50 protein-coding genes and 2 tRNA genes (2 of these 52 cut by a window edge) are annotated in these 57,671 nt (G+C 55.2%); 27 read left to right on the top strand and 25 right to left on the bottom strand.

Annotation, left to right across the window (positions count from 1 at the left end; genetic code table 11):
- A protein-coding gene (locus ACR0J7_RS11465) for an FMN-binding glutamate synthase family protein (RefSeq protein ID WP_480623172.1) crosses the window boundary here: on the bottom strand, positions 1-300 show its beginning. It extends 1,281 nt beyond the left edge of the window; 300 of the gene's 1,581 nt are visible here — the first part of the coding sequence; it begins with the start codon at positions 298-300; its stop codon lies off the left edge, out of view.
- A 251-nt stretch (positions 301-551) separates the two neighbouring features.
- Between ACR0J7_RS11465 and ACR0J7_RS11460 the strand changes: the two genes are divergently transcribed.
- Positions 552-920: a fluoride efflux transporter FluC gene (locus tag ACR0J7_RS11460; protein WP_480588669.1), complete on the top strand. Its 369-nt coding sequence runs from the start codon at positions 552-554 to the stop codon at positions 918-920.
- Positions 917-1,279: a fluoride efflux transporter CrcB gene (gene crcB, locus ACR0J7_RS11455; RefSeq protein WP_480559876.1), complete on the top strand. Its 363-nt coding sequence runs from the start codon at positions 917-919 to the stop codon at positions 1,277-1,279. The genes ACR0J7_RS11460 and crcB overlap by 4 nt, the downstream gene beginning before the upstream one ends.
- A 200-nt stretch (positions 1,280-1,479) precedes the next feature.
- Here the strand turns inward: crcB and ACR0J7_RS11450 are convergent, their stop codons facing one another.
- Complete coding sequence (locus ACR0J7_RS11450) at positions 1,480-2,097, bottom strand: TetR/AcrR family transcriptional regulator (RefSeq protein WP_480914347.1); 618 nt, start codon at positions 2,095-2,097, stop codon at positions 1,480-1,482.
- Between the two features lie 145 nt (positions 2,098-2,242).
- Here ACR0J7_RS11450 and ACR0J7_RS11445 point away from each other — a divergent pair, with 145 nt between their 5' ends.
- The 5 genes from ACR0J7_RS11445 to mtnA all read left to right on the top strand — a co-directional run bounded on the left by ACR0J7_RS11445 (position 2,243) and on the right by mtnA (position 7,238).
- Positions 2,243-3,172, top strand: a complete 930-nt coding sequence (locus ACR0J7_RS11445) for an AEC family transporter (protein ID WP_480773672.1) — start codon at positions 2,243-2,245, stop codon at positions 3,170-3,172.
- Between the two features lie 102 nt (positions 3,173-3,274).
- Positions 3,275-4,108 (top strand): S-formylglutathione hydrolase, encoded by an 834-nt coding sequence (fghA, locus tag ACR0J7_RS11440; protein WP_480914345.1) that lies wholly within the window; start codon positions 3,275-3,277, stop codon positions 4,106-4,108.
- A gap of 3 nt (positions 4,109-4,111) precedes the next feature.
- The gene (gene sthA, locus ACR0J7_RS11435; RefSeq protein WP_480483704.1) at positions 4,112-5,569 is read left to right on the top strand and encodes a Si-specific NAD(P)(+) transhydrogenase; all 1,458 of its coding nucleotides are present in this window, start codon (positions 4,112-4,114) and stop codon (positions 5,567-5,569) included.
- Positions 5,566-6,021: a YaiI/YqxD family protein gene (locus ACR0J7_RS11430; protein WP_480483703.1), complete on the top strand. Its 456-nt coding sequence runs from the start codon at positions 5,566-5,568 to the stop codon at positions 6,019-6,021. Before sthA ends, ACR0J7_RS11430 begins: the two co-directional genes overlap by 4 nt.
- A gap of 122 nt (positions 6,022-6,143) precedes the next feature.
- Positions 6,144-7,238 carry an S-methyl-5-thioribose-1-phosphate isomerase gene (gene mtnA / locus ACR0J7_RS11425; protein ID WP_480483702.1) on the top strand — a complete coding sequence of 365 codons (1,095 nt, stop codon included), beginning with the start codon at positions 6,144-6,146 and terminating at the stop codon, positions 7,236-7,238.
- Positions 7,239-7,300: 62 nt separating this feature from the next.
- Here the strand turns inward: mtnA and ACR0J7_RS11420 are convergent, their stop codons facing one another.
- Positions 7,301-8,536 (bottom strand): MFS transporter, encoded by a 1,236-nt coding sequence (locus ACR0J7_RS11420; RefSeq protein WP_480899962.1) that lies wholly within the window; start codon positions 8,534-8,536, stop codon positions 7,301-7,303.
- Between the two features lie 149 nt (positions 8,537-8,685).
- Between ACR0J7_RS11420 and zapE the strand changes: the two genes are divergently transcribed.
- Positions 8,686-9,744: a cell division protein ZapE gene (gene zapE, locus ACR0J7_RS11415; RefSeq protein WP_480588661.1), complete on the top strand. Its 1,059-nt coding sequence runs from the start codon at positions 8,686-8,688 to the stop codon at positions 9,742-9,744.
- 60 nt (positions 9,745-9,804) lie between these two features.
- Here zapE and ACR0J7_RS11410 read toward each other — a convergent pair whose 3' ends face one another.
- From ACR0J7_RS11410 to ACR0J7_RS11395, 4 genes are read right to left on the bottom strand one after another with little or no spacing between them, the layout of a single operon-like run.
- Positions 9,805-11,079, bottom strand: coding sequence for a bifunctional folylpolyglutamate synthase/dihydrofolate synthase (locus tag ACR0J7_RS11410; protein ID WP_480899960.1), 1,275 nt, complete (start codon positions 11,077-11,079; stop codon positions 9,805-9,807).
- A complete protein-coding gene (gene accD, locus ACR0J7_RS11405) occupies positions 11,076-12,008 on the bottom strand; it encodes an acetyl-CoA carboxylase, carboxyltransferase subunit beta (RefSeq protein WP_480559863.1) in 933 nt (310 codons plus the stop codon). The genes ACR0J7_RS11410 and accD overlap by 4 nt, the downstream gene beginning before the upstream one ends.
- 60 nt (positions 12,009-12,068) lie before the next feature.
- A complete protein-coding gene (locus tag ACR0J7_RS11400) occupies positions 12,069-12,953 on the bottom strand; it encodes a CPBP family intramembrane glutamic endopeptidase (protein ID WP_480914343.1) in 885 nt (294 codons plus the stop codon).
- Positions 12,946-16,053 carry an ABC transporter transmembrane domain-containing protein gene (locus ACR0J7_RS11395; protein ID WP_480914341.1) on the bottom strand — a complete coding sequence of 1,036 codons (3,108 nt, stop codon included), beginning with the start codon at positions 16,051-16,053 and terminating at the stop codon, positions 12,946-12,948. Before ACR0J7_RS11395 ends, ACR0J7_RS11400 begins: the two co-directional genes overlap by 8 nt.
- Before the next feature lie 250 nt (positions 16,054-16,303).
- Here ACR0J7_RS11395 and ACR0J7_RS11390 point away from each other — a divergent pair, with 250 nt between their 5' ends.
- On the top strand, positions 16,304-17,065 hold the full coding sequence (locus tag ACR0J7_RS11390; protein ID WP_480773664.1) for a DUF6478 family protein: 762 nt from the start codon (positions 16,304-16,306) through the stop codon (positions 17,063-17,065).
- An 11-nt stretch (positions 17,066-17,076) separates the two neighbouring features.
- On the top strand, positions 17,077-17,436 hold the full coding sequence (locus tag ACR0J7_RS11385; protein WP_480773663.1) for a hypothetical protein: 360 nt from the start codon (positions 17,077-17,079) through the stop codon (positions 17,434-17,436).
- A 137-nt stretch (positions 17,437-17,573) separates the two neighbouring features.
- On the opposite strand, the gene ACR0J7_RS11380 is transcribed toward ACR0J7_RS11385, so the two are convergent.
- The 7 genes from ACR0J7_RS11380 to ACR0J7_RS11350 all read right to left on the bottom strand — a co-directional run bounded on the left by ACR0J7_RS11380 (position 17,574) and on the right by ACR0J7_RS11350 (position 24,941).
- A complete protein-coding gene (locus tag ACR0J7_RS11380; protein WP_209507125.1) occupies positions 17,574-18,914 on the bottom strand; it encodes a S41 family peptidase in 1,341 nt (446 codons plus the stop codon).
- Positions 18,915-18,920: 6 nt separating this feature from the next.
- On the bottom strand, positions 18,921-20,051 hold the full coding sequence (locus ACR0J7_RS11375) for a murein hydrolase activator EnvC family protein (protein WP_480483694.1): 1,131 nt from the start codon (positions 20,049-20,051) through the stop codon (positions 18,921-18,923).
- A complete protein-coding gene (gene gpmI / locus ACR0J7_RS11370; RefSeq protein ID WP_480483693.1) occupies positions 20,048-21,565 on the bottom strand; it encodes a 2,3-bisphosphoglycerate-independent phosphoglycerate mutase in 1,518 nt (505 codons plus the stop codon). The genes ACR0J7_RS11375 and gpmI overlap by 4 nt, the downstream gene beginning before the upstream one ends.
- A 103-nt stretch (positions 21,566-21,668) precedes the next feature.
- The gene (locus tag ACR0J7_RS11365; protein WP_480914339.1) at positions 21,669-23,339 is read right to left on the bottom strand and encodes a sulfatase-like hydrolase/transferase; all 1,671 of its coding nucleotides are present in this window, start codon (positions 23,337-23,339) and stop codon (positions 21,669-21,671) included.
- Between the two features lie 73 nt (positions 23,340-23,412).
- The gene (gene nqrM / locus ACR0J7_RS11360; RefSeq protein ID WP_267366293.1) at positions 23,413-23,649 is read right to left on the bottom strand and encodes a (Na+)-NQR maturation NqrM; all 237 of its coding nucleotides are present in this window, start codon (positions 23,647-23,649) and stop codon (positions 23,413-23,415) included.
- A gap of 14 nt (positions 23,650-23,663) precedes the next feature.
- Positions 23,664-24,689 carry an FAD:protein FMN transferase gene (locus ACR0J7_RS11355; RefSeq protein ID WP_480910937.1) on the bottom strand — a complete coding sequence of 342 codons (1,026 nt, stop codon included), beginning with the start codon at positions 24,687-24,689 and terminating at the stop codon, positions 23,664-23,666.
- A gap of 66 nt (positions 24,690-24,755) precedes the next feature.
- On the bottom strand, positions 24,756-24,941 hold the full coding sequence (locus ACR0J7_RS11350; RefSeq protein WP_480483690.1) for a hypothetical protein: 186 nt from the start codon (positions 24,939-24,941) through the stop codon (positions 24,756-24,758).
- A gap of 122 nt (positions 24,942-25,063) precedes the next feature.
- Here ACR0J7_RS11350 and ACR0J7_RS11345 point away from each other — a divergent pair, with 122 nt between their 5' ends.
- Complete coding sequence (locus ACR0J7_RS11345; protein WP_480483689.1) at positions 25,064-25,588, top strand: CBS domain-containing protein; 525 nt, start codon at positions 25,064-25,066, stop codon at positions 25,586-25,588.
- A 2-nt stretch (positions 25,589-25,590) separates the two neighbouring features.
- Here ACR0J7_RS11345 and ACR0J7_RS11340 read toward each other — a convergent pair whose 3' ends face one another.
- Positions 25,591-26,355 carry a metallophosphoesterase family protein gene (locus ACR0J7_RS11340; RefSeq protein ID WP_480914337.1) on the bottom strand — a complete coding sequence of 255 codons (765 nt, stop codon included), beginning with the start codon at positions 26,353-26,355 and terminating at the stop codon, positions 25,591-25,593.
- Positions 26,356-26,539: 184 nt separating this feature from the next.
- Here ACR0J7_RS11340 and ACR0J7_RS11335 point away from each other — a divergent pair, with 184 nt between their 5' ends.
- Positions 26,540-27,553: an NAD-dependent epimerase/dehydratase family protein gene (locus ACR0J7_RS11335; RefSeq protein WP_480914335.1), complete on the top strand. Its 1,014-nt coding sequence runs from the start codon at positions 26,540-26,542 to the stop codon at positions 27,551-27,553.
- Positions 27,554-27,607: 54 nt separating this feature from the next.
- Here ACR0J7_RS11335 and nqrF read toward each other — a convergent pair whose 3' ends face one another.
- The 6 genes from nqrF to ACR0J7_RS11305 are packed head-to-tail and all read right to left on the bottom strand — an operon-like array spanning position 27,608 to position 33,471.
- Positions 27,608-28,831, bottom strand: a complete 1,224-nt coding sequence (gene nqrF, locus ACR0J7_RS11330; protein ID WP_267365752.1) for an NADH:ubiquinone reductase (Na(+)-transporting) subunit F — start codon at positions 28,829-28,831, stop codon at positions 27,608-27,610.
- 13 nt (positions 28,832-28,844) lie between these two features.
- Entirely contained in the window at positions 28,845-29,453 is a 609-nt protein-coding gene (nqrE, locus tag ACR0J7_RS11325; RefSeq protein WP_209507136.1) for an NADH:ubiquinone reductase (Na(+)-transporting) subunit E, read from the bottom strand.
- A complete protein-coding gene (locus ACR0J7_RS11320) occupies positions 29,453-30,106 on the bottom strand; it encodes an NADH:ubiquinone reductase (Na(+)-transporting) subunit D (protein ID WP_267365754.1) in 654 nt (217 codons plus the stop codon). Before ACR0J7_RS11320 ends, nqrE begins: the two co-directional genes overlap by 1 nt.
- Positions 30,106-30,921 carry a Na(+)-translocating NADH-quinone reductase subunit C gene (locus ACR0J7_RS11315; protein WP_267365756.1) on the bottom strand — a complete coding sequence of 272 codons (816 nt, stop codon included), beginning with the start codon at positions 30,919-30,921 and terminating at the stop codon, positions 30,106-30,108. The genes ACR0J7_RS11320 and ACR0J7_RS11315 overlap by 1 nt, the downstream gene beginning before the upstream one ends.
- On the bottom strand, positions 30,914-32,122 hold the full coding sequence (locus tag ACR0J7_RS11310; protein WP_480483685.1) for an NADH:ubiquinone reductase (Na(+)-transporting) subunit B: 1,209 nt from the start codon (positions 32,120-32,122) through the stop codon (positions 30,914-30,916). Before ACR0J7_RS11310 ends, ACR0J7_RS11315 begins: the two co-directional genes overlap by 8 nt.
- Positions 32,123-32,127: 5 nt before the next feature.
- Entirely contained in the window at positions 32,128-33,471 is a 1,344-nt protein-coding gene (locus ACR0J7_RS11305) for a Na(+)-translocating NADH-quinone reductase subunit A (protein ID WP_480914333.1), read from the bottom strand.
- A 296-nt stretch (positions 33,472-33,767) separates the two neighbouring features.
- Here ACR0J7_RS11305 and ACR0J7_RS11300 point away from each other — a divergent pair, with 296 nt between their 5' ends.
- Together ACR0J7_RS11300 and ACR0J7_RS11295 are read left to right on the top strand one after the other, a co-directional pair.
- Positions 33,768-34,883 carry a THUMP domain-containing class I SAM-dependent RNA methyltransferase gene (locus ACR0J7_RS11300; RefSeq protein WP_480914331.1) on the top strand — a complete coding sequence of 372 codons (1,116 nt, stop codon included), beginning with the start codon at positions 33,768-33,770 and terminating at the stop codon, positions 34,881-34,883.
- Between the two features lie 118 nt (positions 34,884-35,001).
- Positions 35,002-35,078: transfer RNA gene (locus tag ACR0J7_RS11295), tRNA-Pro, on the top strand.
- Positions 35,079-35,670: 592 nt separating this feature from the next.
- Here the strand turns inward: ACR0J7_RS11295 and ACR0J7_RS11290 are convergent.
- Positions 35,671-36,270, bottom strand: a complete 600-nt coding sequence (locus ACR0J7_RS11290; protein WP_480910957.1) for a hypothetical protein — start codon at positions 36,268-36,270, stop codon at positions 35,671-35,673.
- 128 nt (positions 36,271-36,398) lie between these two features.
- Positions 36,399-36,483: transfer RNA gene (locus ACR0J7_RS11285), tRNA-Leu, on the bottom strand.
- Positions 36,484-37,317: 834 nt separating this feature from the next.
- Between ACR0J7_RS11285 and ACR0J7_RS11280 the strand changes: the two genes are divergently transcribed.
- From ACR0J7_RS11280 to ACR0J7_RS11220, 13 genes are all read left to right on the top strand, one after another.
- A complete protein-coding gene (locus ACR0J7_RS11280; RefSeq protein WP_209507691.1) occupies positions 37,318-37,740 on the top strand; it encodes a hypothetical protein in 423 nt (140 codons plus the stop codon).
- A 2-nt stretch (positions 37,741-37,742) separates the two neighbouring features.
- A complete protein-coding gene (locus ACR0J7_RS11275) occupies positions 37,743-39,755 on the top strand; it encodes a dynamin family protein (protein WP_480870467.1) in 2,013 nt (670 codons plus the stop codon).
- Between the two features lie 131 nt (positions 39,756-39,886).
- The gene (locus ACR0J7_RS11270; protein WP_480899939.1) at positions 39,887-41,506 is read left to right on the top strand and encodes a P-loop NTPase family protein; all 1,620 of its coding nucleotides are present in this window, start codon (positions 39,887-39,889) and stop codon (positions 41,504-41,506) included.
- Between the two features lie 46 nt (positions 41,507-41,552).
- Positions 41,553-41,954 carry a hypothetical protein gene (locus ACR0J7_RS11265; protein WP_480898782.1) on the top strand — a complete coding sequence of 134 codons (402 nt, stop codon included), beginning with the start codon at positions 41,553-41,555 and terminating at the stop codon, positions 41,952-41,954.
- 23 nt (positions 41,955-41,977) lie between these two features.
- The gene (locus ACR0J7_RS11260; RefSeq protein ID WP_480914329.1) at positions 41,978-42,844 is read left to right on the top strand and encodes a hypothetical protein; all 867 of its coding nucleotides are present in this window, start codon (positions 41,978-41,980) and stop codon (positions 42,842-42,844) included.
- A 69-nt stretch (positions 42,845-42,913) separates the two neighbouring features.
- On the top strand, positions 42,914-44,956 hold the full coding sequence (locus ACR0J7_RS11255; protein ID WP_480870456.1) for a dynamin family protein: 2,043 nt from the start codon (positions 42,914-42,916) through the stop codon (positions 44,954-44,956).
- The gene (locus ACR0J7_RS11250) at positions 44,953-46,239 is read left to right on the top strand and encodes a dynamin family protein (protein ID WP_480870453.1); all 1,287 of its coding nucleotides are present in this window, start codon (positions 44,953-44,955) and stop codon (positions 46,237-46,239) included. Before ACR0J7_RS11255 ends, ACR0J7_RS11250 begins: the two co-directional genes overlap by 4 nt.
- A gap of 340 nt (positions 46,240-46,579) precedes the next feature.
- Positions 46,580-48,751 carry a serine/threonine-protein kinase gene (locus tag ACR0J7_RS11245; RefSeq protein WP_480914327.1) on the top strand — a complete coding sequence of 724 codons (2,172 nt, stop codon included), beginning with the start codon at positions 46,580-46,582 and terminating at the stop codon, positions 48,749-48,751.
- 201 nt (positions 48,752-48,952) lie between these two features.
- Complete coding sequence (locus tag ACR0J7_RS11240) at positions 48,953-49,972, top strand: FHA domain-containing protein (protein WP_480914326.1); 1,020 nt, start codon at positions 48,953-48,955, stop codon at positions 49,970-49,972.
- Positions 49,973-49,975: 3 nt separating this feature from the next.
- A complete protein-coding gene (locus ACR0J7_RS11235; protein WP_267366226.1) occupies positions 49,976-50,758 on the top strand; it encodes a PP2C family protein-serine/threonine phosphatase in 783 nt (260 codons plus the stop codon).
- 21 nt (positions 50,759-50,779) lie between these two features.
- A complete protein-coding gene (locus ACR0J7_RS11230) occupies positions 50,780-52,042 on the top strand; it encodes a type 2 periplasmic-binding domain-containing protein (protein WP_480773652.1) in 1,263 nt (420 codons plus the stop codon).
- A gap of 43 nt (positions 52,043-52,085) precedes the next feature.
- Positions 52,086-53,192, top strand: coding sequence for a peptidoglycan-binding protein LysM (locus ACR0J7_RS11225; protein WP_480773651.1), 1,107 nt, complete (start codon positions 52,086-52,088; stop codon positions 53,190-53,192).
- Between the two features lie 269 nt (positions 53,193-53,461).
- The gene (locus ACR0J7_RS11220) at positions 53,462-54,418 is read left to right on the top strand and encodes a glycosyltransferase family 2 protein (RefSeq protein ID WP_480914324.1); all 957 of its coding nucleotides are present in this window, start codon (positions 53,462-53,464) and stop codon (positions 54,416-54,418) included.
- A gap of 396 nt (positions 54,419-54,814) precedes the next feature.
- Here ACR0J7_RS11220 and ACR0J7_RS11215 read toward each other — a convergent pair whose 3' ends face one another.
- Both ACR0J7_RS11215 and ACR0J7_RS11210 read right to left on the bottom strand, forming a co-directional pair.
- The gene (locus tag ACR0J7_RS11215; protein ID WP_480914322.1) at positions 54,815-57,028 is read right to left on the bottom strand and encodes an NADP-dependent isocitrate dehydrogenase; all 2,214 of its coding nucleotides are present in this window, start codon (positions 57,026-57,028) and stop codon (positions 54,815-54,817) included.
- Between the two features lie 243 nt (positions 57,029-57,271).
- Positions 57,272-57,671, bottom strand: the end of a protein-coding gene (locus ACR0J7_RS11210) for an ABC transporter ATP-binding protein (RefSeq protein WP_480914320.1). Its footprint extends 659 nt past the window's final position; only the last 400 of its 1,059 coding nucleotides appear in the window; its start codon lies off the right edge, out of view; the stop codon is at positions 57,272-57,274.

Below are 57,671 nucleotides of genomic sequence, written 5' to 3'. Positions count from 1 at the left end.
GGCCCGAGAATAAACCAGCCCTCGGACAATCCTGTTGAAAGGCCGTCCGCTTTCGTTGGTTTCCACAAAATATTGGCGAATTTCCGGGCTTACAAATTCCAGCATGTACCGGAAATGCCCAAGAACCGGATAATTGTTCAGGACGTTATGTTTGGTCGTCAGAACATCATAAAGACCGATGATCGCGTACGGCACCAAAATGATCAGAAGCCAAAGCGCAGGCGACCAGAAGAACCCAAGGATCAGAACCAACGGCAGACAGACACAGCTCAGAAAAAAGAAAATTCTGCGTACAATCATGTTCCAAACTCCTTGTGTTTCTATTGGGCTGATGAGCCATGCTGACAGAACTCAACGTGAAACAGATTGAAATTTTATTTCAAGTGCCCGCGGAAAAATGTCTGCTGAGGGACGTAAACGTGAAATCATGTTACGAACCGCCCAACTGTTGAACCCAATGCAACCACCAGATAAATCACGCTTAACGGACGACAAAGGGCCGATCCTTGGCAAACACACAATCCCACCTCTGGCATGACCGAAAAAGCGTGATGTTTCTATCCGTCTTCGCAGGCGGTGCGCTTGGGTCGTTGTTGCGTGAGGCGTTTGCACTAGAGATCCCAGGCCTAAGCTTTCTCACCTCGACTTTTGGCATCAACGTAGTCGCCTGTTTTGTTCTGGGCTGGCTATATTCCGTGCGCCATAAGGTGCACGCGCATGTTCTGCATCTTGGCGCCGTTGGGTTTTGCGGTGGATTGTCGACCTTTTCGTCTTTTGTTGCAGATCTTGAACGAATAGCCGACGGCGGCCTATGGGTAACGTCCCTGGCAATCGGGCTGGAAGTTTCATTTGGCCTTGCTGCCGCGCTGTTTGGTGAAAGACTTGGACGGCATTTTCATTCCGAAAAGACGCCGTCATGAGCGAAGTGTATCTTCATTCCATGTTCGCGTTGGGCGGAGGTCTGGGGGCCGTGATGCGCCATTGGCTGGCGCTGAAGATTCGGCACGACTTGCCACTAGCAACCTTGCTCGTAAATGTGTTGGGTAGCTTTCTGCTGGGGATCTGGGTTGGGTTTTTAGGAGGTCCAGTAGACATTCCCGAGGACCAAAAACGCCTTGTTTTCGGATTTTGCGGTGGTTTTACAACCTTCTCCAGCTTTGCCTACCAATCGCTCGAACTTCACCGCGAGCGCACATTGCTTTTGGCAGCAGGTAATATTCTGATCAGCCTTGCTCTGTGCTGGTTTTCTTTCTGGCTTGGCCTGTTGCTAACGAGCTAAAGTGCATCAAGCTGGGCAACAAGTTTGAACGCTGACCTGCTTTTCTTTCCGGCCAATGTTGGGTCCCAAGCCACACCAATAGTTCGACAAATAAAGAGTTTGAAAAGACTTATCGCAGTAAGCTGAACTGCATCGAGTGTTCTGGTGTGTGAGCAATGGCCTGTGTCCCTGATCCGGATATGGGCCATTTCTTTCTTGGATCAGACCCCATACCGGGCAAGAAACATGTCCACGGCTTGTGTCGCTACTTCAGCGATTTCTTCATTGCTGAATGAATTCTGAATTCCAAATGCAGCCCGGGTCCAGATCCGTACTTTGCAAAGCTCGGAAAACTGCTCAGCCGCTATTTGGACATTTTCAACTGCTAACTCACCTTTAGCCACGGCTATTTCAAGGTATTCTGCCATTTGACGCTGGCCGTTTTGCGGCCCCGCTTCGTAAAATGCGCGGCCAAGTTCCGGAAACCGGTCTCGTTCGGCAACACAAATGCGGAAAACCTGCTGCGCGAAATCTGAAACCAGAAACGCCGTCAACTGTGTGGCCGCGATCATCAAAACTTCTCGTGCGGGTTTGGTCTCGTCGATCATCGCGACGACCCGTTCGGCCATAAGACAGCATTCCGTTTGTGCAACTTCCATGAACAAAAGGCGCTTGTCCGGAAAATAGCTGTACAAGGTTGCTTTTGACACTCCAGCCGCGCGGGCAATGTCATCCACGCTTGCGCCCTCGAATCCGTCCGCCATGAAAACCTCTCGGGCCCCGCGCAAAACCTGATCAAACTTTCGGCCTGTGCGCAGGATGGTGGCGGTCTGGGTCATGTCATCTCCTCGATCAATACCTGTCACAGTTTATAAACCGTTCGGTTCAGGTACAAGGATTCTCGTATTCCCTTTAACTCTGACCTCGCCCAATTTGGGGTGTTGAGCTCTTGCGACGGTTCTAAACCGTGCTAGGACTTGGCCCATGGCCGATATCTTTTTGCGTACACTTCCCTTTTTTGCAATCATCGGCCTTGGCTTTTGGGCTGGGCGCACACGGTTCTTTACGGCCGAAGCAACCGCATACCTGACCAAGTTCGTCTTCTTCTTCGCGCTGTCGGCAATGCTTTTTCGATTTGCGGCGACCCTACCCTTTGCAGAGATTTTCAACGCAAGACTGATCTTCGGTTATCTCATTGGAACCGCTGCTGTTTATGGCATAGCAACTTGCGTTGCGTGGATACGCGGCCTGGACGTGCCTACTTCGGCGGTTGAGGCACAATGCGCTGCTATTGGGAACGTTGGCTTTCTTGGCCTGCCGATGCTCGCGCTGCTGTTCACCGAAGCCGCTATTGGTCCGGTCATGCTGGTCCTGACCGTAGATCTGGTGGTATTCTCGTCTCTGATCGTGATCCTGATCAACGGTGGTCGCGACGGAAGGCTGACCCCAGCCACATTCAAACTGATTGGAATGGGTCTGCTCAAGAACCCGATGATTGTCTCGATCTCTGCCGGGCTCGTCTGGTCATCCCTGCAAATCCCGGTTCCCGATCCGCTGAACAACTTTCTGACCATCCTCGGTGGTGCCGCAACCCCCGGAGCGCTTTTTGCAATCGGTGCGTCCCTTGCTGGCAAATCCGCGGAAAGATTTCAGATCGCAGCCTGGTTGAGTTTCTGCAAACTAGTGCTCCACCCGCTTTTCGTAGCAATCGCCCTGATCTGGCTGATCCCGATCGAAACATTCCCGGCAAGCGTTGCAATTGCAGCAGCAGCTCTGCCCGTAGCAGGAAATGTCTATATGCTGGCCGCGCATTACGGCATTGCCCCACAGCGCGCCTCGGCTGCTATTTTACTGTCGACGCTCGTCAGCATTGTCACCATACCACTTGTTATTGCGGCTCTAGGTACCCCCTGACCTTCACCCTTTCAAAAATACTCACTCCAAAGGCACTCGGACTTTACGCCGGGTCCGTGGATCGTTAGCCATGTTGCGACTCTAGAATAAGGACGATGCCTAATGGAAACCCTTTCGGAAAATGCCTGTTTCGGCGGAGTGCAAGGCGTGTATCGCCATGCTTCGTCGACATGCCAATGCGACATGACGTTTGGCCTTTTTCTTCCGGCCGAGGCGAAAGATGGCCCGGTTCCGATCTTGTGGTATCTGTCTGGTCTGACCTGCACCCATGAAAACGCGATGACAAAAGCCGGCGCACAAGCTTGGGCTGCGGAACAAGGCATTGCAGTGGTATTTCCCGACACTTCGCCACGCGGTAAAAGTGTTGCGGATCATGACGACTACGATTTGGGTCAGGGCGCTGGGTTCTACGTGAACGCCACGCAGGAGCCCTGGGCACCGCATTTCCGGATGTGGGACTACATTGCCGACGAATTGCCTACCCTGCTGTTCGAAAGCTTTGCCATCGATTGCGAACGTCAGGCCATTACGGGTCATTCCATGGGCGGGCATGGTGCATTGACGTTGGCCATGAACCTTCCAGGACGGTACCGCTCGGTTTCGGCCTTCGCACCCATCGCGAACCCGACGGGCGCTGACTGGGGGCGCAAACAGCTGGGCGCGTATCTGGGGGATGATGAATCCCTTTGGGCCAAACACGATGCTTCCCTGTTGATGAAAGAAACCGGTTTCGACGGCCCCATCCTGATCGATACGGGCACCAATGATCAGTTCATGGACCTGCTGCGCCCAGAAGCGCTTGCCCAAGCCATCGCTGAGCGTCGCCAGCAAGCAACCTTCCGCCTCCAGCCGGGGTATGACCATTCGTATTTCTTCGTATCTACCTTCATGGAAGATCACATCGTTTTCCACGCCGAAGCGCTGTACGGAGACTGAGATATGAGCAAATACGACTATGATCTGGTCATCATCGGGTCCGGGCCTTCGGGGCGTTCTGCGGCCATTCAGGCTGGCAAGCTCAAGCGACGGGTTCTGGTGATTGACCGAAAAGACCGTTTTGGTGGGGTGTCCGTTCACACCGGAACTATCCCATCCAAGACATTGCGCGAAACGGTTCTGAACCTGTCGGGCTGGCGCGAGCGCAGCTTTTATGGCCGTTCCTATCGGGTCAAGGACCAGATCCGCGCCGAAGATCTGAAAGCCCGCCTGCACATGACCCTCGATCACGAGGTCGATGTGTTGGAACATCAGTTCAACCGGAACCACGTCGATACTCTGGACGGTTTAGCCAAGTTCGTCGGGCCACATGAAGTGGAAGTCGCCACCGATGCCGGAGAGACCACACGTGTAACGGCCGCCAAGTTTTTGATTGCGACAGGAACCAAGACCTACCGCCCCGATTATGTTCCGTTTAACGGCAAGACCGTGGTCGATGGCGACGAGTTTCTGGAAATGGCGGAAATCCCGCGTTCACTGGTTGTTATCGGTGCCGGGGTCATTGGGGTCGAATACGCCACGATGTTCTCGGCACTGGACGTTCGGGTGACGCTGATCGAGCCGCGGGATACGTTTCTGGACTTCATCGATAGCCGCTTGATTCATGATTTCACCCATCAGATCCGCGAAAACGGTGTTGATCTGAGGTTGGGATCGGCTGTCGAAAAGATTGAAGATGCGGGCGAGCATGTGGAAGTGACCCTTGAAAACGGGCGCCACGTGCGGGCGGAAATGCTGCTGTTTGCAGCCGGGCGCATGGGCGCAACATCGAAACTCAATCTGGATTCAGTTGGACTGGAAACCGATCACCGCAATCGGATCAAGGTAGACCGCAAGACATATCAGACCGCGGTTCCGCATATCTATGCGACCGGGGATGTGATCGGTCACCCTTCGCTGGCCTCGACTTCATTACAGCAAGGGCGTGTGGCTGCCTGCCATGCGCTCGAGACACCTACACTGCCGGAAAGCCCGTGGTACCCCTATGGCATCTACTCGGTTCCCGAAATTTCCACCTGCGGCATGTCCGAGGAAGAACTTCAGGAGCGTGGCATTCCCTATGAGGTTGGCGTGGCCCGATTCCGCGAAACCTCGCGCGGGCATATCATGGGTCTGGAACACGGTATGCTGAAGATGCTGTTTTCGCTTAAAACCCGCCGTGTCTTGGGCGTGCAGATTGTGGGCGAAGGTGCGACCGAACTGATCCACATCGCTCAGGCGGTGCTGAACCTGAAGGGCACTGTCGATTACTTCGTTCAAAACACGTTCAACTATCCAACTCTGGCCGAGGCTTACAAGATCGCCGGGCTGGATGCTTTCAACCGGATGCCAATCCCGGACGAATTCAAGGTGCGGAAGAAACCTGCTCAACCAGAGAAAAAAGAGGCCAAAAAGGCGTGACAACGCTGTATGTCGATGGCGATGCCTGCCCTGTAAAGGCCGAGGCCGAACGGGTTGCAACACGACACAAGGTGCCTATGGCACTGGTGTCGAATGGCGGTCTTCGACCGTCAGCAAACCCGCTTGTACAGGTCATCGTGGTTTCGGAAGGTGCTGATGAAGCGGACAAATGGATTGCAGAACGTTGCGGCGCAGGGGATGTAGTTGTGACCTCCGATATCCCTCTGGCCGCAAAATGCGTCGAAGCGGGTGCCCGAGTTTTGCGCCCCAACGGCGAGGCCTTTACGGCAGCCAACATTGGCCAGCAATTGGCGATACGTGATTTGATGGCTGACCTGCGGGCCGCCAATCCATTGGGGGCCGGAGGCGGCGGCCGACCGTTCAGCAAAGCAGATCGTTCGAGGTTTCTGGATGCGTTAGAGCGGGAACTTCGCGCAGCGACCCGAGGGTAAGTGCAGTCACCGGCAAGCTAAAATGCCAGACGGCAACCAGAAACGCCCGTTTACAAGCCCGCCGAAAGAACGCAGGCTGCGAAAGACTTCTGATCAGGCTATTCGCAAACGGAGACCGAATTATGAAAGTACAGGGTGCTCATTACCGGTCGATTTGGTGGGACAAATCGGCAGGTGAGGTTCGGATTATCGACCAGCGTTGGCTGCCCCATGACTTTCGGGTGGTTGCCCTGAAAACGCTGGATGAATTTGCGACAGCGATCCGCGACATGTGGGTCAGGGGTGCGCCACTGATTGGTGCAACAGCCGCGTTTGGAATTGCCGAACAGATGTCCCGTGACAGCTCTAACGCTTCGTTCGACGCCGCGTATGACGTATTGCACGCGACCCGCCCAACGGCAATAAACCTGCGTTGGGCCTTGGACAGATGCCGCGACTCGCTGATGCCACTTGCCCCAAGTGATCGTGCTGAACGGGCCTGGGCACTCGCACAGGAGGTTGCAGACGAAGATGTTGAGATCAATGCCTCGATAGGTCGCCATGGGCTGCAACTGATCAAAGAAATTGCAGCCCGAAAGCCCGCAGGTGAACCGGTGCGGCTATTGACGCATTGCAATGCCGGTTGGCTGGCAACGGTGGATTGGGGAACGGCGACAAGCCCGATGTATCACGCGCATGACGCGGGCATTCCGCTTCATGTCTGGGTGGATGAGACCCGACCACGAAATCAGGGGGCGCTGACATCCTGGGAACTTGGCGAACACGGCATTCCCCATCGTTACATCGTGGACAATGCAGGCGGTCACCTGATGCAACATGGTTTGGTTGACGCCGTCATCACCGGTACAGACCGGACCACGGCACAAGGCGACGTCTGCAATAAAATCGGCACCTACCTGAAGGCCTTGGCGGCGCGGGACAACGGGGTTCCGTTTTATGTCGCCCTGCCCTCGCCCACGATTGACTGGACGGTTCGGGATGGAGTGTCGGAAATCCCAATCGAAGAACGCGATAAAAAAGAAGTGACCCATGTCATGGGCGTGGATGGACAGGGGGATATTGCCGATGTTCGCGTCACCCCGAACGGGACGAAAGGTGGCAATCCTGCCTTTGATGTCACACCCAACCGGCTGGTGACGGGGCTTATCACCGAACGCGGCGTCTGTGCCGCCTCGGCCGAAGGCCTTGCAGGATTGTTTCCGGATCGAGTCGGCTAGATTAACACCCCACACGGCGTTACCGCTGGCACGCGCACGTAGGTCGAGCGCGAAACGTCACGTCAGGCGGGGACTGCCAGACGGTTCTCTCGGATAGGTAGATGAACGATGGCGCTGAAGGCCCCTATTGCCACACCGATCCACCAGACCAGGGCATAGTCACCATACTGGTCATACATACGCCCCCCCAGCCAGACGCCCAGGAAGCTGCCAACCTGATGGCTGAAGAAGATTATGCCATAGAGTGTTCCCATGTAACGCAAACCATAGAGGTGCGCGACAAGACCCGACGTGAGCGGAACGGTGGCCAACCAAAGCGATCCCATCACCAGCGAGAATGTAATGACGGACAGCGGCGTTATCGGGAAAACGATGAACAATGCCGCAGCAAGTGTCCGACCGGCATAGACCGAGGCCAGCAGGTATTTCTTAGGGAAATGATTACCTGCCCAACCCGCCAATAGAGTCCCGGCGATATTGGCCAAACCAATCAGTGAAATCGATACCGCGCCAAGTGCGGACGTGGATGTGATGCCGATGGAATACAGCACGCTGCCGGGTTCGATCGGGCCGCACATTTCGGTTACGAATGCCGGAAAATGAGCGGTGATAAATCCAAGCTGGTAACCGCAGCTGAAAAACCCAATAAATATCAAAGCATAAGAAGGATCTCGGAACGCCTTCCCCAGAATTTCTCCCATGCTTTCTTGCAACTCTGCCTTTGAAGCTGGTTGAGGCGCCCGCATGAAAGGCAAGGTCAATACAAGCGCAAGAATGGCAGCGGCAAACACGACGAAGACTTGTTGCCAGGGCAAGAATGACAGCAACCACTCAGCCGTCGGCGCGCCCAGAACCTGCCCGAAACTGCCCGCAGCAGTAACGATGGCCAGCGACATGGACCGGTTTTCATCAGAGGACGCGCGACCGACCACAGCCAAAACCACACCGAACCCGGTGCCAGCAATGCCAAACCCAACCAGCCACGCATAAACCTGATGCTCGAGCGGTGTGACGGACCAAGCCGACAGAACCAGACCAGCAGCATAGGTCAAGGCGCCGAGGATAATGGCCTTTCGGTCTCCTACTTTCTCAGCGATAGCTGCAAAGATCGGTTGACCGATGCCCCAAGCCAGATTCTGGATTGCAATCGCCAATGAGAAATCCGTGCGCAGCCAGCCAAATTCACTGGCGATCGGAATCTGAAACACGCCGAAAGACGCGCGCACGGCAAAGCTGACCGTGATGATGATGCATCCAACGATCAGGATCGGGTTCAACATGCGGGTGGATTGCGGCATAGAGACCTCGGGTAGCTTGGTCCGACGGACCGTACTGGATTTACGGGTTGCGTCAATTCAACAGATTTGCGGTCACGGATAAGCAAATTTGATACGTCAGGGAAAAGGCTTCTTTTCAACGGGCTGGGTCATGGGTAAGGCTCTGGGTCATGACGGATCTGATTTCGCACTACGAAGCCCGCGTCGAGGATGGAACTCTGACGCGTGACGACGCTCAAGAAGCCGTGTTGCCCCAGTTTGAGCGCATCCGTGCGGCACTGGCCGAGCCGGTTAAACGAGGTTTTTTCCGCAAGGCTCCGCCTCCGCCTAAAGGCCTATACCTGTGGGGTGGCGTCGGACGTGGAAAATCGATGCTGATGGACATGTTCGTCGACACGCTGGGTGAAGTCCCCGCACGGCGCGTTCACTTTCATGCCTTCATGCAGGAAATCCATGCCGGAATGCACAAGGCCCGGAAAGAGAACGTTGAAGATGCGCTGGCACCCGTGGCAAAGGAGGTGGTGAAATCCGTCCGCCTGCTGGCCTTCGACGAGATGCAGATCACTGACATTACGGATGCGATGATCGTCGGCCGTTTGTTTGACCTGCTGCATGAAGGTGGCGTTGTTGTCGTGACCACGTCGAACAGGCATCCGGACGCGCTGTATAAGGATGGGTTGAACCGGCAATTGTTCCTGCCTTTTATTGCCCATATCAAAGACCAGTTGCAGGTATGGGAACTGGTATCGCCCACGGATTACCGTCAGAACAGATTAGAGGGGGCTCCGGTCTATTTTACACCCATCGGACCAGAAGCGCGGCAGAAATTACGGGATGTCTGGAAAGATCTTGCAGGCGGACCTGCCGATCCGTTGATATTGCAGGTCAAAGGCCGCGCTGTCGAACTGCCCGCATTTCGCAACGGGGTTGCACGGGCTTCGTTTTATGACCTGTGTGGCCGGATGCTGGGACCGGCGGACTATCTGGCTATCGCAGAAGCAATTAAAGTGTTGGTGCTTGAGGATATCCCCCGTTTGTCGAGAAATAACTTCAATGAAGCCAAGCGCTTTGTCATCCTGATAGATGCGCTCTACGAGGCAAAAGTTCGGTTGATCTGCTCGGCTGCGGCGGAACCCGAGATGTTGTATGTCGAAGGAGAAGGCACCTTTGAGTTTGAGCGTACTGCGTCGCGCCTGCGGGAAATGCAGGACCAGAACTGGGGGAAGTAGGGGCTCTGCCCCCGTCGCGCTGCGCGCGCCTCCCCCGGAGTATTTGCGAAAAGATGAAGCTTAACCGTTTTCGCGCAGGATGTTTCCGGCAAGATAAAGGGAGCCGCAGATCAGGACACGCGCCTGTGGGTCTTTGTCCGTGATTGTCTTCAACGCTTCCGAAACACTTGCAGCGACTGAAGAAGGCAGGCCAACTTTGGTGGCAGCGGCGGCGGTTTCTTCGGCGCTGAGCGTGGCCGCCTCGCCCGGTATGGAGACGGCGGTCAGGCTTGCAACCTGTCTTGACAGTGGCGCGAGATACCCAGTCACGTCTTTCGTGTTGAGCATACCGCAGATTATGTGCGTAGGGCGTTGCGGCATCTTTGCCAGCACATCGGCAAGCGCGATGCCTGCGGCCGCGTTATGCCCTCCATCCAGCCACAGTTCGACCTGGGGGGCTTGCTCGGTCAGCGGACCGGTTTTGAGACGTTGCATACGCGCGGGCCAATCGGCATTGGACACGGCAGCCTCGTAGGCAGTGTCACCCATTGAAAGATGACGCAGAACCGCCAAGGCAGCACCGGCATTCTGGAACTGATGTGCACCCAGCAGGTTGGGGAGCGGCAGATCACGCAACCCGGTTTCGTCCTGATAGATCAAGCGCCCGTTTTCTTCATGAACGTGCCAATGCTGGCCATGTACAAGTAGCGGTGCGCCCAACCGGGCGGCTGTGTACTCGATCACCTCCAGTGCCTCGTCTTCCTGCGGGCCGACGATGCATGGCACACCGGGTTTGATAATGCCCGCCTTTTCGGCGGCAATCTTTCCCAGGGTGTCGCCCAGATACTGTTCATGATCGATTGAAACAGGCGTAATGACTGTCACCGCCGGTTCATCAATCACATTTGTTGCATCCAGCCGTCCGCCCAAACCGACCTCGAGCAGAGTGTAATCCGCTTTGCAGCGAGAGAAGGCCAGCAAGGCAGCGCAGGTTGTGATCTCGAAATACGTGATGTTTTCGCCGCCGTTCGCCGCGTAGCACTCATCCAGAACCGCGGTCAGGCCGGGTTCCGAAATCAGTTCGCCCGCCAACCGGATACGTTCGTGAAATCGCGCTAGATGGGGCGAAGTGTAGGCATGAACGGAACGCCCTGCCCCTTCCAAGCCCGCCCGGATCATGGCCTGGGTCGAGCCTTTGCCATTGGTCCCGGCAATATGGATAACCGGTGGCAGCTTGAGCTGCGGATTGTCCAAGGCGGCCAGCAATCGCCAGACGCGATCCAAGGTCAAATCAATGATCTTGGGGTGTAGCGCCATCATCCGGTCGAGGATGGCGTCAGATGTCTTGGTGTTCATTTTTTCCCGGTCTCTTCGGCCTGCGCGACCTTGGCCGTTTCATCCGGTGCCGGTGCTGGCAGGTCACCTTTGATCGCCGGCGGTTGGTTCATCAGCATCCGGGTGATGGTGATCAGTTCGTCACGCATCTCGGTACGTTTGGTGACACGGTCCAGCATCCCGTGATCCAGCAGGTACTCGGCCCGCTGGAAGCCGTCGGGCAGCTTTTCGCGAATCGTCTGCTCGATAACTCGGGGACCGGCAAAGCAGATCAGCGCGTTCGGTTCAGAGATGTGGACATCGCCCAACATCGCATATGACGCCGTCACACCACCGGTGGTGGGATGGGTCAGCACAACGATATAGGGCAGATTTGCTTCTTTCAGCATTTCGACGGCCACGGTTGTGCGCGGCATTTGCATCAGGCTGAGAATGCCTTCCTGCATCCGCGCTCCACCCGCTGCCGAGAACAGGATCAGTGGGCGCTTTAGCTTAACCGCTTCTTGAGCGGCCGCGATGATCGCGTTGCCCACATACATGCCCATTGATCCGCCCATGAAGGAGAAATCCTGCGCTGCTGCAACGATTGGCGTGCGTCCGATTTCGCCTTTGGCAACCAGCATCGCCTCTTTTTCGCCGGTCTTTTTCTGCGCCGCTCGCATACGCTCGGGGTATTTCTTCTGGTCGCGGAAATGCAAGGGATCTTCTTTTGGCGCTGGCACTGCAACCTCAGTGAAAATACCGCCATCGAACAGGTGATTGAACCGCTCGCGTGGGGTAATCGCCATGTGATGGTCACATTGGGTACAGACGTTCTGATTTTCCGCAAGTTCACGATGAAACAGCATCGTTCCGCACTCGTCACATTTTTGCCAGAGGTTTTCGGGCACTTCACGGCGAGAGAAGATCGAGTTGATCCGGGGGCGGACGTAGTTTGTGATCCAGTTCATGTCGGAACCTTGGCTTGTGCGGTGTTGACGTCAAATAAGACGCCACGGAAAGAAATGCAATCAACGCCTGAGCGCAAGCCGCGCCGCCAGCCAGCATACGAACATCACAGCCAAATCCACCACCAGCCAGGGACGAAGCTGTTCGGCGTCAGATGCATCGAACGGAAGCGAGAAAAGCGCCAGCCCGCTCAGGTTGTCCGGCAAGGAAACGAACAATAGTGCGATGATGTTATTGAAGAAATGCAAGGCGATAGCTGGCCCCAATGTCCCTGATCGCGCTGTGAGATCGGATGCAAGCATCCCAAACATTAAGGCCCACAGCACAAACAGAATTGCATTTTCTCCTGCCAGTTCCGGTGTGTAATGGCCAGCAGCAAACACAACAGACGGAACCCCCATCCAAATGACGGGCGATTGAAACCTGGCGGCAAGGGCTTGCTGAATGTACCCTCGAAACAGAACTTCTTCGGCGCTGGTCTGAATCAGGACAACCAATACCGAGACCGGAAGCAACAAGAGCCATGTTAAAAATGGCAGATTCTTTGACAGAGATCCCCCCAAACCGTAGGGCGGTAGCAAGACACCGACAGCGCCCAAGATGAGCAGGGCTTTCAGAACTTTCAGAAATTGGGCCGCAACCAGACCCCGCTGGCCGAAAATTGATCCTAAGGATCGGTGCTGAAGCTGACGTGCGGCAACCGCCACGCCAAGAATGATGAACCCGAAACTGGCCAGTAACAGTAGCAGCGCTATAGGTGTGTTGCCTCGCAAAAGTTCCTGTGCCCATTCCTCCGAACCCAACCCCGCGATCGCGGTGAAAAACACCAAGTTCGAAACGCTGACCAACACGGCGATCAATGCCAACCCCAGCAAAAGACGCCAGATTTCGGGTTTGGCGCGGGCTGTTTCGACCAGGCGCGCATGAGCCGAATACGCGCTAGGCATTCTTACCAATACCTTCCTGCGCCGTTTCATCCGTCACGGGTGGAAACATGTCTTCGGCGTTCTGGGCCACGCTGATTCTGTTCGAAAGCGTGGTCAGATACCCTGCAACTGTTTGAAGCAACTGCATAGCGACCGAAGCGTCACTTTCAACAACGGCACGCAGTTCTTCAGCGCCAATGCGCAAGAAGCTGCTATCTTCCGTCGCGACCAGATCCAGTTGCCTTGGTTCCCCGGTAATGATGGACAGGTCTCCGATGAGCCGACCGGGTTCTATAATCGAAATTGTGCGTTTCGTTCCATCCTCATTGGACCAATCCAGTTTGGCTTGTCCTGAAATGCACAAATAGGCCGCATCCGGCGCTTGACCGCGGGAAAAGATGACTTGTTCGGCGCTGGCTTCGTACCATTGCGCCGAAAACGCCAGCAGCCTCTGGTTTCTGCCATCCAGGCCTGAAAACAGCTGCGTTGCAGACAGAATCTCGAGTTTACGGCTCAGATCGTCCGAAGTTCTGTCCTCATGCGCTGGTCTGCTCCGCGAGACGCCGTCGATCCGTCCATCCTTGATTTCCACAAACAAGTCATAGGCTTCGGGATGCGCAAAATGATCCTCCATGAATATCATGATGGAATCGGGCAGCAGCTCTCTCAGTTTCAAGCGCGTGCGCAACCGGCTTTCCGAGTCGTGGCTGGCCAGCGCCTTGTCCAGGATCAGAACGTCGGGGCGTTTGATGCCTGCGCGTGAAAAAGCGGCACGCTCCTGAAACACGGTTGGAAGGTTGTTGCCGCCCAACCCGGACGGCAGGTCATAGATAATGGCCGCTGCCCGACGGCGCAGACCGGCTTCGTTCATGGCCTCGGCAACGATGTCTTCGATATCTTCGGCATGGGCACCCGCCATCAACGATATCCGGCCGTAGATTGCGTTTTCCATCACGGTCAGGCGCGGCACATAGATGTCAGGCGCCACAGACATGAACAAACCGTCCATTGCACCGCGCAACCGCTCGGCTTGGGTCTTGCGGATAGCAAGGATTTTTTCCTTGTATTCCTCTGGGAAATCCGGGCCGATCTGTTCTGCTGTCAGAAGGAAAGGCACTGTCAGTAGCAAGGCACGCTCCTGATCGCTCAGCGCAGCATTCCCTTTGGCTTTGCGCCGGTCCTGAATATCGAGCAGCCGATGATACATGTCCTTGGACATGCCAAGCCGCAGAAACAGGGGATGGTCGGCCCCGTCCCGCCCAAATGTCTTGCCAAGAGTATCCATGACAGCATTCGATATGCTGATCGCGTCATCTGCCAAATCATGGGTGCTGAGCAATTGCACGAACCGCGCGTCTCCGGCCAGAATGTCTGGAGATATGTCACGCGACGGTGCCGCGAACAACAAGTTGCCCCCAAGCGGGACGGCCGGGTTGAACTGGTTTGGATCGAACCGATAGACATACCGGTCCAGTCCTTGTGCCTTCAGCCGTTCGGCGATGGATTCTCTCAGCCTGACTATTTCCTGTGCCAGTATCGGGTGTATCTCTGGATCAAACTGGGTGCGCAGAGTGCGCCGGAACATGAACTCGTCAATCCCCATGGCTTCCACCAGCTGGAACCACCAGTCACGTATTCCATCGATATCGTCCAGACCGGCCAGTCCCGGATCGATCCACTCATCTTCCAGCGAATCCGGTGGGTTACCCGCCCGAACAGACTCGATCTGACGACGGGACGGGGTTCTTATGGCATCTGCCTCGTGCTGCGGATGGGTGCGCAACGGCATCATGAGGTTATCGCCCAAAGTCCCATCAAACAGATAGGGGCGTGAATAGGCATACCCGATCCGGGCCGCGATAACTGATTGGTGCAATTCGTCCAGCTTGTGGCCAGCTATGACCACATCCCCCTGAACAGGTAGCACCTCGCGGGTCAGCAACTGGCCCAACGCACTACGTTCCGACGCATGGGCGGATTGAATCGCCACACGCGCGCCCCGCGGGATGGTCAGATCAATGTCTTCCAGAATGGTTTTGCCGTCGCCATCGCGAACGGTCACATTGCGCAATTCGATATCACCGGTCAGATGTGGGATGGTTTCCGGCTCGCCGACGAACAGCTCTTCGGGGATCATGTTGTCCGGGGCAAATCTTTCGGTGACCACCTCCCACCGCAGGGACATGTCCTGTACCTGGTTGTAGTAGGTCAGAAGGTCTTTCCAGGGCCCGCTTAGGTCTTTGTACGCGCCCAACGCGGCAACCAATGCACCTACTGTCACCTCGCCCGTGATCGCCAGGTATCCGCCCACCGAATAAAACAGGAATGGCGTCATCTGAGTGATCAAATTGTTCAGGAACTTCATAAAGAATTTCTTGTTGTAGATCTTGAACCGGATCTCGAACAAGGTCCCCAACCTGTGACTGAACTGGGCCAGACGATAGCGCCAGCCGCCATTCGTGCGCAGGTCACTGATGCCCGCCGCGCTTTCCCCGATTTCCGAGCTCAGACGCCGAACCTCCTGAATACGATCCTTGTTCAGCAAGTTGATCTGACGTTGTAGCTTGGGAATTAACCAGGCTTGGAGCGGAATCAGCGCGATGCTTGCCAAACCGAACCAGATGCTTTGCATGAACAGAAAGGTGACGATTGTCATCATCTGGCCAAACTGAAACACCGGTTGCGCGATCGCATCCCCCATAAGGCCGCCCATCGGCTCGGCCTCGGATGTGATCATCGAGACCAGCTCTCCTTGGCTGGTGGTCGCGAAATAGGACTTTGGGAACCGCATCGTGCGTTGAATCAGGGTATAGCGCAGACGGCGCAGCATGCGTTCGGACAAGATGCCTTTCATCGTATTGATGCGCATCTTCATCAACCCGCTGGCAATTACAGTAGCCAGAAATGCAAAGCATAATATCATCAGGTACTGAACCTGAGACACTGTGATGCCCCAGATTGTCACCGTATCGCCTGGCGCACCGATGGCATCGTTGATTATTTGTTTAGGCAGCTCCAGCGACGCATACAGAAACGGGAAAGACAGGACCGTTAACAGCAGCAGGACAAGTTGCTGTTTTTTTGAATGCTTCCAAATAAAAGAAAATAATGTGGGCTCCATAGCCTGGCCTTATCGATAGCTGAACTGATGTTTGGCTGTTCAGGGGTAACCCATTTTTAGGAAACAGACGGTAAGCATTGACCCGACGTATTGCAAGAATTGACGGGGTCAGGCTCCTAATCCGGCACCTATCTTTTTTACGCTTAGCCACCAACCGGAAAACGTAGCGCTCAAGTAGTGTTTTTGTGATTGCGGGTTTATTCCTACTCATTTCTTTGACTAAAGAAGGACATTATCGGACGAAGAGACCATGCGCAGGATTCTGGATCGCTATATTCATCGCCGGACGCTCGGCCGCTGGCGCCGGGCCGTGCAGCAGGCGCCAGATTCAGCGCAGGCCGAGTTGCGGATGAAACGCGATCAGGCGCGCAGTCTGCGTGGACAACTGGATCGCCTGATCCAACTGGCGGATGCGCGCTTGCTCCGCCCGAAAATAGGATCAACTCAGTTTCACCGGCCTGTCGGCACCGACTGGAGCTGGCGACCCGACCTGTGGCGCGCGCCGTTGTTGCAATCCGGCATGGCCTCTGTTCCCCGTAAAACGGTAATGGACGATCAGGTCAGCTTATTTCACGACTGCCCGTTGACCGAAATCGCTGTGCGGCAAATCCGCAACCGGGGGGCAAGTGATCTGGCCCCGTTCAGTCTGGAGGTCGAGGTCTTTGGCTTCGAGGGGTCGTTCCTGTCGGTATCAATCGATTTGCCGCGTGAGGTCGCCCGCGACTTGACACGCGAGCATCTGATCCGGTTGGAAACTCTGATTGACTGCGAGAAACCGTCTGGCGCGTTTGCACGTCTCAATGTTCAGCACGGGCCCAACATGGAGCAGGTTTTGCGGCAGCTAGACCCTTCTGAAACCGTGAACGCAGTTGATTTCGACCTGGCTCACCTGCCCCTGAATGAACGTCGGATCGAAAAGATCTGGCTGGATCTTATTTTTGAGAAACCGCAGATGAACCGTATGAGTGTGCGAGACCTTACGTTTTGCCGCTTCCATCGCGCGGACTTGTGAGACGATCAAAGATGACACAACCATCCCTGACTTTCATTCAGTTCGAAAACGGTATTTGGCACGGCCATGTTGAGGCCGAACGGCAACCAGAGTTGGAGGTTCGATATCTGGGCAAAGCTCTGGAGAGTGTTGAGCTTTCACCAACAGACAACGGATGGAATCTGTATGTGCAGGTACCCGTCACAGCCCTGTCCGAAGGCGTGCACAGCTTCGTCATAGTCGACGCAGGCAGTGTCGATAAAATTGGGAGTTTCTCCATAATAGCAGGAGAGCCCGCCGCCGATGATCTCAGGGCGGAAGTGGACCTTTTGCGCGCGGAGCTGGATATGCTGAAACGCGCGTTCCGACGGGTAAGCCGCGGAGACGGCTGAAACGCTTGCGAAATCGGATCATCCATTCGGTTATGCGCACTCTGCGCGGCGCCTTCGGATTGCGCTGCTGGATGATGAAATGAAATCTCGCGAGACAGAAAGAAAAGGGCCGCGTTGTACGCGACCCATTGGTTTGGTTATTGGGACGGCCCGTGCGGGGTGAACGCTGACAAGCCTTTGAGGATGTCTATGGCATATGCCAGTTGATAATCCTCTTTCCTCAGCTCAGCGGTTGCTTCGGCCCTTGCACGATCTTCCTCGATCTGGCGGATTTCATCCTCGCTCAGGCTGTCATTGTTCAGACTGCCGCGCAGGTCAGCTTCGGACCGGGTACGCCCGTTGCTCTCTTCTTCTTCTTCTGCAGGTGCAGGGCGAGGCTGTTCAACAATGATGTCCGGGCTGACGCCAAGGGCCTGGATTGATCGTCCTGATGGCGTGTAATAGCGCGATGTGGTCAGGCGCATAGCGCCGTCGCCGCGCAGCGGCATGACCGTCTGCACGGATCCTTTGCCAAAGCTCTTGGTGCCCACAACGATAGCGCGGCGATGATCCTGCAATGCACCGGCCACAATCTCGGATGCCGAGGCCGAGCCGCCATTGATCAGCACCACAATTGGCTTGCCTTCAGCCAGATCCCCGGGGGTGGCGTTGAACCGCTCACCCTCATTCGGGTCGCGGCCGCGCGTGGAAACAATTTCGCCTTCGTTCAGGAACGCGTCCGAGACTTTGATCGCCTGAGTCAAAAGGCCGCCTGGGTTGTTGCGCAGGTCCAGAACAAAACCGTTCACCTTGTCGATGCCACCCGCTTCGGCAATCTGTTCCTGCAATCCTTCCTGCAGGTTCGGGAAGGTCTGGTCGTTGAACGTGGTTACACGCAGCACGACACTGGTGCCTTCGGTCCGTGCGCGCACAGCGGTCAACTTGATTGTATCACGGATAATAGTGACATCGAACGGATCAGGCTCACCCTCGCGTACGACGGTGATGATAATTTCAGATCCGACCGGGCCGCGCATCAGGTCAACCGCTTTGTCCAGCGTCAGGCCCAGAATACTTTCACCGTCCACATGGGTAATGAAATCCCCGGCTTCGATTCCGGCTGCGTCGGCGGGGGTATCGTCAATAGGTGAGACGACTTTGACAAAGCCTTCTTCCTGCGTAACTTCGATACCCAACCCACCAAACTCACCCCGGGTCTGCACGCGCATCTGTTCAGCGTCGTCAGGAGAAAGATAACTCGAATGCGGATCAAGCGAAGTCAACATGCCATCAATGGCCGCCTCGATCAGTTCTTCGGGCTCAACCTCTTCGACATACTGGGCGCGGATACGTTCGAAAATGTCGCCGAACAAATCCAGCTGTTCATAGACGCTTGCCTTGTTCTCGGCCTCCTGCGCCAGCAGGGGTCCTGCAATCTGAGTTGTTGCAAGAATACCTGCCACAGTTCCAGCCAGACCGGCCACCACAAATTTCTTCATACGCGTTTATCCATCCTTGTCGGTCCGAAACCACGATTCCGGGTCCACGGGGCGATTGTCTTCTCTTACCTCTATATAGAGCGTTTCTGAGCGGTCAGTTCCAGTGCCATCACTGCTTGTTGACAAAATTGCGCCGATTTCCGGCATTTCACCGGGCATCAGACCAACTGGTGTGCCCTCTGGGATCACCTGACCGGTCCGGCCATAGACCTCCTGCAAACCGGAAAATACGAACAAAAGTCCCGATTGAGGTTCAAGTATTATCAGGTTCCCCAGGTCCAGCAGCGGCCCGCGATAGCGAATTGTCGCAGCGGTTGGCGATGTGACCAAGGCGCGCGGGCGTGTCCCCACGATCAGGCCGGGGCGCGTGACACCAGCGGCGTCCGTTTCACCCGCCTTGTGCAGCAAGATGCCCTGTACCGGCATTGATATCCGGCCTTTCCTGTCCAAGACGCTGGCATTGCTGTCGAGGATCTCTCCCTCCGAGATCTCGGACAGACCACTTGCAAAACCATCCAGTGTTTCGGTCGACGAGATCAGAATGGCCGTACGTACCGGGTCTTCCACGAAACGGCGGGGCAAATCCGTGCGGTCGGCGATTGCCTCGCTCAGACGGGTGCGGGCCGCCTGAACGCCCGTCAGACCCTCTGTCAAAGTTTCCGAGGCCTTTTGCTGCAAGACACGCAATGTCTGCACTTCATTTAGGTCCTGCGCCAGTTCCTGCGCGCTGGCGTTCAGGCCGGGGGTGACCTCGGACAGCATAATACCCGCGCGGGCAGCCCCCAACGGGCCGGCGGGATGTAACATCAAAACGGGTGGTTCAGTCGTTTCAATGGTTTGCAGAACACCGAGCAATCGCCGGATTTCCTTTTCGCGCGTCCGCAAGTCGGCACTCAGTTGCGCCTCGCGGGTAGCCGCTTGGCGCAATCCCACCCGCATCGCACCCAACCCGGCCTCATAGGCATGGATCGTCTCCGTAAGAGCATTGACCCGGTCCCGGGCACTTTCGGCTTCGGATAACGCGATGGACGCCTGTTCGAGCATCTGCGCTGCATCCAAAGCAGCCTTGGAAGCGTCTGGCTGGGCCAGCGCCGGCAAGGCCAAAAACAGACACACTGCCAGAGCAGCCGGTTTCATGACAGCAGGCTTTCCCCGGTCATTTCCATGGGTTTAGGCAAACCCATCAGTTCAAGCAGGGTCGGGGCGAGATCGGACAAACGTCCTTGGCGCAATACAGCACCTTCTGGCCCGCCAACCAGCGCTATGGGAACAGGATTAAGCGTATGGGCCGTATGCGGACCACCGGTCACAGGATCAACCATGACTTCGCAATTGCCGTGATCGGCCGTGATAATCATCGCCCCCTTGACCTTTTCAAGAGCCGTAATGACTTGAGCCAACCCATGATCGACGGCTTCACATGCTTTGATTGCGGCATTCAGATCACCTGTATGACCAACCATATCGGGGTTGGCATAATTTGTAACAATCAGGTCATACCCGCCTTCGATGGCTTCGATAAACTTCGCCGTAACCTCTGCGGATGACATTTCGGGCTGTAGATCGTAGGTTGCCACTTTCGGCGAGCTCGGCATAAAGCGGTCCTCACCTCGTTCGGGCGTCTCCTTACCGCCATTCAAAAAGAACGTAACATGCGGGTACTTCTCGGTTTCCGCCAGTCGAAACTGACGGAGCCCTTGCTTGGCGACCCACTCGCCCAACGTATTTACAAGCGCGCGCTTTGGAAAAACCGTGGTCATGTAAGCATTATGCCCGTCAGAGTACTCGACCATGCCCAGCAGTGCTGAAAGCTTCGGGCGCGGTCCTGTCGCGAACTCGGAAAATCCGGGCTCTCCGATGGCGCGCAGGATTTCACGTGCACGGTCAGCGCGGAAGTTCAGGCAAAAGAAACCGTCGCCATCGTGAATACCGTCATATCCCGTCAATACGGTTGGTGTGACAAACTCGTCAGATTCGGACTGGTTATAGGCGTGATCAACCGCGCCATGGGCGCTGCTGGCTGTTCGGCCCTGCCCGTTGACCATTGCACCATATGCTTCACTGACACGCTCCCAGCGATTGTCGCGATCCATGGCAAAGTACCGCCCGCTCACGGTGACGATGCGTACGTTTTCGGGCAGGCGTTCTTCCAGCTCAGCGATGTAAGTCAGAGCTGACCTTGGCGCGACATCACGCCCGTCCGTCACTGCGTGCAGTGCAACCGGGACACCGGCATCCGTTATGGCAGTGGCTGCGGCAAGGATATGGTTCAGATGACCATGCACGCCTCCATCCGAGATCAACCCCATCAGATGCGCAGTACCGCCAACGGACTTAACACTGGCGATGAAAGCTTGCAGAGCTTCGTTTTCAAAGAATGTCCCGTCTTCAATGGAAAGGTCGATCTGGCCCAGATCCATGGCGACCACACGCCCTGCACCGATATTGGTGTGCCCGACCTCTGAGTTGCCCATCTGCCCGCTAGGCAGACCCACATCGGGGCCGTGGGTGATCAGGGTTGAATGCGGGCACTCAGACATGATCGCGTCAAACGTCGGCGTGTTTGCCAGATAGGGTGCGTTGGCTTTTGTGTCCTCGGACAGGCCCCAACCATCAAGAATGCACAGGACTACAGGTTTGGGGGTGGCCATTGATGTACTCCATTTGCTGCTCTTGGGTCACCTTCTATCCTTTGGACTTCGACGGGTGAACCGCCTTTTGCAATGATGTACAATTATAACCAACACAGAGGTGTTAGTCCTTCAGATAGCTTTGGAAAGGGCGCACCTTGCGATTGCGGTATTTGACTGTCAGATCCAGTGGTGCATCGTTTTCATCATAAACGCCCAGAACAACACCCCTGCCCCGGCTTTTGGTGCGCATTTCAATCAATTGCTGCTCGGACCGGGTCGTGCGCTGTGACGCCCGCCGCGTCCAGGCGAACAGGTGCTCGTACATTTCGGCGATTACACCGGCATGTTCGGCGCTGTCACCCAGATCGTTCAACTCATCAGGGTCATTCTCCAAATCGAACAGGATTGGCCGGTACCCACCTTCACAATGGATCAGTTTCCATTTCTTGCTTGCGACCATGAACATCACCGCATCGCGGACGGACATGTCCAAAACATTTGCGATTGGCGAAGCCGAGTAGTCATATTCGCAGATCACCACATCGCGTTGCAACGTGTCCACCTCCCCATAAAGGATGGGCAGCAGGGAGTGACCTTCCAGAATATGCGTCGCCACTTCCCCACCAGCCGCATCGACAAAGGTCGGTGCAAGGTCGATGGATTCTACAAGCGCATCGCTGACTGTGCCACGTGTCGCGTCCGCCTCGGGCGACGGGTCATAAATGATCAACGGCACTCTGGTTGAGGCGTCGTGGAAAAAGGTCTTTTCCCCCATCCAGTGATCGCCCAGAAAATCACCGTGGTCTGATGTCAACACGATCATCGTGTTTTCCATCCGCCCGGCTCTCTCCAACCAATCCAACAGGCGGCCCATCTGGTCATCGGCTTGCTTGATCAGCCCCATATAGGCTGGGATAACCGCCTCACGCACATCCTGCCGCGAAAAGGTCTGGCCGATCTTTGTGTCCATGAAGGCTTTGAGCACGGGATGCGCATTCTGACGTTCCGCCTCGGATCGCACCACAGGCAACACATGTTCCGGCCCATACATCGAGGCGTATGGGTCCGGTACGATGTACGGCCAATGCGGCTTGATAAAGCTCAGATGGCAGCACCACGGGCCATCATGCGTTTCCATGAACTCGATCCCGCGCCCGGTCAGATAGGGCGTTTCGCTGTCTTCCTCGGCAATATTCGCGGCTTCGGGTGAATTCTTCAGAAACCAGCCAGACAGAACGTTGCCATCCGCATCCAGTCCGGAATTGGCAAAGTCATGCCAGGGATTGTCACTCTCATACCCCTTTGCTTTCAGGAACTTGTTGTATTCCTTTGCCCCGTCCGGGTCATAATACCCATCCGGACCTTCGGGCAGCATACCGTCATCCCTTTCATATACGTCAAACCCACATTCGGCGACGCGCGCACCTATCAAGCTGTCAGGTTCCAGACCAAGCCGCGCCATCCCTTCGGCGTCTGCACGCATATGGGTTTTGCCGACCAGCCAGCAATCCATCCCCGCCTTACGCAGGTGATCACCCATCGTTATCTCGCCGACTTTCAACGGAATTCCGTTCCACGACGCGCCGTGAGAATGCACATAGCGCCCTGTGTAGGTGGACATGCGAGAGCTGCCGCAGATCGGTGATTGGATATAGGCGCGGTTGAAGCGCACGCCTTTGGCAGCCAGACGATCGATATTTGGAGTATGCAGATGTGGATGGCCGTAGCAGCTCAGATAATCCCAGCGCAGCTGGTCGAACATGATGAACAGGATGTTTTTTGCCTTGGCCAAGTTGACGCCCTTCCCCAAAAGTCACGAGGGCCTAGTTAGCCCCTTCTGTCCGCAGAACGAAGCAAAACCTGCGTCAGGCCTGACGGTCCATTTGTTCCAGCATCTTCTTGGCGCGTTTACATTGCAGCTTGTCGCGCAGTGGGCTGTCGGGGTCGATGTCTTTTTGGCAGACAACGCATTTGTCAGCGCCCGAGATCGCGTTTAGACCACCGCAGCTGCCTTTGATGGTCTTTCCCATCAGCATGACACCCAATGACATGCCCACCATGACGAGAGCGAGAAGAATGAAGGCCAGAATAAAGGTACTCATCTCAGCTCCAACAGTCAGTTCAATCCCAGCGCGTCTTTGAACGCCGCACTATGGGCAGTGATATAGGCATCTTCGCCGCCTGTCACATCCCGCGAGATGAAATACACGGCAAGTTTATGCTCCTCCGCCAAAGCAAGACCCTTTTCCTGACCCAAAGCCAGCATGGCTGTTGCCCAGGCATCGGCCATCATCGCGTTTTCGGCCAGCACGGTAACCGAGGTGGTGCGATGCGTGATCGGGTGGCCTGTTGTCGGATCGATGATATGCGAATAGCGCACTCCATCCTGTTCAAAGAAATTCCTGTAATCGCCCGAGCTGGCCATGCCCCGATCATCCAGTGAAACAACCAGTTGGATGGTTTGCGAACCCGTTTCAGGTTTCTCGATACCAATGAGCCACGCTTCGCCCTCGTCATTCTTACCTTTGGCCACAAGATCGCCGCCAATTTCGACCAGATAGTTTTCGATGCCAGCGGCCTGCAAGGTTTCCGCAACAGCGTCAATTCCATAGCCTTTTGCAATCGCGGACAGGTTAATGCCCACACTGGCGTTTGACTTGGCAAGCGTACCAGCATGTGTATCGAGCTTCAGCAAGCGGCCCTGACCTACACCGTTCAGCGCTGCGTTGATATCGGCATCAGATGGCACCGGGTCCTCGGGTTTGCGTGGGCCAAAACCCCAAAGTTCGATCAAAGGGCCGAGGGTTACGTCGAAAATGCCACCGGATTTCGCGTGCACTTCGTTCGCCGCCGAAAGAACCAGCGCAAATTCGTCGGAAACAGGCATTGGATCTGTGCTGGACGACGCGGAAAAAACGGAAACTTCCGAGTTCGGATCCCAATTGGACATCTTGGCATTCACAGCTGCCAACTTATCACTGACGGCCGCAGCCAGTGCGTCTTCGTCAAGGTCTTCGCCAATTGCGGTGATATTGTAGGTCGTGCCCATTGTCTCACCGGACAGACGGACCACTTCGGGTTCCTTGTCAAAAAGACAGCCTGAAAGAAGGGTGAAAAAGGCCAGTATGGGCAAAAGACGCATTGGGCGTTCTCCGGGACATTCTGTGCCCGGCATATGACAGCGGTCCCCGCCAGAGTCAAATTGGCATTACAGTTTCAGCGGAAGGAAACCCAACAGTAAAAGACCAGTTCCGGCCGGAATACCAAACAACCACGCGCGTTTGCGCCACCCGGGCTGCTGTTGCTTCCACGCCATACGAAAGTTGTGACCGCACACAACAGCCGCAAAGAAGATCAGCGCTGCAACCGGGGGCGTAAGATAGAGTTCATTCAAAGGCTTAAGCTCCCTTTGCTGACCTGCGTTCGGCCAACTCGTGCAATTGTACCCTATACAGGTCGTTTAGCTGCGCTAAGGTGAAAGGGAAAGACTTTGCAAGAACCAAAAGGAGATTGCCCATGGCTCCAACCTCTTACCAGTCGCCGTCGCGCGGTGACAAGGCTGACAAGACAACCTACAGCCAATCAGCGGAATCAAACCTGTCGCATTCGCAGACGACCGTGGCCAAGTTGCTTGAGGGTAAAGGGGATGCGGTGTTTTCGGTGCGGCCTAATGATACCATCCATTCGGTGGTGAACACGCTCAAGGAAAAGCGGATTGGCGCTGTTCTGGTGACAGATCAGAACGGGGCATTGCAAGGGATCTTGTCGGAACGCGACATCGTGCGTCGCATGGCCGATACGCCCGGACAGACCCTGCCACAGTCGGTCGAAGACCTGATGACCAGGGATGTAAAGGCCTGTACGCCCGAGGATACGCTGAATGACGTGCTGAAAACCATGACCGAAGGGCGTTTCCGTCATATGCCGGTTCTGCGTGATGGCAATTTGTGCGGTGTCATCACTATCGGTGACGTGGTGCATTTCCGTCTGAGGGAATTGGAGTATGAAGCGCTTCGTATGAAGCAGATGATCGTTGGCTAGGTTCAACCGATTGAAAAAAACCTAACACTGCCGCCGTCTATTTCAGCGGCGGTCAATCTGCCCGAGGCAAAGGCACCGGTATCAATCGACACAACTCGGTTTCTAACCCGGGGTTGGCTTACAATTGTATGACCGTGCACAACCCATTGCGCGTCACTGCGGGCAAGCCGTGGAAACATCGGATGCCCCCATAGACAGATTTGGCGATCCTGGGATTGAATGGATAGCCGCGGATCAAGTGCCGCGTGGACAAAGGTGACGTTGCCGCTGGTCCAGGTCAGCGGCAGATTTGCAAGCCAGTCCAGCAAGCTGTCGCCCATCTTGTGCCGCAGACGCTCTGCCAGTTCAGGCAGATGCTTTCCACTATCCAACTCGTCGGGACATACGAGGCCGAAAGATGCCAGAGTTTCCGCTCCGCCGTTATGAAACCAAAGCCTGGCGTAACGTTCCGGGTCGTTTACAAATTGCAGCAGCATCTCTTCGTGATTGCCAAGCAAGCATTGCACCCGCCCGTCTGACGCTTCACTCAGGTGATGCAAATGCCGCAGTACCTGCGCGCTGTATGCCCCCCGGTCGATGTAATCGCCCAGAAAGACCAGTGGGCTTTGATCGTCGAGTCGTGGCAAAACCGCCTGAAGCAAATCAAGACGACCGTGAATGTCGCCGACGGCCGTCACCTTTTCTGCGGGTGCCACGTCGCATGGCATCGCATTGGTGCTTTTCTTCACCGCGGATTGGAACCGCCGTCTGATCCAGTCTTTCATCATGGCATTTGATCCCTACCCGCCCGGCGTAGTGGTCGCAATCAGCAACTGTTTGAGTAGGCAAAGTGTTGACCACGAGCCTTAGATTGTCCGATATGGCCCCCAGGATGTTCGCAAGCAGTTGATCTGATGATAGGATCAACGCCATTCGATCAGCGAAGAATTTGCAGTGAGTTCTGAGGGTTTTATGAAACGAGTATTGATTACAGGTTCTGCCGGGTTCATCGGGTTCCACCTGGCCAAGTTGCTTTTGGCAGAAGGATTTCAAGTACACGGCTACGACGGGATGACCGACTACTATGATGTAACCCTGAAACAACGCCGACATCAGATACTGCTTCAAACCCCGGGATTTACAGCTACCGAAGACCGTTTGGAAAACTTTGACCGGCTTGCGCAGGTCGCAGAGAACTTTCAGCCCGATATCATCGTACATCTGGCCGCGCAGGCAGGCGTGCGGCACAGCCTTGAATTTCCCCGCAGCTATATCGAGTCGAACGTTGTGGGCACGTTCAATGTGATGGAAATCGCGCGTCAGCACAAAGTGGAACACCTTTTGATGGCGTCGACCTCATCAATCTACGGTGCAAACGAGGACATGCCGTTCATCGAAACAGAAAAAGCCGACACCCAACTGACGATCTACTCCGCCACTAAGAAGGCGAATGAGGCGATGGGGCATTCCTATGCCCATCTGTGGGATTTGCCGACCACCATGTTTCGATTTTTTACCGTTTACGGCACTTGGGGGCGCCCCGATCTGGCCTATTTCAAATTCGTCGCTGCGATACTGGATGGCAGACCAATCGACATCTACAATCATGGCGACATGTATCGCGACTTCACGCATGTAGAAGACCTTGTGCGTGGGATCAGGTTGCTGATCGATGTTCCGCCGGTCCGCCCAACCAGCCGCGCGGATATCGAAGATGGTGACAGCTTGTCGCCCGTTGCACCGTACCGCATCGTCAACATTGGCAACGGAGACAAGGTGCGTCTGATGGATTTCATAGAAGCCATCGAAGAGGCTGTTGGCCAGAAAGCGGTCAAAAACTTTATGCCAATGCAGATGGGCGATGTTCATGCCACCTGGGCTGACAATCAGCTGTTGCAGCGGCTGACGAATTATCGCCCGCAGACCGACCTGAAGGACGGTATCGCACAGTTCGTCGCCTGGTATCGGGACTATTACGGAAAATAGGTCGATCTGGCGCCGGAATGAAAAAACCGGCGCACTCAGCGCCGGTTACTTTAGTTACCCGCCAAAATCGTCGAGCATGATGTCTTCGCGATCCACGCCCAGATCCAGCAGCATGTTGATAACCGACTGGTTCATGATTGGCGGCCCACACATGTAGTATTCACAATCCTCGGGTGCCGGGTGGTTCTTGAGGTACTCTTCGAACAGAACGTTGTGGATGAAGCCGGTATAGCCTTTCCATTCATCCTCGGGTTGGGCATCCGACAGAGCGACATGCCATTCAAAATTGTCGAACTCTTCCGCCAGTTGGTCGAAATCCTCGACAAAGAACATCTCTTTCTTGGACCGCGCACCGTACCAGAAACTGATCTTGCGGTCGCGGTTCTCAAGGCGTTTGAGCTGGTCAAAGATGTGGCTGCGCATCGGTGCCATACCGGCGCCACCACCGATGAAGACCATTTCCTTCTTGGTTTCACGTGCGAAAAACTCGCCAAATGGACCCGAGATTGTGACTTTGTCGCCCGGCTTCAGGTTGAAGATGTAGGACGACATCTGTCCCGCCGGAATTCCTTCTGAGCCCGGAGGCGGTGAAGCAACCCGGACGTTAAGCATGATCATGCCCTTTTCATCCGGATAGTTGGCCATCGAATAGGCGCGCTCGATAGGTTCGTTCACAACTGACTCGTATTGCCACAGATTGAAGCGATCCCAATCCTCGCGATATTCTTCCTGCACGTCGAAATCAGTGTATTTCAACTGATGAGCGGGCGCTTCGATCTGGATGTAGCCCCCGGCGCGGAAATTCACGTCCTCACCTTCGGGCAGGTCTAGGGTAAGGGCCTTGATAAAGGTCGCGACATTATCGTTCGAGCGAACGGTGCATTCCCATTTCTTGACGCCGAAGACCTCTTCTGGAACTTCGATTTCCATGTCCTGCTTGACCGCCACCTGACAGGACAGACGGTCGCCACAGGAGGCTTCGCGCTTTGTTATATGGCTTTCTTCGGTCGGCAGGATCGAACCACCACCCGAATGCACTTTCACGCGACACTGGGCACAGGTACCACCACCACCGCAGGCTGACGGAACAAACAGTTTTTCGGCCGCCAATGTTTGCAGCAGTTTGCCACCCGCCGGAACCGAGATAGTCTTTTCACCATTGATGGTAATGTTGACGTTGCCGGTCGACACCAGCTTGGAACGTGCAGCCATAATGATGGCCACCAGCGCCAGAACGATCAGGGTGAATAGGACAACGCCGAGCGAAAAGGTTTCCATTCTCACGCCCCCCTTACAGTTTCACGCCCGAGAAGGACATAAAGGCCATCGCCATCAGTCCGGCGGTGATAAAGGTGATGCCCAGCCCCTGAAGCCCGTCCGGCACATCCGAGTATTTCAGCTTTTCGCGCACGCCTGCCATCGCAGTGATTGCCAGCGCCCAGCCGAAACCGGATGAGATGCCATAGGTGGTCGCCTCGGCAAAATTATAGTCGCGTTCGACCATGAACAGCGAACCACCCAGAATGGCACAGTTCACAGTGATCAAAGGCAGGAAGATCCCCAGCGCGTTGTAGAGCGGCGGGAAATACTTATCGAGAATCATTTCGAGGATCTGAACCATCGCTGCGATCACGCCGATATAGGAAATCAGCCCGAGAAAGGTCAGATCCACATCCGGGAACCCGGCCCATGCCAATGCGCCCGGTTTCAGCAGGAAGGACAACAACAGGTTGTTGGCGGGCACGGTGATGGCCTGCACCACCATGACTGATATTCCCAGCCCGATGGCAGTCGAAATCTTTTTCGACACGGCGATGAAGGTACACATGCCAAGGAAAAAGCTGAGCGCAAGGTTTTCGATAAAGACGGCCTTCACGGCCAGAGAGATAAGCCCTTCCATCAGTGCGCCTCTACCTGCTGGATTTTGTATTCACGTTCTTCAACCTGGTTCGGCTTCCACGTGCGGAAAGCCCAGATCAGCAGGCCGATCACGAAGAACGCCGAAGGTGGCAGCAGCAACAGGCCGTTGGGCACGTACCAACCGCCATTGTTGACCGTTTGCAGGATTGTCACGCCGAACAGGCTGCCCGATCCAAACAACTCCCGGATGATGCCCACCAGCATCAGGATCAGGCCATAACCCATGCCGTTACCCAAACCGTCGATGAACGAGGCCACCGGGGGGTTCTTCATGGCGAATGCTTCGGCACGGCCCATTACGATGCAGTTGGTGATGATCAGGCCGACAAACACCGACAGCGTCTTGGAAATCTGAAAGGCATAAGCCTTGAGTATCTGATCCACCAGAATCACGAGCGAGGCGATGATCACCATCTGCACGATGATCCGGATCGAGCCCGGGATCTGGTTGCGCAGCATCGAGATGAACATCGACGAAAACGCCGTCACCGACGTCACCGCTATGGCCATGACAAAGGCCACTTGCAGTGATGAGGTTACAGCCAGTGCCGAACAGATTCCCAGCACCTGCAAGGTGATCGGGTTGTTGTCGACAAGGGGGTCGACCAGCAGCTCTTTCTTGGTCTGCGACATCAGATCTCTCCTGCTTGCAACTTGGCCAGGAACGGCGCGTAACCCGCATCGCCCATCCAGAATTTCACAAGGTTGTCGACCCCGCGCGATGTCAGGGTCGCGCCCGCCAGCGCATCTACGAAAAACTCGGGCCCGGCCGCTGGTTGTGACTTGGCGACGGTGATCTGCAAGGCGCCCGCGTCATCATGCAGTTTCTTGCCGTTCCACAACGCCTTCCAACGCGGGTTGTCCACCTCGGCACCCAGACCAGGCGTTTCACCATGCTGATAGAATTGCAGGCCGAAAATGTCGTTGCCGTTCTTTTCCAGCGCGATGAAGCCATAAAGCGTGGACCACAACCCATAGCCATGCAGCGGCAGGATCACCTTGTCCAACGCTCCGCTGTCGTCGCGCAGCAGATAGATGACCCGATACTTTGCCTTGCGACCAATGCCTGCGGGGTCATCGTCAAGGGCAACACTTAATTCCGGATCACCGGCAGCGGCCAGATCGTCAAAGGTGGCTGGGTCGAACTGATCGTCCGCAAATTCGCCCGTCGCCAGATCCAGAACATGCGGCTCGAACGCGGCAAAGGCCTGGCTGACATCAATGCCGGGTTCATACACCCCCGCCACCTGCAGAATGTTGACCTGCTTGTCCTTCAGCTTGTTGGCCTCCTGCACCGGGCGCAGGCTGACTGCCGCGGCCGACACGATCATCGAGGCAACGAGACAAACCGCAACAGCGATGAAGATCGTTTTGCCAACCGAATCCGGCGAGGCCGCCAGAAACCGGGCAATCGCGCCCTTGCGTTCAGGGGATTGCGTATCAGACATGGCGACGCGCCCTCCGTTTGATGTTGGCCTGAACGACAAAATAGTCGATCAGCGGTGCAAAGACGTTGCCGAACAGAATGGCCAGCATCATACCTTCGGGGAAGGCTGGGTTGATCACACGAATTAACACAACCATGACACCAATCAGTGCACCATAGATATAGCGCCCGACATTGGTGTGGCTTGCCGAGACCGGCTCGGTCACCATGAAAGCCAGACCAAAGGCGTAACCGCCCAACACGACATGCCAGTACCATGGCATTGCGAACATCGGGTTCGTCTCGGACCCGATCAGGTTCAACAGCCAGGTGAACGCAATTGTGCCCGCCAGACATCCCAAAATCAGCCGATAGTTGGCAATCTTGGTGATCAGCAGGAAGGCCAGACCGATCAGGCAGGCCAGAGTCGAGGTTTCCCCGATACTGCCCTGAATGGTGCCGTAAAACGCGCTCCACCAGGTGATACCGTCAGCGGCCAGTGCCTGGTAGCCTTCGGCAGCCGACACAGCCAGAGCCGTCGCCCCGGAAAACCCGTCAACCGGGGTCCAGACTGCATCGCCCGACATCTGCGCGGGATAGGCGAAATACAAAAACGCCCGCCCCACCAAGGCAGGGTTGAGGAAGTTCTTACCAGTGCCGCCGAATACCTCTTTGCCGATGACAACACCAAAGATAATACCCAGGGCAACCTGCCACAGAGGCGTGGTTGCAGGCATGATCAGGGCGTAAAGCATCGAAGTGACAAGAAAGCCTTCATTCACCTCATGCCCGCGGACGGTTGCGAAAATGACTTCGAAAATACCGCCTGCCACCAACGTGACAATATAGATCGGCAGGAAGTACATAAGCCCGTGCATGACATTGGCAAAAATACTGTCCGGATTCAACGAGATGCCAAGAACCTGAAGAATTGCAATCCGCCAACCAGTTGCAGACTCTGGGCCAAGCGCGGCAATGGCCGAATTTGCCTGATAACCGGTGTTCCACATTCCCCACAGGATGCAAGGAATAGTGGCAATCACGACATATGTCATGATGCGCTTCATATCCACGTAAGACCGCGCATGAGGAGCAACGGTGGTTACGGTTTTCGGAGTGTAGATGAAGCTTTCCACCATCTCGTAGATCGGAAAAAGCTTCTCGTACTTGCCGCCCTTGGTAAAGTTCGGCTCGATCCGGTCAAAGAAGTTACGCAATCCCATTCGGATCAGCCCTCCTTTTCAATCTTTTTCAGGCAGTCGCGCAGCGCCAGCCCGTATTCATATTTCGCCGGACAGGCAAAGCCCACAAGGCCCAGATCCTCTTCGTCCAGCTCAAGCGCTCCCAGTGCCTGAGCCGTATCCGTATCCATCACCAGCAACGCCCGAAGCAATTGTGTGGGCAGGTAATCCTGCGGCATCAGCTCTTCGAACACGCCTGTCGGCACCATCGCGCGGCGGCCACCGTTCAGGTTGGACGTGAAAGCATAGAGTTTTCTGGAAAAGGCCGAGCCCAATACTGGCTGGACGGAATACTTGGAAGGCATTGGCCGGATCCAACCCATCGGAATCTGATCGTGATCCTCTCGGATGATACAGATTTGACGGGCAAACCGGCCCAGATATGCGGTCGGTCCGTCGGCATGTTGACCCGACAGGATCGAACCCGAGATAATGCGGGGCGTTCCGTCCACACTTACCTCACCTCGTGTCAAGTCGTCCGTGGACGCGCCCATCACGGTGCGGATCAAACGCGGCTGACGCGCACCGGGCCCGGTCAAGGCGATCACAACACTCGGATCCAGACGCCCGGTCTGCATCAGGCGGCCAATCGCGATGGTGTCCTGATAACCGATAGTCCAGACTTGCTTTTCCCCCGCAATCGGTTCGAGGAAGTGAATATGCGTTCCTGCCAGGCCCGATGGATGTGGACCGGAAAACGCCACGGCCTCGACACCGGCAACATCCGCGCCGGGGATCGTGTCGCCTTGTTTCTGGCAAAGATAGGTTTTGCCCTCTGTCAGCTTGCTGATTGCTACCAACCCAGCGGCAAAGGCCTCGGGTGCCTCGGCAATGATCGTGGCGGCATCAGCCGCCAATGGGTCACTGTCCATGGCTGTCACGAAAATCGCGTTCGGTTTGGCACCGGGTTCCGGCATTTTCGAATAAGGCCGCGTGCGGAATGAAGTCCATAGACCCGCGGTGCACAGTTTTGCAGTCACGCCTTCGGCGCTATGCGCATCGCCCACGCTCGAAAAATCCAAGCCCGTGTCATTGGTGTCGGACACTTCGATGACGACGCTCTGCAACACCCTGCGGGCACCCCGGTTGATGGCAACAATCTTGCCAGTCACCGGTGCGACCATCATCGCGTCAGGCGCATCTTTGTGACAAAAGAGCGGCGTACCCCGCTCGACACTATCACCTTCCTGCACCAGCATCTTTGGCTTCAGGCCAATGTAGTCCCCACCCAGAACACCAACGGTCGAGTATTCCGGACCCGGATGAATGGTTTGGTCGGGAGCGCCTTCCACTGGCAGGTCCAACCCTTTTTTAAGTTTGAAAGTTTGCATACCGCTACGTTCTTCCAAGCCTCTTTCCTGCGCCAGCCCTGCCGACACCCTTTAGGGGTCATGCAATAACGCGGTTTTTTCCGGTGCCCATCGCAAAAGCGTCGAAACGGGTCCAAATTCCGCAGGCGTATTTCTGATCACGGACCCTTTACGCGCGGATGCCCGCAAACGCAAACCTGTTACCGCCGAAAGTTAAGATCAAACTGCAAAATCTTGGAGTTTTCCCTCAAGATGGCCAAAAATTCGGGTCAAAATTGCGTGTCGCGCCCGCTGAACTTCCAGTGTAAGCAACCGGAATGAAAAAAGACACAGACTTCGAAATCTTTCTGATTGCCACCCCGGGCCTTGAAGCCCCCCTCTGTGCCGAGGCGCAGTCCAACGGGTTCGCTCAGGTCAAGACGATTCCAGGGGGTGTCATTTGCCGTGGTTCGTGGTCCGAGGTCTGGCGCGCCAACCTGACCTTACGCGGTGCAAACAAGGTTCTGGTTCGTCTGGGCAGTTTTCCTGCCGTGCATTTAGCCCAATTGGACAAACGTGCGCGCAAATTCCCGTGGGGCGAGTTCCTGCGCTCCGGTGTTCCGGTCAAAGTCGAGGCCACCAGCCGCAAATCCAGAATATATCATGCCGGTGCCGCACGGCAGAGAGTTGAACAAGCGATATCCGAAACTCTGGGCGCTCCGATATCTTCCGACGCCGATGTCAGGATCTTGCTGAGAATCGAAAAGGACATCTGTACATTTTCCGTCGACAGTTCTGGAGAGCTTTTGCACAAGCGTGGTCATAAAGAAGCAATTGCCAAAGCGCCAATTCGCGAAACGATGGCAGCCATGTTTCTGCGTGACTGCGGATTTAGCGGCAATGAACCGGTGTTGGACCCGATGTGCGGTTCGGGTACTTTCGTGATCGAAGCCGCCGAGATTGCCCTGGGGCTGCGCCCTGGTCGGTCCCGCAGTTTTGCGTTTGAAAACCTTGCGGGCTTCGACCCTGACCGCTGGCAAGACATGCGCAGCGAGTCAGAGGTCGCTGAGTGTTTTCTCACCTTCTGTGGCTCTGACCGCAACGCCGGAGCTATCGAAGCCGCAACAGCCAACGCCCATAGAGCGCAGGTTAACGCCAACACGCGTTTTCAACAGCTTTCCGTCAGTGACATCAAACCCCCTGCGGGACCCGCCGGGCTGGTCATTGTGAACCCTCCCTACGGGGCGCGAATTGGAGATGAAAAGCGTCTGCGCTCTGTCTACGGAGCCTTGGGTAAATCTTTGATGAGCCGGTTTCAAGGATGGCGTGTCGGGATTGTGACCAGCGCTCCGGCTTTGGCTCGGGCGACCCGCCTGCCTTTGCTGGCGCCCGGTCCGGTCGTGGACCACGGAGGCACCAAGATCCGTCTGTACAAAACGGATCCGCTGCCATGAGAGTCTCGTGACCTGTTTAGCCCGTCCGTTACCGATCCAAAGACGGAAGATTAGGATGATCGCTTCTCAAAATCCTCTTGCGCATCGGCAAAGCCGCGTATAGATCACCCGCCACGGTCGGAGTGTAGCTCAGCCTGGTAGAGCACTGTCTTCGGGAGGCAGGGGCCGGAGGTTCGAATCCTCTCACTCCGACCAGTAAAACAAGGTGCCCAAAGGTGCCTTTGTTGTTTGCCGCTGATCGGCCGCAACGATATCCAAAATGTTTCGTGTGCCGGATGTGCTCAGTTCGTTTGCAAGCGCCAGCTACCTACCACGCAGACGTACCTCATATCTTCCAGTCATTGATCCCTGCGGCCTTCTTAACCTCCTCTGGGCTTACGTGACTCATGCGCTTTTTCCAATGCCAAAGTCGTTCCTGTGATGTACGTGCCTGGGTTTAAGTTATCCCCGGCGATTTTGAGATCACCGACGCGATACATCAACTTGGCAACCTCGACAAAAAGACTTGAGGCCACATTGTTAACGCTGTTTTGGCCAGTATCGCCTGCCAAAACAGGCCGGACGGCGTTGTTATCTGCCTCTAGGTTCGAAAACCGCGAGTTTACGTCGCCAAAATCCACAAGCCGCCCGCTGACGGATGCTGTGTCGGCTGGCTGGGAGTAAATTCCCCATCCGTCTCAGGGCATACCCTATCTCCAATGGGTTAAGCCCAGCAAAAGCAGGGTTTTTGGATCATTTGTTGATTTCGGCCAAGTTATCTTCCCGTGGAGGAAGTCAGTGGTCGTCTTCAGATGTTTGCCACGCCTTTCGGCAATAGGACAAGTTCTCGATTCCTATAGAATGACACGTTATGGTCGTTAATGGCCTTTGCGTGCGCCATGGCTCGACCTCTCGCGTAAGAATTAACGTTTTCAGCCTTCACTATTTCAAATTCACACATTTCCAGTAGTGCAACCAAGCCTGAGAGGTTGGGCGCAAAGACGTTGGTGAAATCACCGCCCAATTCCCCACGGGGGTAGATTTGCATGATCGGCTCCTTATTGACTTTTGGAGCTATTTCTTGAAGCGAAGCCGGGTTTTTGAGGCTATCTGTTAGAAAGTAATCGTCAATAGACGCTGTTTCAAAGAAGGCAGAACCCTCATCACGCAAGACTGAGCGCACGTTGTCAATCGCCTTTGAGCCCAATCCAAACAAATCACCCATTACAGCCCGCCCGGTTTGCGTTCCGCTGCTGCCAATTGGCCAATTGCGCGCGATAAGCAGCTTGTTCCAGTCCAACCCGTTCAACATTTGCGATCTGCGCGGGATCCCTGCGGTTTTCTTAACCTCCTCTGGACTTATGGACTGATAAGGAAAGCCCGATTCACCAATGGAAAAGATGCGCACTTTTAAGGGTGTCAGAGGTGTGCGATTGGATCGAAGACAAGAAATCCGGCAGCGAGTGAACAAGGGGCCAGTTGGGGACGCTGAAGCAAACTAGAAACTTAAATTTTCAAAACTTCAATTCATCAAAATGGTGCGGGTGGAGGGACTTGAACCCCCACGCCTTGCGGCGCCAGAACCTAAATCTGGTGCGTCTACCAATTTCGCCACACCCGCAACTCAGCGCCGCAGCGCTGGATTGAAGCGGTCAATAACAAAGCTTGCTTCCGAGCGCGAGGGGTAAAATACATGTATCGCCAAGTTTGTAGATCCTCTGATGAGATATGGGGCAACCACGCTATCTTATGAAGATGTATAGCCCCAAGAGGCTTGTCAGTGGAAAGTTGATGGGAACATCAGTGGCCGTGAAACCCGATATCCTGCGGGACAATGTCCACGCTATTTAGGAAGAGCTCTTCATTCGTGCCGAAGTTAAAATTTGACCCAGCTAGCCTGCGAAATATCGCTCTTACGTTGACCAAAGTCCTAGAAAAAGCCGACAGCTTGTTGTCAGATCACCACTGGCGAACATGGAAATCCTACTTCATTGCCCTTGCGCGTTCATAGTTGAACCCATGGGAGGAGGCGCGGGATTACTCGCCACGACACCCCAGAAAACGCATCTGCGACCCTTTCCAACTCAGAGAGCAACTTCAGGTTTCTGAAACAACAAGGATAACTTATCCGACTAAAGTGCCCTTCAGGGCCACACAGATTTTTGAATGTCCCGCACCGTCAGGTTCAGGCAATTGTGTTCCGCCGGTCTCCGCTCGGTTTCATACAGTAGGTGCGGAATGGCTCTTGCGTCATATGCATTCCCGCGCAGGTTGAGGCATTCTCAAGAGAAATCCACCACAAAGCTGCCACATTTCAAACGCCAAAAAATCTTATTCACGTCAAAATAAGACCGCCTTGAAGGGTCTTGTTGTTTAGCAGGAGTTAATGAGTCTTTTTTGCCACTTTGGCGCCGGTACGAGTTTCCTGCTCAACTCCAGTACAAGGTTTACTGCTGTGACCGATCTGAATCCCTCCGCTACTGCCGAGCAAGAGGCTGTCTTCTTTGCTCGCGAAAGCTTTCTTGGCGAACTCAAGATCCTGAACCGGGACCACCCGAACACGGGCTTTGGGATATCGCTCCGAACCCATTCCGGAGACCACTACCTGCTGGCCAATGCGCGTATGCCATTGCCCGCGGTCAAATCCGAAGGTTTCCCGACCGGACGCCGCGTTGCGTGCCTTGAAAACGGCGATCGCTTCAGCTCGATCGAAGTGCTGGCTGACGCCAAGGCTTACGAAACCATCAGCCCGCGCGCCGAGGCTGACATTCTGGGCAACGCTTTGGACCTGATCGCACGTATCGACACGCTGACAGGAATTCCAACGGGCCGTCCTTCGCATGAACCCCGCATCGCAGCTACGGGAACCGGAGGTTAAGCATGGCGCGCAATGATCACCTGTTGTCTGTAGGCAACGAAGCTCTGGCGCCAATGACTTCGGCAATGTCATCACTGACGGCGCAGATTGATCAATTGACTGAGGTGGCTGATGCGCGCTCCTCGGCACGTCTGGCAACACTCAAGACCCGGATGGAAAACTTCACCGCCAGCATCACCATGGTCGGTCAGGTAAAAGCGGGCAAATCATCGATTGTAAACATTCTTGCGGGGCGCCCATCTTTGCTTCCGTCGGATGTGAACCCGTGGACGTCGGTCGTCACAACCCTGAACATCAACACGCGTCCACCGGGCGATACCAAGGCCAAGTTCACCTTCTTTGAGCAGGAAGAATGGGACAATCTGATGGTCGGGGGTGGCCGGTTGGGCGAATTGGCCAACCGTGCCGGTGCAGATGACGAGATGGAGGACATTCGCCGTCAGATCGGCGAGATGAAAGCAAAGTCGGAAGAGCGTCTTGGAAAGCACTTCGATCTGATACTTGGCCAAAGCCACCAATACGATCACTTCGATGAAGAACTGATCCAAAGGTATGTCTGCCTGGGCGATGAGGACGACCCGGATATCAATCCAAAAACAGGCCGGTTCGCAGATGTGACCAAGTCGGCCGAGTTGTACATGGATATCCCTCAGTACCCGATTGCGCTGAAGCTTTGTGATACGCCGGGTGTCAACGATACCTTCATGGTGCGTGAACAGATTACCCTGCGCAGCCTGCGCGGGTCCGAAGTCTGTGTTGTGGTGCTTGCCGCAAGCCAGGCCCTGACCACCATGGACATGGCCTTGATGCGGATCATCGCCCAATTTGAGAACCGCCAGATTGTCCTGTTTGTGAACCGGATTGACGAGTTGTCAGACCCGGTCAATCAAGTCCCCGAAATCCGCGACCGGATTCTGGACACTCTGAAACAGAACAACATCGACGCAAAGACAAGTGTCGTGTTCGGCAGTGCCTTGTGGGCCGAGGCAGCACTGACCGGGAACCCCGAGATTCTGAACGAGGAATCCCGCGAAGCACTCAATACATTTTACCTCGCTGCCGGGTTCGGTGATCAGGCCCCCTCGCTGGATAAAATCTGGGCATTGTCCGGTTTGCCTGACCTGCTGCTGGCGATAAACGAGCGTATTGCAGAAGGTGCCGGAGCGCGGCTGATGGATCGGGTTCGCCATCGCGCCCGCAACATCGCCAGCCAGATTCGTGCCACCGCCGTGGCAAAGACTCTGTCAGAGGGTGAAGGCGTTGCGCGTGATCTTGACGGTGTTTCTCCGGAAGATGCAATTGCGAAAGTTTCTGCTGAATATGAAAAGAAAGCAGCCGAACTGACCAATGCATTACGTGACAAAGTATTGGAGCGCCTGAACTCAGCCGAGGCGAATTTTGTGAAGCGCGCCACGGATTCTCTGATCGCGCACCTTGAAAAGAATGGCGAGCAAGGCACTTGGCAATACGACCCTGCTGGATTGAGGACTTTGCAAAAAGCCGCTTATTTCAGTTTTGCCCGCGCAATGCGTAAGGATGCTGGCGCGCTCTACTCAACTGCGGCTGCAGATGTCGAAGCGTTGTATCACAAAATTCTTGGCAACCACCTGGGCGAATTCAGCATCGAAGCACCTATCGTGCCGCGCGTTCCACCACCATTGGGGATTGGCCGGACGATCGCTCTGGACCTGCAAAGTACCTGGTGGCGACGCTGGTGGCAAAAGCGCAAAGGCTTTGAAGCATACGCTGCCGATTACACACGCCTGATCGCGTCCGAGGCGAATTCGATCACCAAGGATATCGAGGAAAACCAGATTGCGGCCGTGTTGGAAAACGTCCGCGCTATTCTGGCGGATTTCATGCGGGAACAGAAGGAAACGTTGCTGAGCATCTCATCATCAGCAGACAAAAACTCCGGCCAGACCTCGGCAGCGATGGCGGGCCTGCAACCTCAGAAATCGCGAGACGAGATTCTGGGTGACATCCTGAAAGACCTAAGCAACGAAGCGGCATAAGTAGAAAAATGGCAAAAGATTCACAAACACGCTTTGTTTCACCGAAAGCATGGGAACGTATCGAGCAGTGGTCCCGCCGCAAACCGGTTTTCGCTTTGATGGGTGAATTCAGCGCTGGCAAATCCACACTGATGAACTTTTTACTGCGAACGCAAACCTTGCCAACGCAGGTTACTGCAACCCAGTTACCACCGGTCTGGTTTAGCTGGGGCAGTGAAAAACCATATATCAAGCGACATGACGGAAGCGTTGAGCCAATCGAACTGGATCAGCTTGAGACTGTTGGCGTCAACGACGCGCAGTTCATTCGTATCTTCCTTGAGGCAGACATTTTGGAAGCCGTCGATCTGATCGACACCCCCGGCATCTCGGACCCCAAAATCTCGACAGATGTCTGGCAGCGCGCAGTCGGGCAGGCAAACGGCGTCATTTGGTGCACCCATGCGACGCAAGCCTGGCGCGAAACCGAACGTGCAACGTGGGTTTCGCTGCCGGACCGCTTGCAACACAACTCGCTGCTGTTGGTGACGCGGGCGGATGCACTAAACCTTAAAGACCGTCAAAAGGTTCTGCGACGTGTCAATCGCGAAGCCGGACATCTGTTCAACCGGTCCATTTTGTTTTCCGCCCGGGATGCGATCAATGCCCGCGACAAGACTGGCGACGCCGAAATGTGGTCGCGCAGCGGTGGCGGCAAGATGATCGACAGTTTTCTGGAAATCACAGAACAGATCATGGACAATCGCGCCGATCAGCTGGCGCGGTACCAGATCGACAAAAGCCAGTCCGGCGCATTCAAGGTTCAACCACTGCGCCCCGCCCGCAAACCAGACGACCGAGAGGCACTGGCGGACGGCATCGAAGCTACTCCTTTGCGGCTGGTCAATCCGCTGGAAAACGAACAGCAACCAGAAGCCGACGATCATAATGTCGTAACAAGCTTCCCCATCCGGCCAGCCCGTGTAGAGCGACGCGTTGACGAAGGCGAACGGGTTCGGATCAACCCGGAAGACGCTGAACGGCTGCGGGCAGAAATGGTATCAGACACCGAGCAGATGCCTGAGGAAACCGATACCAGCGACGAGTTGCGTGCCTTCTTCAAGGACACCTCAAGCGATCCTCTTGAGTTGAAGAATGTCGCCGGTCTGGAAGAAGACGTGGACGAGTTCGACCTGTCCGGTGAATTCGGTGCTGCCGATAATGCTGACGACCTGCTGGGTGACGCTCCTGATGCTGAAACGGGCGACAAGCCCGTTGATGACGTGCTGACCTCGTTGAACACGACTCTGCGTGAAGCCGCGGCCGAAGCGGACGAAGTCGAAGTTTTCACGCCGGAAGTTGAATCGCGTGATGATCGGGGTATCGAAGTCTCGGTATCCTCCATTGCGGCTCTGATGGCCGCTCAGCCCGAGAACAACGCCGAGGATTACGAACCTGAGCCTGAGACAAACGGCTTGATAGAAGTCGTAGCCTCAGTCGAGGAAGACGCCCGCGATATCCGCCACGATGCGCACATCGATCTTCCAGAATCCGCAGCCGGGTCGCCGCTTAGCGCGTCGGATATGTGGCGGGAAATTACAATCAAGGAGGACCTGCCAAAGGACGCAGTCGGGCTTCAGAATGTATTCAAAGCCTTTCTTGCCGAATTTGACCAGATCGCAGTTGAATATAGTGCGAAACAGTCCAGACACCCCCCGCAAGCCATTCCAAAAACGAAAGAAAACAGCAATGCAGAATGGCATGTTTTATAAGGATGCCTTAATCAAGGCGCTGAAAAGAAGGACGATAAAGAGTTAAATGTCCATTCAGGATGCATTGAACACCGCGATTGAAACGATACCCGACTGCATTGCAGCCGGGTATATCGACATGGAGACCGGCATGCTTTTGGGCAGCAGTGTCTCTGATTCTGATTGCGCTGAATCGCTGGAGACTTTGGCAATAGCAGTGGCCAATCTGTTTCAGGGGCGGGGTGTCGCTGCATTTGAAGCGCTCTTGCACGAGGCCGGAAACACTGATGAGGAAAACGCCGGGTTTGGGGAAATCGCGGTATTTTCAAAAGACCGGTTGAACATCTTTTTGCGGACCAAGGAATATCCTGATCATGTGGTCTGCTATATCTGCCGCAACAGCACGAATGTAGGGCTGGCGCTCACGAAATCGCATCTCAGTCTCAAGCCGGTTGCGGCCGCAGTCTGAACGGGACCAGAGGGGGTCACGGTATGATGGACACAGACATTCTCGACATGCTCGAAGATATCGGGCGGTCTTCGGTTGCCCGCCTGTCTCCGACGGTGATTGTCCCCGGTGAAACTGCTACAGCCCGTCGGGCGGCTGTGTTGCGTTTCATTCGCGGAACGATATTGCCCAGACGACTGGAGCTGACCGCGGCCAACGGAAGCTGCCTGAAAATCGAAGTAAACAGCTCCCGGATCACGGATGTGTTTCAGGTGCCGTCCGGGCAGATCCCCGATTTCGAAACGGAATCACGTACCGCGCTGGTCGACAAACTGGCCCAACTGATTTCTGACATTTCAGCCGCCCCTGCCCCACTGGAACTGATGTCTGGAAAGCCAGCCTCGACGCTGGAGGCTGATGATGTTGGTATTACGCTGAGTGAGATCGAGAACGCCTGCGCCGGAATTGAGCTTTCCTCTGAGCCCATTGTGTCTGTCGTTCCGGACGTTGAAAAACCTTCAGACAACAGCCCTGCCCCGGCAGCAGGGTCGGGCAATTCGTTGGCGCAACAGTTTTTTGACGGGGCTGCACGCTTTGCCACAGGTCGTGTTCTTGTGGACAGTATGGAAAACACTGCACTGGTTTGCGAAGGAACCTGTAAACCTTCCGAGGGAATGCACGCCAATAAAGAGATTTTGACACGTTTTGTTTCAGATCTTGCTGGTTGGAACAACGACACCCGGGACGAATTCGAAGGCCCACATCTGATCGTCATGCGGCCATCGGGTGGTAAGGGTGCGGGCATGGCTGTTCTGAGCGACAACGAACAGATTGCTGTGGCCATTCATGATGCCCGCAAACTTGGTGCGGTAATCAATCTTTGGAAATCTTTGGAGGAGGCTGAGGAATGACCGCCCCCAAAGCATTCAAATTTTCGACTAATTCAATGCGTTGTTTTTTTGTAGTCAGGGTAAAGAGTAATGAGTGAAACACATCGCCGCGAGCTTATTCGCATCGCAGAAGACATGAATGGGACAAGCAATGATGAAACGCGTCAGTTCATATCGCGCATCATTGGTGATCTGGGGAAACTGAAACCGTCAGTTGCCTTCGTCGGGCAAATCAAAGCAGGAAAGTCGCGCTTGATCAACGGCTTCACCGGTCAGGCAGAATACCTGCCGTCGGACGTGAACCCGTGGACGACCGTGATCACCGACATGCATTTCGGGCACCCGAACGGTCGAACCGAAGGGGCCGAGTTCCATTTCTTCGACAACTACCAGTGGCAATCACTGATCGCTGAAGGCGAAGAATTGCGCAACATGTTCCCGGATGACGAGGACAGCTACAAGCGCGAGATGATCGAAGAGCAGGTCGAAGCCATGAAGACCCGGGCGCGTCGGCGACTGGGGGACAGTTATGAACAGCTGTTGGGTCAACACCACGATCTGGATCAACTGACATCCGATGATCTGGCGCGTTACGTGTGCGCCGGGGACGACCCTGCGGAAGATGGAACAATTGACCCCGGCAGTGATCGGGGACTTTACAGCGACATCACGCGCAAGGCCGAGGTCTATTTCGACATCGGACATTTCCCATTCCCTCTGACCGTCACTGATACGCCCGGAGTAAATGACCCCCTGCTGATCCGTGAGGAGATTTCGCGTCAGTATCTCAAGGAATCCGATTTCTTTGTGGTGGTTCTGTCAGCGCATCAGGCGTTGTCGCGTGCGGACCTGAAACTGTTCAGGCTGATGCAGGCATTGGAACTTGGACAGATCGTTGTCTTCATCAACCGAGTCGATGAATTGGGCGGCGGGGCCGATGATGCGGCAAAGGTGCGTCTGGATGTTGTAGACGGGCTCGAAAAAGCGTTGGGTACTTCGAATATCGATGTCCTGATGGGCAGCGCACAATGGGCGCACTATGCGCTGACCGGCGATGAAACCGGTGTGAACCACGATCATATTTTGGCGTGGTTGCGGGCGCACCCGGAACAGATGCAACAATACCTGAACGGTGTGGCCGAGATCAAACAAGGACCGGGCCCCATCAGCCGCGAGGCTGTACTACGGTTTGCCGCGATGATTGCGTCAGGCTTGCCGGACTTGCGCCGCCATGTCACTCAGGCGTTGGCGGACGGGCCGATAAACGAACAGCTTCGGATGGCGTGGCAGCATCTCGACAGCTTCGCGCGTGGCGATTTGGAGCGGTCCCAGGTACATCTTCGTGCCCTGAAAGATGAAGGCAGCGCGGGTGCACACACCGCTGAGGACAGCGACAAGACGCTGAGCGATCTGCGCAAACTGATTGCGGATAAATCGCAAGACATTGTCAAGGACATGGACGAAGTTCTTTCAAACCTGCGTGGGGTCATGGACGACACGGTCTCTGAATCCGTCTTTGTTGTGGTGCGCGGACCTGAAGGACAATCCCCATTGCTTGCCAAAGGCGGCGCTACCGAGTTGAATTTCACCCCTTTACGCGAACACATGCGCGAGCTGGTTCAAGGCGCATCGCAAGTGGTGCGGCAACGCATGTTGAGCGAGCTTTACGCGATCGACATGCAATGCAACGCCGCTTTGCGGGCACTGCCAGGGTGGCAGGAACCAGTCGATAATCGCATGAACACAAGTGCAGTGCGTTGGTTCCGCCCGGACACCACCGCCCTGACCCGTGGCATTACGGTTGAGCTGCGTGTAAACTGGTTGTCGCGCCTGATATCGCGCAACAGTGTTGTGACGCGGGCCGAGCGCATGATCGTGCAGGAATTCGAACTGATTGGCGATGACCTGATCGACACAACGCGTGAAAACCTTCTGGACCGGTTGAAAACTGTTCTGGATCATTACTTGGCCCTGTTGGCAGGCCATCTTGAGCACCGTTCCGGAGCGGGTGAGTTGAATGCTCAGGCGGAAGCACAAGCTGCGTTCGAACGGGCGCGCCGTATTGCTGACGAGTTGGATGGTGTCTTTGGAACAAGCAACGTGGACGAACGACAAGCAGAGGCTGCGGAATGATTGAGTTTCCCGGAACCGAACAGGAAGTGCGCCAGCTGGAGCGTTTTCTGACAACGACAGAAAAACTGTCGTCGGACCCGAAATTGGAAGATATGCGCGCACGGGCCCTGGCCCACGCCGAGCGCCTGTCCAACGCGGTCAACATCGGTTTCGCCGGAGAGTTCGGGGCGGGCAAGTCAAGCCTTGCGAACATGCTGGCAGGGGCGGATATCCTTCCAACCGGTCCGCAGCACCTGAAGCTGCCACTTGTCATCGTTGCCTACGCGGATACGCCAGAGACGACAGTCGGCTGGTGGAACAAGGAGCCAAAGACATATTCTGGCATAGCACTGGAAAAGGCCGCTGCGGATGAGCCTGACTTTATTTCGGTTGGATTGAACACACCTGCTCTCAAAGAGATATCACTGTTCGATCTTCCCGGCTCTGGCGCATTGGATGATACATACAAACAGACACTGGACCTGCTGAAATTCGTCGACTGTGCCATCTGGTGTACCAACGGCACAAGCGCATGGCGTGAAACAGAACGGCATTTGTGGGCGCAGGTGCCGCCCGAGCTAAGAGCCAACAGCCTGCTGGCAGTTACACATGCTGATTTGCCCCCGGTGCAGGCAGCTCTGGATCGGGTACTGGCTCGATTGAACAAAGAAAAAGAAGGACTGTTTCGCGCTGTGGTCCCAATTGGCACGCCCGTCGCGGTGCGCGCCATGGCACAAGAGCCGGAACCAGATTTTGATCTTTGGGAAAACTGTGGCGGCCAAGAACTCGCGGAAAAGGTCCTTGATGCGGCGTCTGACCGGCGGCGCAGTGACCTTGACGCTGCCCGGAAGGATCTGAAGCACGAGTTTCTGCCATTCCTGGAAACATTGAATGGGCCAGAGCCGGAACCTTCCGTCAACGATGCTGCGTCAATGCAGTCAACGCTCGGGTCTGCCCTTCCGCCACTGAACAACCCCATTCTTGAAGACTGGTTGGCTGCCATTGCCAGCATTTATGAAGATCTGCGTGACACCACTGCCATTGAACCCGCAGCTTTTTTGCAAAGCTGCCAGGAAATCGTCGAAGATTTCGCGGAACGGCTGGACCAAGGTGGCGAGATCGATCCGGATGCTGACTGGATTCCGGCCGAATTCGAAAAAGCGACTGACTTGTTGTTGTTGCTTCAGTTTGAAAGCGGAGATGCGCCTTTGAAAGACGCAATCAGCATACTTGTACAGCTTGGTGACAACCTTGCATGGGCTGGCAGTACCGTCGCCGCGGCACAATCCAAAACCGGTACCTAGCACTTTCCATCAGGATTGAAGCGCTGTTCAGCGATTCGAAGGGCCGAAGAATCGGCCCTTTATTGTTTCGAATTCGTAGACCAAGAGACCGATTTGGGGTCGTCAGTTTTCATTTATTCCACCCCGTTAATCAATATATTGTGCTATTGCTTCGCACTAGCACCGTATATGCCATATTCGAAAAAACGATCCTTAGTGAAGCCATCAGGCGGCCCCATTAAAGTCAAATTTGAAACGTCTAACCGTTCTCAAGTGTCCTGCGGTTGTTTTTGGTTGTGAGTTCGTGGGCTGCCGGCCCTGTTTAATTAAGCCGCAAAATGAGTAGAACGGGCGGATTAAAATGAGCCACAACCAGGCTGTCGGTGCAACGCACGACGAACCAAAAATTGAAGGACTGCAACCGGGCGCAAAGCTGTTGCGCGGGCAGTATGAGATCCTCCGATATCTCAGCAACGGCGGATTTGGGATCACCTATTTAGCACGCGACAGCCTGGAGCGTGATGTCGTGATCAAGGAATGTTTCCCCGGTGCGTTGTGCCGTCGCAACGGGGACTTGGTTGAGCCGAACGACCCGTCCTACAAGGATGATTTGCGCGCCATTATCGACCTGTTTATTCAGGAAGCCCGCAATCATGCGCGTCTGGTGCATCCGAACATCGTCGACGTTCATCAGGTGTTCGAAGACAACGATACCGCCTATATCGCTATGGATCTGATCCGAGGTTGCGACCTGCTGGACTATGTTGAGAATCCGGAAAACGACGGTGGTCCTGACTTTATCGTGCAAGTCACGGAAAAGATGCTGTCCGCGGTGTCGTTCATCCACCAAAGCGGGATGCTGCACCGTGACATTTCACCCGATAACATCCTGATTGACGAAAACGGAAACCCGGTCCTGATCGACTTCGGTGCCGCGCGTGAGCAAGCCGCAAACAAGTCGGCCGCATTGTTGACCCTGCGCGTCATAAAAGACGGATATTCGCCGCACGAGTTTTACGTCCGTGGTGCCGAACAAGGGCCCAGCAGTGACCTCTATGTCTTGGCCGCGACTCTGTATCACGCAATCAGTGGTGAACGCCCGGTAGACGGCCAGAGCCGCCTGAATGCATTCAACAACGGGCAAGACGACCCTTATACCCCATTGGCAGGCCGCTTTGACGGATACCCCAACGGATTCCTCGAAGCAATCGACAAGGCAATGGAAGTACACGCAACGGACCGGTTGCAGACAGCCCTAGATTGGCTGCGCATGTTCCGCGGCCCTGGCGTGATGTTTGATACATTCGCCTATCGCCCGGTTTCCGTGATTGTCGGCATGGATCGCAAGGACAAGGAAGAAGAAAAGGCGCGGATCAAGGCCGAAAGTGAAAATGCCGAAGCGGTTGTGACGGCTCTGCTTGCCGGGAACTCGGACATTGTTCGGGAAAACGAAAAAAAGAATGAACCCGAGATGGCCAAGATTTCTGCAAAAGCGGAAACACCGGTCGCAGTTGATACCGTGGTTCAGAGCGGATCCGGTGGCAGCGGCAAGATGATCGCTGGTGCAGCAGTGCTTGTGGCAGCGTTGGCCGCAGGCGGTTTCTTCGTGATGTCCGGCGACAAAGGTGAAGAACAAGCCGAGGTTACGACGACGCTGCCTGAAGCAACCACACAAACTGCCGAAGCAGAACCGCCCGCGGTGGAAGAACCCTTGGCCGAAACACCTGAACCCGACGTCACGGTCGCTTCAGAGCAACAACCTGAACCAGATGAGCCTGTCGAGCAGGCGCAAGTTGAACCTGCGGAACCAACCGCTTCAGAAACAGCGTCCGAAGCTACCGAGACTGCCGGTGCCCAGGAACAACCTGCAGAACAAGAGGTTGCGGCCGTTGTGGACGAACCCAAAACCGATGCCGCTTCCGGCACTCCGGTCGAACAACAGGTATCTTTCCACCATTGGGATGTTGAAATCCCCTTCCAGACGTCCCGCCGCCGGACCGCAACAGGTGCAACTATTGCGGTTACCGGTGTGGACGCCAATCAGGACATGAACGTTATCGGCGAATGGGTGGAACCCGGAGTTGTGATCTTTACTCTGAACGGCAACCCGGTTCGTCAGGACATCTCTTTCGCGGCGCAAGTCCTGGACAAGCTAAGCGTCGACCCAGACGGCTTTACACGGGTTGCAGCCCGCTACCGGCCGCTTGGAAAGACCCGCGCGCAGAATGGCCTGCTGGCACTGCCTGTTCTGCGCTCGGTCGGATTGGAGAACGGTTACTCGTTCACAGTCAGCAGCTCGGGAGGTGAAGGGTGGCAAACAAAAGTAAGCTCGGTTCCAGCCGAGGCGACAGGCAGCTTGCAAAAAGGCGATGTTCTGTTGAGCGAAAGCCAGACCAACATGACATTGAATACGTCCGAAAGCCTTGATGGCATGCTGGCTGCGCTGGTTTCCGACAGTCAGCCAGAGGCAAAGCTGACCGTATTGCGCAACGGTGCTGAGGTAGCTGCGACCATGCAGTTAGCGCAGGAGTGATCTGACCGGTTCAATTTTGATCTGCCAGTGTGTGTTTACTGAGGGTGGCTTTAAGTTTGCCGCCCGGCGGGAACCGGCCCGCCGCAGAGAGTACCAGTTTCCATGTTTTCAATTGAGTGTCTCTGCGTTGTTCCACGCAGGGTTAGGTAGCAGCCCCATGGCACAAAAGGTCCGTGCCAACAATTCGAAGGTGTCGACACCATGTTCAAATACAAAAGCCCTCTGAGCCGGCTTCTCGAAGGTGCCGGCAAATCCAAAGAAGATGATGTTGCTGAAAACGCTCATGCAGCTGACAGCGCGGCACCTGAAACCGAAAAGCAGGAGCCTATCGCAGACTTCAACGCGCTGCGTGCCGCACTGGCCGGTGGAAACATGACGTCTGAATCCTATGAGGAAACAGACGAGCTTATCCCTGAAGAGAAAATGCCGGAATTCGACGAAGTTGCGGCGGAGAACACGGAAGAGCCGGTTGAAGTGTCCATCTTCGTTGAAGATGCAACTGACGAGGACGACCAAGATACCAAGAACTTGATGGCCGACCCCGACGATGACGAGGATATCTCGGACGATCAAATCATCACTTTGCATGTAGCAGACGAGCTTGCCGAAACACCGGATGAAGTTGCGCCGCCTCTGGATGTAGCTGAAATGAGCGCGCCGGAAACGGTGGAAGCTGAGGTTGCAGCCCCGTCCGTGCAAGAACCGGCAGTGGTGGAAGAGGGTGCCGTACAGGCTCAACCCACGCCTGCCGCCCCAGCCGAGGACCGTCGCTCGCGGGTCAAAACAACGTTCCTTGGGTTTGAGCGTGCGGACACGCATGTTCAGGAATTGATCGAAACATCAGAACCCGTCTCAAAAACCGAAGCCGCTCAGGAAACATTCCCGGTTGGTTGGCTGGTGGTGACGGCAGGTCCCGGACGGGGCGCAAGCATCACCCTGAACGAAGGCCTGATGCAAATCGGCCGAAACGATGACCAGGCGATCCAATTGGATTTCGGCGACACGGGCATTTCACGTTCGAACCACGCCGTTATTGCTTATGACCCGGAAGATCGGAAATGCTATCTGGGGCATGGCGGTAAGGCCAACCTTGTTCGCCTGAATGGTAAACCCGTTCTGAGCACAATCGCACTCTCCAGCGGTGATCTGATCCGCATCAGTGAAACATCAATCCGATTTATGGCCTTCTGCGATGAAGGTTTTGATTGGCGGGATTCCTGATAGATGCTGGCGACTCCGGCATATGATGTTGCGCTGATCCTGAACCAGGGTCAGCGGGAAACGCAGGAAGACGCGATTGCTGCGCGCATGTTCGACGCATCGGACGCGGGCTATATCGCGATTGCTGACGGTATGGGTGGCCACGAGGCGGGCGAAGTGGCTTCGGAAATGGTGATTGCCGCTTGGCGGAACGCGCTGGATACCGAGCTAGAGGCCGATACCTTGAATGAAGGCGCCGCAATTGACGCGCTGCCATTGGCAGCCATGCAAGCCAATGCAGCGATATCCGACCATAACGAGGCACAGGGCCAGGGTTTCAACATGGGCTCCACCTTGTTGGGTGTCCTCTTTCTGGGTCAGCGTGTGTTCAGGATTTCGATCGGAGACAGCCCCCTTTACCTGTTCCGCGAAGGCAAGTTGACACAGGTGAACGAAGACCACTCGATGGCCCCCGTGATCGACGCAAAACTGGCCGCTGGTGAGCTTTCGGAAGCTGAAGCACGGGGATTGGACAGGAACCAACTGACGTCGGTGATCATGGGGGGTGCTATTCCAAAAGTGGATTGCCCTGAAGACCCGCTGATCGTGTCTCCGGCTGATATTCTGATCCTTGGCAGCGACGGGCTTCAATATCTTAGCGACGCTGAGATTCAGGATGTTCTGCGCCTGCATCAGCAGGAGCTAGCACAGGAAATCGCCGAAGCCTTGCAATTGGCAGTGCAGGCCAAGGGCGATCCCGATCAGGACAATCTGTCGATCGCAGTCGCAAAACTTACGAGAAAATAACCAGGCAAAGCAACAGGACCCATGAGAAAACACCTATTCATATCAAGCCTTGCCCTAGCCGCCGCCACAGGCGCGGCGTCAGCGCAAGAGGCATGTTCAAACTACGAGATTCAGCGTGGCGATAGTCTGCGGGAATTGGCAATCCGAGTTTACGCAACCGAAGATTATCGGCCAATCTACGATGCGAACAGGGATGTTATCGGCACAAATCCCAATATCATTCGTGTCGGCGATGTTTTGAAATTGCCTTGCCTGGAAGATGTCGGGCGCGCGCCCGAGTTGCCCGACACCGAAGCAGGACGCCTCGCGGCTGAAATGGCCTCAGAACTGGTAAAAGCGGCAGAAGAACGCGCGGAGAAAGCCGTGGCCGAAGCGGAAGCCCGTGTCGCGGCAGCGGAAGCTGAGGCAAAGAAGGCAAGTGAAGATGCAGTCGTCGCTGCACGGGCCGCTGCCAAAGAAGAGATTGAGGCAGCCCGCTCGGAAGCCGCCGCACTGATCAGAAATGCTAACGCTGAAACGCGCCCGGAAATTCGTGATCGTCAGTTGCTGTTGATTACCGGTGGGAACTACGCTCCGTTTACGGACGAAGCGTTGCCCAACCGGGGGCTTTACACGCATCTGGTTGAGACAGCGATGCTGCGTGCCGCTCCGGAACAAGCGTATAAAATTCAGTTTGTGAACGATTGGTCGTCGCATCTGGATCTCTTGATGCCAACACTTGCATTTGACGGCACCTTCCCCTGGTCACGCCCAAATTGCGAAGATGCAGCAGCGTTGTCGGAAAGTGACCGCAATCGTTGTGAGACCTACAATTTCTCAAACCCGTTCTATGAAGTCGTGGATACATTCTTTGCGCGCGATGGATCGGGGTACGAGCAGACGCTGACCTATGCCGACTTTGCCGGGACAACAATTTGCCGCCCGGAAGGCTGGTCGCTTTCACATATGGACGCGGTAAGTCTTTACGAACCCGTCATCAAGCTGATGCGGCCAACATCGCCTGATGATTGCTTTCATGCTGTGATGGACGGAACTGCCGATATCGTGGCAATCGAAGCGCATCTGGCAGAGGAAGCCATCGCTCGGCTTGGCTATAAACACCGGATTATCGAAAACCCCAACCTGGCGGCGATCAAGTCGCTTAATGTCATGACCCATAAAGATAATCCTGATGGGGAAGCGATCTTAGAGACGCTGAATCAGGGTCTGGCAATCATGCAGCAGTCAGGCGAATGGCGCGATATCGTGTCGACCGCCCTGCGTCACCAAATGGAAAATGGATAAGGCCCCGTCTGGCCTGACAAACAAAAGTCTGGAGGAAGTGGAAATGTTTAACGAGAAAATTAAGGAACTGGCGCTGTCGGCAACTGCCATCACAGCTCTGAGCGCGGGAGCCGCCGCTGCACAGGAAGCGTGCACGAACTATACAGTGCAAGATGGTGACACATTGGCAACCATCGCCATCGCCGCCTATGGCACTTCGAACTACCAGCCGATCTTCAACGCGAACAGGAACGCGATCACAAACCCGGGGGCTCTTAATCCTGGGCTGGTGCTGGCCCTGCCCTGTGAAGACGGTAGCCTGCCGAACGGCCAAAGCGCGCAGGAAATCATCGCTGCTGAAGAACAGCGCGCGGCCAGCGTAAAGCGGTCGAATGTCTATGCGCCGCCGATCAAAATGGTGGCTGGTAACGGCTGGGAACCGTTCACAACCGAAACACTGAATGGCGGGGGCATCATGACTCGTCTGGCAACGACCAGCCTTCAGCGGGCAGGAAACAGCCGTGAGTATTCAGTCAGCTTTGTCGACGACTGGAGTTCGCATCTGGATACACTGTTGCCGCTTGGTGCCTTTGATATTTCAATTGCATGGACCGTTCCTGATTGTACCAACCGTACATACGAATGGTCCCCTGAAACCGAAGCTCGCTGCACTCAATTTGTAGCTTCGGTCCCGGTTTACGATATCGTCGGCGGCTTCTTCACACTGCCGGAAAGCGAATACGCAAGCGCGACCAGCTTCAAGGACCTGGAAGGCTCGACCATTTGCCGTATGGCAGGCTGGAGCATGGTTGTTCTGGAAGAGCAGGGACTGAACCGCGAGAACACGACTGTGGTTCAGCCCAGCTCGGCCCGTGATTGCCTTGACGCTGTATTGACCGGAACCGCAGATGTTGCGGCATTCGAAGTTGATCTGTTCGCATCGACAATGAAAGACATGGGTTTGACTTCGGCTGACATCGTTGAGAACCCCTATGTGTCCACACTGTCGTCGATGAGCTTCCTTGCGCATCGCACCAACCCGTTCGCGCGCGAATACATCGCTATGATGAACAAGGGTCTGATCGAAATGCGTCAATCCGGTGAATGGTACGCGATCATCTCGGATACGCTGCGTGAGCAAAACGCAAAGTTGAACGCAGCTTCGAACTGATCCCTCGGTTCAGCTGAAACTTTGGGGCCGGTTCTTGAACCGGCCCCCTTTTGCTGAATTATCGGCGCGATTCAATCGGATGCCAAAATTCGGCCATTTATCTGCTTCAGAAATACCTCATACGCGCAGCATCTTGAGAACAAAGTGCAATCATCCTTCAAGTGACACGTCCGAGCGAGCAAGAGTGACATATGATACAGGGTGCCTTGAATATCCGAAGTGGATCTCTGACACGGGCGTCGTGGCCGGGTTTGGAAATTGCTGTTATCTTGCCCTGTTACAATGAAGCCGTTGCCATTGGTGAAACAGTCAAGCAGTTCCGCGCCGCCCTGCCGGAGGCGGTAATTTACGTATTCGACAACAATTCCACGGACGGCTCGGCGAGAGTGGCGCAAGAAGCTGGCGCGCTGGTCTACTCTGAAACATATCAGGGCAAAGGTAACGTTGTCCGCAGGATGTTTGCTGACGTGGTTGCGGATGTCTACGTCATGGCAGACGGGGATGCGACCTACGACAGTATGGCAGCACCTGAAATGATCAATCTGCTGGTCTCGCAAAACCTTGATATGGTCAATGGCGCACGGGTGAACAACGACATTCAAGCCTATCGACGGGGTCATAAGTTTGGAAACGCCTTGTTCAGCGGGCTGGTGAAATTCTTCTTTAACAGCAAAATCAACGACCTGCTGTCCGGTTATCGTGTTTTCAGCAGACGCTTTGTCAAAAGCTTTCCGGCGGTTTCCAACGGGTTCGAGATTGAAACTGAACTTACAGTGCACGCGATGCAGATGCGCATGCCGATTGGAGAAGTTGAGACAAAATACGTCTCACGGCTTCCGGATTCGAACTCAAAACTGGCCACCTATTCAGATGGGTGGCGAATTCTCAAGATGATTGGCCTTTTGATCAAAGACGAAAAGCCAATCGCGTTCTTCTTGTCTTTGGCATTGTTGATATTCTTACCTTCGCTTCTCGTATTCGCATCGGTTTTCCGCGAGTTTTTGGAAACAGGGTTGGTTGACCGAATTCCGTCTTTGGTTGTCGCAGTATCCGGTTTTGTCGGAACCATGCTGTCAATCGTGTGCGCGCTGATCCTTGAGTCTCTGGCGCTTGCCCGGCGAGAGGCGCGTCGCCTGTCTTATCTGCGACACAAAGGTGTTGCGATGTACGGAACGAACAGAACAAAGGCGCCGATTGCCAACCCAGAACCCCGGCGCGTTGGCTAAAACCCAGTCTCCAGGCTTCCTCTTTGCGTAAACACAAGATTGTGTTCGTGTTCAACCAGGGTTGAACTGTTTGGCCGTCCAGAAAATCCTGAGAACCAAAATGCAAATGACCAGCACCCCAAATGCTGGTCATTCTCTGAGTGAGTGATAAGGCCCTGAGGCATCACCAGTGAAATTCTCTGTTATCCAAGGTTTAAAGCAGTCAGCGCTGCCGTGCTATTAGGGGAATCCCGTAAGTGCAAACAAATTCATTGTAAAGCATTGTAAATGCTTAATACTTTTCTCTACCCTACTTTCTTTTACATTGCCCGCGATACAAAAAAGGGACCGCACAATTGTGCCGGTCCCTTTCTGCTTTTTGAACAGGCAAAGGATCACCTGTTTTGCCGTTAGCGATTAGCCGATGATTGTGTTCAACGTTGTGCTGGGCCGCATAACCGCCGCCGTTTTGGCTGGGTCCGTGTGATAGTAGCCGCCCAAATCCGCAGCTTGACCTTGAGCTGCGGCCAACTCTGACAGGATCTGCACTTCGTTGGCGGCCAGCTCCTTGGCCAGTGACGCAAACTCGGCAGCCAGTTCCGCATCTTTGGATTGGGTGGCTAAAGCCTCTGCCCAATAGCGTGCAAACCAATAGTGGCTGTCGCGGTTGTCCGGCTGACCAACTTTTCGGCTGGGTGAGCGGTTGTTGTCCAGAATACCCTGCGTCGCTGCTTCGGCCGCTGTACCCAGAATGCCCGCTTTTTCGTTGCCTTTGGTATCAGCAAGGAAGTTCAGCGATTCACCCAACGCACAGAACTCACCCATCGAGTCCCAGCGCAGATGGTTTTCCTCGACCAACTGCTGCACGTGTTTGGGCGCCGAACCACCGGCACCGGTTTCGAACAATCCGCCACCGTTCATCAGTTTGACGATGGAGAGCATCTTGGCCGAAGTACCAAGCTCCAGGATCGGGAACAGGTCAGTCAGATAGTCCCGCAGCACGTTGCCTGTGATGGCAATCGAGTCGTTACCAGCGGTGATCGTCTCCAACGACTGACGGGTCGCTTCACGCGGGGCCATGATCAGAAACTTGTCGGCCACGCCAGCAGCCTCAAGCGCCGGTTTGACATATTTGATAAGCTCCGCGTCATGGGCCCGGTTTGCGTCCAACCAGAAAATCGCCTCGGAGCCGGTCAGACGCTGACGGTCCATGGCCAGCTGAATCCAGTTCTCGATCGGCGCTTTTTTGACAGTGCAGGCGCGCCAGATATCGCCGGCCTCGACACTGTGGCTGTGCAACGTTTCGCCATTGGCCAGAACGATGCGGATCGTACCATCGGCCGGCGCCTCGAAAGTTGTCGGGTGCGAACCGTATTCCTCGGCTTTCTGAGCCATCAGGCCCACATTCGCCACGGCTCCGGCCGTGGACGGGTTCAACGCGCCGTTGGCCTTGAAGAACTTGATGGCCTCATCATAGACGGTCGCGTAGCACCGATCTGGGATCACACAGTTGGTGTCACCTTTGGCACCCGTCTGGTCCCAGCCCTTGCCCCCGGCACGGATCACTGCAGGCATTGAGGCATCAATGATTACATCCGATGGGACATGCAGGTTCGTGATCCCGCGGTCCGAATCCACCATATACATGGACGGCCGGTCCGCCTTGAGCGCGTCGATGGCAGCCATGATGTCGGCGTGACCCTGTACGCGCTCCAGCAATGCACCCAGGCCTGAATTTGGGTTCACACCCAACGCATCCAGTTCCGCGCCGAATTTTTCAAACACGGGGGCCAGCCACGCTTTGACCGCATAGCCAAAGATGATCGGGTCTGAAACCTTCATCATCGTGGCTTTCATATGCAGCGAGAACATGGTCCCGTCTTTTTTGGTATCCTCAATGGCATCTGCAAGGAACGCAGACAGTGCCTTGACCGACATGAAAGTCGCGTCGGCTATGGTTCCTTCTTCCAGCGACCAGCCGTCTTTCAGAACGGTGACGTCACCATCCTTGCCCACAAATTCAATTTTAGCATCGCCTGCTTGTGCTGCGGTAATGGTGGCCGAAATCTCGTTTGCATAGAAATCATTGGCCGGCATGGACGACACTTTGGTCTTGCTGTCCGACGCCCAATCGCCCATCGAATGCGGGTTGTTCTGAGCATAGTTTTTCACGGCACGCGCCGCACGGCGGTCACTGTTCCCTTCACGCAGAACCGGGTTAACAGCGGAACCTTTGATCGTGTCATAACGGGCGCGGATCGCCTTTTCCTCATCCGTTGCAGGCTCTGCCGGGTAAGTCGGAATGTCGTAACCCTGCGATTGCAGTTCTTCGATGGCCGCAACCAACTGAGGAACCGAGGCAGAGATATTTGGCAGCTTGATGACATTGGCATCAGGTGTCTTCACCAACTCGCCCAAATCAGCCAGATCGTCACTTACACGCTGATCGTCGGTAAGGTTCTCGGGGAATGCTGCCAAAATGCGTCCCGCAAGGGAAATATCTTTGGTGCCAACGCGAACGCCCGCAGCAGATGCGAACTTGCGAATGATGGGCAGGAACGAGGCGCTGGCCAGTTCTGGCGCTTCGTCTACAATGGTATACAATATGTCGAAGTTCGATTTATCTGCCATATTCTTTTACCTTTTTTAAGCCTTTCGGGGCGTGCGATCCAAGAGTTGCAACCACAATTGCGTGGCGTGAGAGGGGCTAAACCACGATACAGCCCCTGGGTGACTCTGTTTTGACAGGGCTTCCCTTAAATCACGTTTGACTTGGAATCAATCGCATCTGCCCGCGCGTTTTGCCACGGGTCAGATAAAGTGTCGTGTAACTCTTGGGACGGGTAAGACTGCCCGTGGGCTGGAAGGTCGTGACTAACGATACCGTTGCCCGGTCTCTGGATCAAAAAACATCACACGATCTGGCTGTATGGCGATGCCGACCCGATCCCCGGTTCTGCTTCGTTGATCGTCCCGTTCCTCAATGATCAGCTTATCACCATTTGGCGTCCGTAGATATGAATAGGAAACACCGCCCAAGGCTTCGGTCAGGTCCACGGTGCAAGTATCGGCCGAACGGTCAATCTGAATATGTTCGGGCCGCATGCCCAATGTCACCTTGGTCCGGCCGGAGGGGATAGTCGCAGAAACGGGCAACGGCTTGCCTAGCGCGGGATGGGAGACATGGCCATCCCCATAGTCACATTCCAGAAAGTTCATTGCAGGCGAACCGATGAAGCCTGCGACAAACCGGTTGTCGGGATCACGGTACAAT

Source organism: Ruegeria sp. O4, assembly GCF_056535125.1.
The sequence above is the reverse complement of the archived record's forward strand: the minus strand, read 5'-3'. Positions and strand labels throughout refer to the sequence as shown.

Excerpts from the sequence above, each read along its gene's own strand:
- ACR0J7_RS11460 (WP_480588669.1), top strand. The coding sequence starts at position 552 with ATGTTTCTATCCGTCTTCGCAGGCGGTGCGCTTGGGTCGTTGTTGCGT.
- crcB (WP_480559876.1), top strand. The coding sequence starts at position 917 with ATGAGCGAAGTGTATCTTCATTCCATGTTCGCGTTGGGCGGAGGTCTG.
- ACR0J7_RS11450 (WP_480914347.1), bottom strand. The coding sequence starts at position 2,097 with ATGACCCAGACCGCCACCATCCTGCGCACAGGCCGAAAGTTTGATCAG.
- ACR0J7_RS11445 (WP_480773672.1), top strand. The coding sequence starts at position 2,243 with ATGGCCGATATCTTTTTGCGTACACTTCCCTTTTTTGCAATCATCGGC.
- fghA (WP_480914345.1), top strand. The coding sequence starts at position 3,275 with ATGGAAACCCTTTCGGAAAATGCCTGTTTCGGCGGAGTGCAAGGCGTG.
- sthA (WP_480483704.1), top strand. The coding sequence starts at position 4,112 with ATGAGCAAATACGACTATGATCTGGTCATCATCGGGTCCGGGCCTTCG.
- mtnA (WP_480483702.1), top strand. The coding sequence starts at position 6,144 with ATGAAAGTACAGGGTGCTCATTACCGGTCGATTTGGTGGGACAAATCG.
- ACR0J7_RS11420 (WP_480899962.1), bottom strand. The coding sequence starts at position 8,536 with ATGCCGCAATCCACCCGCATGTTGAACCCGATCCTGATCGTTGGATGC.
- zapE (WP_480588661.1), top strand. The coding sequence starts at position 8,686 with ATGACGGATCTGATTTCGCACTACGAAGCCCGCGTCGAGGATGGAACT.
- ACR0J7_RS11410 (WP_480899960.1), bottom strand. The coding sequence starts at position 11,079 with ATGAACACCAAGACATCTGACGCCATCCTCGACCGGATGATGGCGCTA.
- accD (WP_480559863.1), bottom strand. The coding sequence starts at position 12,008 with ATGAACTGGATCACAAACTACGTCCGCCCCCGGATCAACTCGATCTTC.
- ACR0J7_RS11400 (WP_480914343.1), bottom strand. The coding sequence starts at position 12,953 with ATGCCTAGCGCGTATTCGGCTCATGCGCGCCTGGTCGAAACAGCCCGC.
- ACR0J7_RS11395 (WP_480914341.1), bottom strand. The coding sequence starts at position 16,053 with ATGGAGCCCACATTATTTTCTTTTATTTGGAAGCATTCAAAAAAACAG.
- ACR0J7_RS11390 (WP_480773664.1), top strand. The coding sequence starts at position 16,304 with ATGCGCAGGATTCTGGATCGCTATATTCATCGCCGGACGCTCGGCCGC.
- ACR0J7_RS11385 (WP_480773663.1), top strand. The coding sequence starts at position 17,077 with ATGACACAACCATCCCTGACTTTCATTCAGTTCGAAAACGGTATTTGG.
- ACR0J7_RS11380 (WP_209507125.1), bottom strand. The coding sequence starts at position 18,914 with ATGAAGAAATTTGTGGTGGCCGGTCTGGCTGGAACTGTGGCAGGTATT.
- ACR0J7_RS11375 (WP_480483694.1), bottom strand. The coding sequence starts at position 20,051 with ATGAAACCGGCTGCTCTGGCAGTGTGTCTGTTTTTGGCCTTGCCGGCG.
- gpmI (WP_480483693.1), bottom strand. The coding sequence starts at position 21,565 with ATGGCCACCCCCAAACCTGTAGTCCTGTGCATTCTTGATGGTTGGGGC.
- nqrM (WP_267366293.1), bottom strand. The coding sequence starts at position 23,649 with ATGAGTACCTTTATTCTGGCCTTCATTCTTCTCGCTCTCGTCATGGTG.
- ACR0J7_RS11355 (WP_480910937.1), bottom strand. The coding sequence starts at position 24,689 with ATGCGTCTTTTGCCCATACTGGCCTTTTTCACCCTTCTTTCAGGCTGT.
- ACR0J7_RS11345 (WP_480483689.1), top strand. The coding sequence starts at position 25,064 with ATGGCTCCAACCTCTTACCAGTCGCCGTCGCGCGGTGACAAGGCTGAC.
- ACR0J7_RS11340 (WP_480914337.1), bottom strand. The coding sequence starts at position 26,355 with ATGATGAAAGACTGGATCAGACGGCGGTTCCAATCCGCGGTGAAGAAA.
- ACR0J7_RS11335 (WP_480914335.1), top strand. The coding sequence starts at position 26,540 with ATGAAACGAGTATTGATTACAGGTTCTGCCGGGTTCATCGGGTTCCAC.
- nqrF (WP_267365752.1), bottom strand. The coding sequence starts at position 28,831 with ATGGAAACCTTTTCGCTCGGCGTTGTCCTATTCACCCTGATCGTTCTG.
- nqrE (WP_209507136.1), bottom strand. The coding sequence starts at position 29,453 with ATGGAAGGGCTTATCTCTCTGGCCGTGAAGGCCGTCTTTATCGAAAAC.
- ACR0J7_RS11320 (WP_267365754.1), bottom strand. The coding sequence starts at position 30,106 with ATGTCGCAGACCAAGAAAGAGCTGCTGGTCGACCCCCTTGTCGACAAC.
- ACR0J7_RS11315 (WP_267365756.1), bottom strand. The coding sequence starts at position 30,921 with ATGTCTGATACGCAATCCCCTGAACGCAAGGGCGCGATTGCCCGGTTT.
- ACR0J7_RS11310 (WP_480483685.1), bottom strand. The coding sequence starts at position 32,122 with ATGGGATTGCGTAACTTCTTTGACCGGATCGAGCCGAACTTTACCAAG.
- ACR0J7_RS11305 (WP_480914333.1), bottom strand. The coding sequence starts at position 33,471 with ATGCAAACTTTCAAACTTAAAAAAGGGTTGGACCTGCCAGTGGAAGGC.
- ACR0J7_RS11300 (WP_480914331.1), top strand. The coding sequence starts at position 33,768 with ATGAAAAAAGACACAGACTTCGAAATCTTTCTGATTGCCACCCCGGGC.
- ACR0J7_RS11275 (WP_480870467.1), top strand. The coding sequence starts at position 37,743 with ATGGCGCGCAATGATCACCTGTTGTCTGTAGGCAACGAAGCTCTGGCG.
- ACR0J7_RS11270 (WP_480899939.1), top strand. The coding sequence starts at position 39,887 with ATGAACTTTTTACTGCGAACGCAAACCTTGCCAACGCAGGTTACTGCA.
- ACR0J7_RS11265 (WP_480898782.1), top strand. The coding sequence starts at position 41,553 with ATGTCCATTCAGGATGCATTGAACACCGCGATTGAAACGATACCCGAC.
- ACR0J7_RS11260 (WP_480914329.1), top strand. The coding sequence starts at position 41,978 with ATGATGGACACAGACATTCTCGACATGCTCGAAGATATCGGGCGGTCT.
- ACR0J7_RS11255 (WP_480870456.1), top strand. The coding sequence starts at position 42,914 with ATGAGTGAAACACATCGCCGCGAGCTTATTCGCATCGCAGAAGACATG.
- ACR0J7_RS11250 (WP_480870453.1), top strand. The coding sequence starts at position 44,953 with ATGATTGAGTTTCCCGGAACCGAACAGGAAGTGCGCCAGCTGGAGCGT.
- ACR0J7_RS11245 (WP_480914327.1), top strand. The coding sequence starts at position 46,580 with ATGAGCCACAACCAGGCTGTCGGTGCAACGCACGACGAACCAAAAATT.
- ACR0J7_RS11240 (WP_480914326.1), top strand. The coding sequence starts at position 48,953 with ATGTTCAAATACAAAAGCCCTCTGAGCCGGCTTCTCGAAGGTGCCGGC.
- ACR0J7_RS11235 (WP_267366226.1), top strand. The coding sequence starts at position 49,976 with ATGCTGGCGACTCCGGCATATGATGTTGCGCTGATCCTGAACCAGGGT.
- ACR0J7_RS11230 (WP_480773652.1), top strand. The coding sequence starts at position 50,780 with ATGAGAAAACACCTATTCATATCAAGCCTTGCCCTAGCCGCCGCCACA.
- ACR0J7_RS11225 (WP_480773651.1), top strand. The coding sequence starts at position 52,086 with ATGTTTAACGAGAAAATTAAGGAACTGGCGCTGTCGGCAACTGCCATC.
- ACR0J7_RS11215 (WP_480914322.1), bottom strand. The coding sequence starts at position 57,028 with ATGGCAGATAAATCGAACTTCGACATATTGTATACCATTGTAGACGAA.